The sequence below is a fragment of the Halomonas sp. A3H3 genome (genome assembly GCF_000982975.1).
GTDB classification, from domain to species: Bacteria; Pseudomonadota; Gammaproteobacteria; order Pseudomonadales; family Halomonadaceae; genus Vreelandella; species Vreelandella titanicae.
In genome coordinates, this window is record NZ_HG423343.1 from 4,505,541 (window position 1) to 4,560,245 (window position 54,705).

A 54,705-nucleotide genomic window follows, 5' to 3' on the forward strand; every position below is an offset into this window, starting at 1 on the left:
CGAAGACGAGTTCGTGAAGATGCGCACTGAGCGCGACGCCACCTTAGGCATGCCGAAGCTCATTATTCCCTCTGTGCAAGTCAATATGCGTGCAGGGGAGCTGCCTCCGGCGGAAGAGAACGGCACCGTCTATCTCAAAGTGCCGATTAATTTTTTCTAACGGTTTGAGTGCGATCTAAGGAGTCACCAGTGGATTGGACAGCAGGCTTACAAGGGCTGGTTGGGGGTGTGTTGATCGGGCTTTCCGCTACCTGGCTGATGGCAACGCTAGGGCGTATTGCGGGTATCAGTGGCATCGTGGGCAATTTGATAACACAACGCCCCAAGGGCGATAGCGCTTGGCGAGTGGCTTTTCTGTTAGGGCTGATTAGCGGCCCGCTTTTGCTTATGGCTTTTGGTGGTGGTTTGGGCAACGTTGCCGGTAGCCCTGGCGAGGTGATCGGCGCATCAGTAGGAGGTGTAGGGTTAATGCTAGTGGCTGGGCTGTTAGTGGGCGTAGGCACGGGGCTGGGCAGTGGCTGTACCAGCGGCCATGGCGTATGCGGACTGGCGCGCTTGGCGCCACGCTCCATGGCGGCCACCGGTATGTTTTTAGTGACGGGGCTAGTGACCGTTTATATCTCGCGCCACTTGCTAGGTTTAGGTGGCGTTCAATGAATAGTTCAATGAGTCAGTCAAACAAGAGCAGTTGGATAAAAACGGCGGCAGGCTATGCGGCGGGGCTACTTTTCGGTATTGGTTTGGCTGTTTCAGGCATGACGGACCCCGCGCGAGTAGTGGGATTTCTAGACGTAGCGGGTGCCTGGGATCCAACGCTGATGTTCGTATTGGGCGGGGCCGTCGTTACCACCTTTATCGGCTATCGGCTGGTATTCAAGCGTACTGCTCCACTGCTGGGTGGCGTCTTTCAGTTACCGACCAAACGAGAGTTAGATGCGAAGTTGTTAGGGGGCGCGGCCCTGTTTGGCATTGGCTGGGGACTTTCCGGCTACTGCCCAGGGCCAGCGATTGCCTCCATCGGCGGTCTTTCCTTACCGCTATTGGCCATGCTGGTGACCATGGTGTTGGGGTGGTTTGCCGCTAAGCGTCTCGCCTAGCCATTCGTCCTTATTCGGCGATTGCCATGCCCACGCCCTTGCCTTCACCGCAAGGGTGTTTTTATTTGTCTAAACACTGGGTTAACGCCCGTCAGGCGGTGCGAGCGGTGACCAGTGATTTGGTCATTCTTGATCGCGGATTACCCGATGCACTCGCCCCGGTCGCTACGTATGGCCTCCCTAAAGAGACTCGTCCGCTAATTGAAACCTCAAATACGCTTCTTGAGTGTGTACAGCAAGCCATTATCCGCGAGCAGCGCTTTACAAACCATGCCTCCGCTGACTGTAATCAAAACCCACCTGCAAATGGCTCGCAGGGTCGAAAGTCAGGCTGCAATAACATCGCTCAACTATGCTCAAGAGTGCGTTGTGCGGTTGAGCTAAACCCTTGACCAGTTACTCACTCTGGCTCGTCTAGAGGTGCGTGTGCGTTTTGATTATGGCCAAGCTAGTCGCGTCGCAGATGTGGCCTAACATGCCCCGGCAAATAGCTTGTACGACAAACAAGTCCGCTTTATAGAGCCATCCCACTGGCCTGATGTTGCTCTTGCGATGCCCACGTTAACGTTGATGCGCAGTGGGAGTCAGGGGAGCGTCGTCTCACTTTTAGCGTTAGCGACCAAGGCTCAGGTGTTGATAGCGCAAATTAACGCATCGATTCTGGCGCGCCAGTAAACAGCAGCGCAGTGGACTGGGGCTAGCCATTGTGGCCGCTAACGCAGCTTGCGGTGTTGGGATCGCTATGTTCATTATATTTTCTAGCCTTATTGGGGGCCGTTGCCGCGCGGGCAGGTGGGACGCCAACGCTCAAGGCTGCTTTGCGAGTCATGTTTTGGGGTGCACTTGCTATGGCCATCACATCCGGCATAGGGCGGGTATTTGGTGTGGTGGCTTAACTACGTGAATTGTTGGGATTGATATCAATAATGGGAGAAAGCACTACGCCCATTCACCAGCAACCATAAGGTGTCATCAATTCAGATGTCGGTTACCGGTTGATAAACGGTATTTATCGTGTCGTTGCAACACTACGAACGCGTAGTGTTCAAAAGTAGTTTAACGATAGGCGTCTCGCTTGCGGACGTGCAATGAGGTATTCGACTACCTTTCAGTCACCAAATGCTTATTACACGGGATAATTGGCGGATCAATGATAAGGCCTAGCTGTTATACCAAAAAAGTGTAATCGGCCCAGTGCTGCATCATAGCTCGGCGCTTTTCAAAAAGGTCTCCTCGACGATAGGCGGCCTCAACTTTATTCTCAATTGCATGAGCCAGTGCCATTTCAGCTACATCCCTTGGATAGCTCGTTACCTCGCCTGTCCAATCCCTAAAGCTTGAGCGGAATCCGTGGGGCACATAATTGCCTTTTTCACCACTAGGCCCGTAACCTAGCCCACGCATAAATTGCAGAAGCGACATATTGGATAGTGGTCGACCCGCTTTCATTCCCGGGAAAATAAAGCTATTGCCTTTCACGCGAGAGAGACTCAGTAAAAGATCAATTGCCTGCTTAGATAGTGGCACTCTGTGTTCTCGATTAGCTTTCATGCGCTCTGCTGGTATTTGCCAAGTAGCTTTTCCAATGTCGATCTCTTTCCACTCAGCGTTGAGCACCTCTGAGGTACGTGTGGCTGTCAGTATCAAAAATAGTAGTGCTTTTGATGACATGCTTTTATAGAGCTGAACGGAACCTATAAATGTCGCTACCTGATCATAAGGCATAGCAGGATGGTGATTCACCTTTTGAACCCTTGACGGCTTAGCTAAGAGTTTATCGAGATGGCCACGCCAGCGGGCAGGGTTGACCTGGTCGCGATACTCATGAGCTGCGGCGAAGTCTAATATGTTTTCAATTCGACCTTGAACACGCTTAGCTGTTTCATTCTTGACTGTCCAGATAGGCGTGAGGATCTTCAATATATCCTGAGTGGTGACCTCTTCTACGGGTAGGTTTCCTATTACCGGGCGCACGTATGTTTTAAGAGTGCTTACCCACTGACGTGCATGCTTGGCATTTCGCCAGCTGCGACGGTGGGATTGAATATATCGTGCTGCGCAGTGGGTAACCGTTACAGTCACGGACTTTTTTTCATTTTTCTGCTCACGAACAGCCAGTGGGTCGATGCCTTGTTTGACGAGCTTTCGATTTTCTGCGGCTGATTCGCGTGCGTTTGATAGTGTTTTGTCAGCATAACTACCAAGACCCATGTCACGTAACCTGCCATTCCATCGAAAACGGTAAATCCAGCTTGCGCCGCCACCTTTGCCAATTTTGAGGTACAAACCATCCCCATCATTGGTCATGCCATGGTTTGACTCCTTGACCAGCTTTTGAACGCCTTTTGTCGTGAGTTTGCCCATAGCCGCTATCCCCGAAGTATGTTTTTAACGTACCACATTTTAGCCCATACATCAGCCCATACTTTAAATCTGTTTTACGTTGTATGTGAGTGGGTGTGGCTGGACTGTATCGACTATTAATTTATTATAAATCAGTGGCTTGTTGTATAATTTTGGATGCTGTTGTACATATAGTATGCGGACTGTCCCTCCGCCACTATTAAAAAAGCCCCGTAAATCAATAGATTGCGGGGTTTTTTGTTTGCCAATTTCACTACTCAATTTCACCACTTTTTTCACTACTCTTCATGTCTATGGGCTAAGCACAGATAGGTGCTTTGACCCAGTGGAATATCTGGCGGGTGAGCATCGGTGCTAAGCCCACCACCATATACCACCCCACCTAGCAGCCTAGTTGCCTAAAATATCGAGCATAGCCCTAGAAGCTCCTGTGAGCGTGTAGGGGCTACGATAAGGGTGTTAGGTAGGCTACCCTACTGGGTAGGGGCTAGAGCGGCTTGTACGGCCTTTCAGCAGGGTGTATAAGCTTCATTACAGCGTGGGGGCACTGTTGCGCCCTTGTTTGGAAAATAGAAGCAGGAAATCCTGCTATTAAAATGGACAAATCTGTCCATTTAAAAGGGACTAATCAGTCCCTTTAACTCTGCGAACCTGTAGAGCTAATAGCGCGGTCTTCGCAGTTTACAGTCTATTATTGCTTATATCTGGGTAATAGCGGGATTTCCCGCCTTTCCCCCATTACTGGAATACCAGTATCGGAGGGTTGGTAGGGGCTGGTGTCAAACCGGTAATAGCCGGTTAGGCTGCTTTGCTCCAAAGGCGCTTCACAGTGGATAGACTGACACCAAGGCTCTGAGCCACCTGACTCTGACTCTGGCCTTCAGCTTTGAGGGCTTGTACCTCTTTAGCTGAGGTGGCAACAGGACGCCCTAGGGCCTTGCCTTGACTCTGTGCACGCTGCAAGCCTGCCTGAGTGCGCTCTATCAGTAAGTCACGCTCAAACTCTGCCACTGAGGATAGAACAGACATAACCATCTTTCCGGCTGGAGAGGTAAGGTCAGCTCCACCAAGAGCTAGGCAGTGAACTCTAATCCCCTTGGTTTCAAGCATCTTTACTGTTGATTGAACATCAATACTATTACGACCCAGCCTATCCAGCTTAGTGACAACCAGAACATCCCCTTGCTCCATGCGCTCTAATAGCTTCTGGAACCCCTTGCGCTCTGAGGCACATGTAGAGCCGCTAACTGTCTCTTCCATCACCCGATACTCTGGAATGTCAAAACCAGCAGCTTGAACTTCTTGAATCTGGTTTGTGGTGGTTTGGTCGTTGGTGCTGACCCTGCTGTATAAAAAAGTGCGTGCCATGTCGTGCCCCTTTCTGGTTGTTACCAAGATGGTTTCAAAAACGTGGTGTCATAATAGCAGTATAGGTTCATAAGTCAAACCCTATTTTATGACACCATTTTGAGACTGGTTTTCAGAGGGGTCACAAACGGTGATTTTTGCATGGCAGACTCCTTCAACGCGTGCTGATATATTTCTTTTGGGAATATACTTATTCAATTATGTGCTTTTTGCGTAAGAAAGCCATAAACATTTTGTCTTACTTAACAGAAATGCCCTTTATAAACAGTCAGAAGTAGATTTTGAAAATGTATCAATGAGCTTCATCACTCATTCGGTAGGAAGCTCTGCAGCAATTCCCACCGAATGATCCATCAGCTCTGAAAAACGATTATCAGCTAAACTCGACTAACCCTTACCGGCAAACCCTGGCGCACGCTGGCCCCGCTGATGGGCTCAAGCCAAGTGCCATCCACATTCCTCGTGGGGTCTTTAAAGCCTAGATCGTTGATATTGATACCCGCGCGCATCCAAGGCATATCCGGTTGAGATTCACCGTCGATAATATGTGGCGTTGCGCCTAAATCCCGGTGGCCATAGCCGTGCTCAATGCCCAAGGCACCAGGTATTACGCTTTCACTGACTAGCGCCAACCCGACCACGCTTCCGCCAGGGCTTTCTATGCGAATGGTATCGCCGTGCTGGATACCAAAGCGCTCTGCGTCTTGGCGGTGCATCTGTATCGGGTTGTAAGGCTTGATCATACGCAGCCGCTCACTGCCGATAGCGTAAGAGTTCATCAGGTTGGATTTGAACGAGAACGCCAACAGCGGCCACTCTTGCTCCGAAAACACCTCGCGCATGGGTTGCATGTTCGCCATCTGAGGTAGCTTATGGCAGGGGACGCCGCTATTGGGCAGGCCATTAGTGGTATCAATGCTGGTGCCGACTGATTCGTTGTAAACACATAGCGTTTGCTTCCACTGGTATTTCAATTTTTCACCTATGAAGTGCTCGCTGGCATCTTCAAAGCGTCCACCCCGGGCATACAGATAGGCTACTCGAGCGCGTTCATCAGTTTTTAGCGTTCGTGCGATTTTAGGCACCAGTGGGGCAATGCCTCCATGGGCAACATCAGCATCGTCGGCTTCTGGCAAGGGTTCTTCTTGAAAAGCGATATTGGCCGCGGCCCGCAGATAATAATCCTCTGCGCGATTGAGCGGGTGCAGATTGCCCTGGGCATCGGGAATTGCGTTGTCGCCAAAGCCGGGCAGGCCAAGCCGTTTGGCCACAGCGATAAAAAAGCTGTCCATAGACACCGGTTCGCCCTCAGCGGTTTTTTGCTGGCGCGGCTCCACCACGGGCCAGCAGGCGGTGGTCAGCTTGCCCAGGGTGCCTTTCCACGCGCCCGTAAAGCCCCACACCTCATACATCACAGAATCAGGGACGATGTAGTCGGCGTAGCGGTTGGTTTCATTGATAAAGCCATCCACGGCAACAAAGAGTCCCAGCCGTTTGGGGTCTTTCAGCTTATCGACAATGACGCCTTTTAGGCCAGCCTGACCATAAATCGGGTTAGCCATACAGCCAATCACCGCTTTGATGGGGTAAGGATAGCCATCTAGTGCCGAGGGTAGGTGCTCTGTGAGCGTCGGCGGCGCCAACGAGCGCCACGGCGCTCTAGCCGGGTAAGGGTTTTCGCCTGCGGCGACTTTGCGCTGATACTCGGAAGACTTTTCGTAGGGGAAGCGCGAGCGGGATAGAAATACCCCCTGCGGCGCGCGCTTACCAGGAAAGTTGGCTAAATCGTAGCGTGGGCCCTCGCCGGTACCGCTGTAAGTGCCGCCGCCCACGGCGCTGCCACCCTTCATGTTGTAGTTGCCCGCCAGTAGGTTCAGCATTTGCACGCTAAACGCGGCGTAGAAACCGTTACCCGACATCATGCCGCCGTGACAGTTAACAGCGGCTTTTCTGCCATGGCTGGCATAGCGGCTGGCCAATTCAATAATCGTCGCCTTTGGAATGCCACAATGTTCTGCGTAGGTATCTAGGTCGTACTCGTGGGCAGATTCGCTTAGCAACGTCAGACTGCTTTTGACGGTCACGGTGGTGCCATCGGCAAGCTCAACCGGACGTTCGGCTAAGAGCTCGGCGGTCATCACCTCTTCGCTTAGCGCGAGTTCGCCATTGGCCACTACCACCGGCGAGTCAGCATCGCTACCCGCTTCCGCTAGGCCCAGGTCGCTGGCGCGAAGAAAATAACCTCTGCGCGGGTGTTCATAAGTGTCAATTACCAAATGAGTGGCGTTGGAGTGGGTGGTTTCGCCCGCTGCATCGGCGGCGGCTTTGCCGGGCAGGGCTAGGAAGTCGCTAGCATAGCCCTGGTTGTCAAGTAGCCACTGAATGATTGCCATGGCAAAAGCGCTGTCTGTCCCAGGACGAATAGGCACCCAGCGGTTGTTGTCAGCTGCGTGGGAGGTGGCAGCATTGAGCGCTGGGTCGACCACCACGTAATCCAATGTACCGGCTGCACGGGCTTGGGCAATCAAGCGGCCTTGGCGCTTAAACGGGTTGCCCGCTTGGCTGGGCGCACAGCCGATATACATGATGAAACGTGCGTTTTGGATATCTGGCTTAACGTGGGCGTTGGTGACGATATTGTTCATCACCGCGCCAGATCCCATGCGGAAAGCCAACCCGCAGTAAGCGCCATGGTGACCATAATTGCGGGTAGCAAAGGCATTGAGGGTAAAGCGCTTGAGTAGATCTGAGCGCCCGTAGTCAGTGGCTTCCATCACCATTAATTGGTTGGCCTTGGGGCCATATTCAGGATTGTCAGGGTCGATCAGTGTGTCGTGATCGCGAATATCGCGCAGTCCATCAACGTGGCCTTCGCTAAACAGGTCGCCGCCTTCGCAGATTTCTTCAATGAGTTTCTCAAAGGAGATTTTCTGCCATTGACGGCTGCCACGTTTGCCTACTCGTTTTAAACAGTGGTCGACACGGAAAGGGTTGGTAATTTGGCTCATCATGGCATTGCCACGGGCGCAGGCGGTGGAGCGGTTTATCTGGCCCTGTTCGCCATAGGCGCTAACACTGCGCAGTGCATCCGCCACCGGTGTACGCATGGGTAAATGGTCGTCGGCGGACAGCGGGTGGTAGGGATTGCCTGATACCCGCAGTACTTCGCCAAGGGTGTCATCGATCCTTACTCTCACGCCGCATCGGGTCGTACAACCGTAGCAAATAGTGAAGGCGACCCGCTGGTCGGGGGTCAAAGTGAGTTCGCCAGTGTCTAAATCGACTCGGTATTCTGGGGTCAGCGAGTTGCCATGAATATTGTGCCTGGGTTTTTCACCCGCGCTACCAGTAATGCCCTTAGCCATTTTTGCCAATGGGTCGGCATAGCCCACGGCAAAGGTGGCTGCACCACCAGCGGCGGCAGCGCCTTTTAGAAAACGGCGGCGTGACGGATCTTGAGTAGACTTAGACATGACTAGACGCTCCTTTTTTCGCGGTGAGAGAATGAGTAGAAGCATCTTGGGTAGCGTGAGTGGGCGTTGCTATAAGGCCGCCCTGTTGGGCCTGCCGCCAGGGAATAAACAGTTCAATCAGTAGAATAGCGGCGAGCCAGAGGCCGAAGGTGCCAACAATGCCTAAAATACCGGAAGAGCCCGCGGGAATGCCGTAGTGATGAAAGCCTGCGCTGTTGCGGGCCACATGCTGAACATCCATCAGCACCACCCAGCGGAACATCCAGCCCATGTGTATGGCTACGAGGCCTAGCAACCATGCCCAGGCAAACAGTGCTGGCTGGCTAGAGGTTAGGACAACGCGCGCGTGCTTCTGGCGCAGGGTAGGGCGAGTCAGTAAAAACAACACGGCGGCAAATAGCGCTAAGCCAGTAATCCCTCCCCATAGGGCGGTATTGCGCCACGAGTCGCTATGGCTCACGGATTCCAATGCGGCGGCAACTGAGCCTACGTGTGCATTCACGCCATCCAAAAACCAGCTAATCGCAATCAAGCCTGCTAGCGCACAGGTCACTAGCAGCACATACAGCATCTGTCGTATAGCGGTTTGCGAGCAAAGCCTACTAACCCGGTTCAGCACTTTTCATATGGGTATTCGTGGGTTTAGCGTTAAATTGCATCAAACGAGCGCGCCACTATCAATAAGTTTCACAACTAGGTCTTATTGTTGTTAGCTAATGGTAAGGTGCCATACTCTTTCACGGGCTGGATAGCAAAGTTACTGCGAATATCACTCACCCCAGGTAGGCGAAGCAGTGTCCCCGTTAGAAACGCCTCATAAGCCGCCAAACTAGGTACCACCACCTGCAGTAAAAAATCAGACTCCCCAGAGACTAAGTGCGCAGTGACGACTTCTGGCAGATTGACTACTGCCTCACGGAAGGCATTAGCCTGCTCTTCATGGTGACGTTCAACCTTGATACCCACAAACACCGTTAGCTCAAGCCCGACCCCTCGCCGATCAAGCTCAGCATGGTAACCACGGATAATACCGCTAGCTTCTAAGCGTCGCACTCGGCGTAAACAGGGAGATGGCGACAAGTTTACTTTCTCCGCGAGCTCCACATTCGTTAAACGGGCATCACCTTGGAGCAATGCAAGAATGCGGCGGTCGATAGCGTCTAACTGACCAATTGGCATGAGTGATTATTTTCCTGTTAAAAATTGACACAAAATACCAATAAATATCATTTTTAAAGTCAAAATGGCAAGAAAACGCTCATCTCTTTAAAGGTACCATAGCGCTTGCGAAGACACTATTTGTGACCTTAAGGAAGCAGCGATGGAAATTGGTCTTTTTATTAGTGCATTAGCCATTGTTTACCTAATTCCTGGTCCCGATATGTTGCTTGTGTTGCATACCAGTAGCTCTCAGGGGCGTGGTCATGGACTAGCCACAGCGCTAGGGCTAGGCATAGCCCGAGGGCTGCATGTGGCATTAGCAGGGTTGGGTCTAGCGGCGCTATTTACCGCCGCCCCGTGGCTATTTGATGTGGTTCGTTACTTGGGCGCAGCTTACCTGGTTTGGGTAGGTGTGCAACTTATCCGTAGTCGGCATAGCTCTGATAGTAATCATCACCAAGCATCACTCAAAGGCAGCTATTATCTAGCTTGGCGTCGAGGGCTTCTAACTAATTTGCTGAACCCGAAATCGCTGCTTTTTTGTTCGGTGTTACTGCCCCAATTTATACATACCCAGCAAGGTGCCGTCGCACTTCAGTTCACTTTACTGGGGGCGGTGCTAGTGGGGGTGGGGCTACTCTATGATGTGCTATATGCTTGCCTGGGAGCGCAGATGCAACGCTGGTTTGCCAGCCAGCAGAAACGGCAAATATTTCAGCGATGGGTGTTTGGAACGCTGCTTATTGGCTTTGCGCTGCGGTTAGCCGCTTAAAATTGCTATCCTAGTGTAATAAAGCCCCGCAAGCAGATGCAGGACTTGGCCGCCAAGATGAATGAGGCTGATTAGGGAGGGAGGTTAGTTATTTTAGTCATTTCCTTAATCGCCTGGGCCACACTCCATACAGTGCTCAGTAATGGCAGGCCCTTGTTGGAGATTTGCCTGTAAATCGCGCAACCCTGACCTTAAACCCTCTTCAAGTACCGGATGGTAAAAGGGCATAGCGAGCATCTGGCTGACGGTTAGCTTTTGCTCCAGTGCCCAGGCAAGCAAATGGGCTATGTGCTCAACCTGGGGCCCGAATAGCTCCGCGCCTAAAAACTGTCCGCTGCCGTGCTCCGCATATAGCTCGAAATAACCTTTATGTTCCCCCATGACCAGTGCACGGCCTTGATCAGCAAAGGAAACTCCGCCTTCAGCTATGCAGCCGCAGCCGCCATAACGAGTGTCTAACGTAGCGCGACTCTCACCCACAATTGCCATCTGGGGTTCGGTAAATACAATCGCCAGGGGGACGTTACGCTGACCCACTTGCACATCATCCAAATGAGCGGCATTTCGTCCTGCGATTTTGCCTTCTGTGATGGCTTCGTGCAGTAGCGGTACCGACTGATTTGCATCACCTGCGATAAAAATATGGCTTGGTGTGTTTTGTGTACTTAGGCATTGCAAAGTAAAGCGATTAAATTCAGGTACGCCGTGTTTATTCAGCTTGAGTCCGGCCTGCTCGATGGCTAGCTGATCCACGTTGGGCCGACGCCCTGTTGCGGCCAGGACATACTCGAATGTTTCGGTGAGTTTTTGCCCCCGGTCACGTTCGAAAAACGTAATGGCAACGGCGTTATCGGTATGTTTAATCTTGTCGAGATTGGCATCAGGATCCAGATACAGCTCGCGATTGAATGTCTCGTCCGCCAGTTGCCGGAGTTTTTCAGATTGAAAAGGCCCAATCGCACCCCCCACGCCAAACGTACGAGTTCTCACACCTAATCGGCTAAGCGCTTGACCAAGCTCCATGCCAATAACGCCAGGACCGATCACAGCGACTGATGCAGGCAACGTTTCCCAGTTGAACACGTCATCATTAATGATTAACCGATCGCCAGCGCCTTCCAGCAGCTTTGGCCATGTGGGCCGCGAACCCGTGGCAATGATGATGGCCTCGGCGGTAAGCCGGGTATGCTCATCTATGACCAATGTATGTGGATCAATAAAACGCGCGTGGCCACTCAGCAGGTTGGATTCAGGAATCGTTTTCATCGATTTCAGTACATTACTGACGAAGCGATCGCGCTCATGTTTGACTCTTGCCATAACAGCTTCGCCATCGATCACTACCTGATTGGCAGTGACACCAAACATCTCCGCTTTGCGCGCATTGTGTGCTGCATTGGCAGCGGCGATGAGTAGCTTAGAGGGCATGCAACCCACTCGGGCGCAGGTCGTGCCATAGGTTCCTGCTTCTATTAGTACTACCTCGTCGGTATGCTTGCGTGCAGCGTGCCACGCGCTAAGGCCAGCGCTACCTGCACCAATAATGGCTATCTTGGCGTGTCGCTGTTGCATGACGTTGTCTCCTCTCGTTGTGTTGGCAAGAGTGGTGAGTTGGCTTCGGCGGGATGGGCCAGTGCCTGCCAAGCATCAAAAGTCGTAAAAAACACCTGCCCGGTTAGCTCGCGACAGAAGTCAGTGTGTTGTAACCGATCCATCACTGGCCCTTTTACTTCCGCTAGGTGCAGCTTGGCACCTGAATCGTTTAGTCGCGCGTTGATCGCCTCTAGGCTTTCGAGCGCAGACGCATCAATCACGTTAACTGCTTGGCAAGTCAGCACAATATGCTTAAGCGAGGGTGAGCGGGCGGCCAAGGCCATGACGGTGTCTTCCAAATAACGGGCATTGGCGAAGTATAGGCTTTCATCGATGCGCAGCATCGCAACGTTCTCATCGGTTTCGACCTGATGGCGCTTGACGTTACGAAAGTGCTCGGTGCCCGGCACGCGGCCAATCACCGCGCTGTGGGGCTGGCTGGTACGGTATAGATGCAGCCCAAGCGAGAGCACTACGCCGCTTATAATGCCTAGCTCCACGCTGTGCAGCAGAGTGAGCAGTAGGGTGGCCACCATGGCCAAGCCATCGCTACGGGAGTATTGCCAAGTACGTTTCACCGCCGGTAGGTCAATCAGCGTGCCGACCGCCACAATAATGGTAGCTGCCAGGGTCGCTGTGGGTAAGAATGCCAGTAGGTCGGTTAGCAGTAGTGTGGAAAGCATAATGCCCAGCGCCGTGAATGCTCCGGCCAGCGGTGTTGCCGCGCCTGCTTCAAAGTTGACTACCGAGCGGGAAAAACCGCCAGACACCGGCGAGCCGCCGCTGATACCAGCGCCCAGATTAGCCATGCCTAGTGCCATTAACTCTTGATTAGGATCTATACGCTGGCGGCGCTTGGCAGCCAGTGTTTGCGCCACCGATACCGATTCCACAAAGCCCACCAGGCTAATCAGCAGTGCTGCGGGTAATAGGCTAAGCCACAGCGATTGATCCAGGTTGGGCAGTGCAAGGGCAGGTAGACCGCTGGGTACCGCACCAACTAGTGCTACTCCACGCTGCTCTAGGTTTAGCCCCCAGGCCAGAAATGTGGTGACAATCACCGCCGAGATCGGAGCGGCTTTCACGATGAGCCCGGCAATGCTGGCAGAAACGCCGATAGCCGTCAGCCACGTATTTAACCGCTTGCGGCACATTAGCAGAAAGCTCCACACTCCTAGTCCGATCAGCAGTGTCGTTATATTGACCTGCTGCCACTGGCTCAGTAGCGCCCCTATAAGGTCAATGACGTTATGGCCAGATGCTTCTACGCCGAGTATATGTCTAAGCTGGCTAATCGCAATCAGTATGCCCGAAGCCGTTATAAATCCCGAAATTACCGGATGGCTCAAGAAATTAACTAAAAAACCCAGCCGCAGCACACCCATGGCGATCAATATCAGACCTGAAAGCGCCGCCAACACCAACGCTGCCCCAATGTATTCCGGGCTGCCAGGGGAAGCAAAATTACTCAGCGCCGAAGCGGTCATTAGTGCCGCTACGGCGACAGGCCCCACCGCTAAGCTAGCGCTGGTACCAAAAATGGCATACAGAACCAGTGGCAGCATGCTGGCATAGAGGCCCATTTCCGGCGGTAGCCCCGCCAAAAGAGCGTAGGCCAGCGCCTGCGGCACCAGCATTAGCGTAACAATTATCGCAGCCAGAGCATCCCGAGAGAGTAGCTTCCGGTTATAGCTGCGTAGCCAGCCGAACAGTGGCACCCAACGCTCAATGCTCATGTGACGTACTCGCCTGCTGATATGGCGTAATCACGACTAATGTCGTCGCACTGTTAGGTTTGTTGATCTTCGAGCCCTTGTCGGTGCTCTTCCAAATCGAAGCCTGCTGCTTTTGCAGCGTCAAATAGTTCAGCCAGGTCGCACTGCTCCGTTTGACGCTTAGCGTAGGCCCATAGATGGGTAGCCCGCTTACCGGTGCGGCAGAAAGCCAAAATAGGCCGGGGAAGTTGCTGTAACGCCTCAGCAAAGGCGGAAATATCCGCTTGGCTATAGTCACCGGGTGTGACAGGAATGTGCACCCACTGAAGGCCAATGTCTGCTGCTTTTCGACGGTAGGCGTCTTCACCCGTAAACTCAGCGCTTTCTCCAGGCTTGCAGTTACAAATAACCGTCTTGAAGCCTTTTGCTTTTACTTGCTCAAGCTCTTCTACCGTGAGCGCCGAGGTAATCTCGACATCGGTCTCTAAAGGCTGCGTTTGCATGGTCATGCTCCTTCTATCGTAGAGGTTCTGAAAATTAGTGGCTTATTAATCCCAAGCGGCGCCTTCAAGGGCATCCAGAGGAATTTTTAGGTAGCGCTTACCATTAGCTTCAGGCTCCGGCAGTCTTCCACCACGCGTGTTGACCTGTAGGGCGTGCAAAATCAGTTTGGGCATGGGCAATTCACTATCGCGCTTGTGGCGTAGAGAGAGGTAACCCGTTTCACTCATGTTGACTAAGTGTGGGTTATGTTTACGCTGCTCAGCGACCGTGCTTTCCCACTGGGGCTCGCGGTCATCGGGCATATAGTCGTGCCCGGTAAACAGCCGGGTGTTAGCGGGCAGCGATAGAATCTGTTGAATGGAGTGCCACAGTTCTTTGGCATCTCCACCGGGGAAATCCGCCCGAGCGGTACCAAAGTCTGGCTGGAATAGAGTGTCGTGCACGAAGGCCGTATCGCCAATCACATAGGTAATCGAGGCCAGCGTATGGCCGGGCGAGTAAAGTACGCGAGCATTAAGTTCACCGATGTTAAAGGTGGCGCCTTCACTAAACAGTGTGTCCCACTGGCTGCCATCGGTAGGCATTTCTGGCCAGTGATAGATCTCCTTCCAAAGTGTCTGCACTTTGGTGACATGCTGCCCAATAGCCGTCGGAGCACCTGTTTTTTCTTTCAAATAGTGTGCTGCAGAGAAGTGGTCGGCGTGTGGGTGGGTATCGAGAATCCACACCACCGACAGCCCCTCTTTTTCGATATAGGTCAGCAGTTCATCGGCGCAGTGGGTCGCGGTTGCGCCGGACTTTTCGTCAAAATCCAATACGGGGTCGATAATCGCACACTGCTTGGTAGCGGGGTCGCTCACCACGTACTGGATGCTAAAGGTACGTGGGTCAAAAAAACCGGCGACATCGGGCTTGCCTGTTCCAGTGTGCTTTGAAAGCTTAAAGGTATTCATGCGTAGTCCTCCTAAGAATTGAGGGATATCAGGGTGAGGAGCTTTCAGCATTCAAGTGTCTTTTTACAGAAGTACCAGTCGGTGTATTCATAGCCTTCTGATTGACGGGCTTCCGCATCTTGCGAGGTGTGGGGCGGTGGAACGATGACTGGCTGGCCGGGCAACCAAGCTTCTGGTGTCGCCACCCCATGCTCATCGCTTGTTTGTAAGGACTTAACCAGGCGAAGCACTTCTTCCACCGAGCGGCCGTTGGTCATCGGGTAGTACAACATGGCACGCAGTACACCCTCTGGGTCAATCACAAAAGTAGCGCGAACCGCAGCGGTGTCGCTGGCACCTGGCTGAATCATTCCGTAGGCATTTGCCACTTTCATGTTGAGATCAGCAATAATCGGGAAGGTAATTTCAACCCCGAAGTTATCTTTAATGCTGCGTGTCCAGGCGATGTGTGAGTGGATGCTATCGATGGAAAGGCCCAGCAACTCCGTGTTGACCTCTTTGAACTGTTCTTCGTAATTCGCAAATGCCGAATATTCCGTGGTGCATACAGGGGTAAAGTCCGACGGGTGGGCGAATAAAACCAGCCATTTACCTAAATAGTCAGTGAGCGACTTTTCACCATGAGTGGTTTTCGCGGTAAAAGCCGGTGCAGGACGGTTAATTTGTGGCATTACTGGTTGGGAAGTTTCGTTGTACATGTCGAGCTCCTGAGAAGTGAGTTTTTATTTCAGGAATAAGAATAGATTATTTTGTTATTAATAGGTAATAGTACAGCATTATGGCGGTGATAGGGTGAGTGGTACTCATATTTACGTTAATCGCCGCTGAGAAAGTGAGTCGCGCCGATTGTCGAAGTCAGTTTGGGGGTACTTGCACGGCTGAACCGCATTTACCGCTGAACCATTCCTGGGCCGTGGTGGGTCGTTGACTTAATGATCCGCCTGATAAGGGCGCTACTAGCTTGATAAACGCTTTGGTATGGATTTTACGATTATCTTCCTACCCCTAGGTGGCGAAATTTAGTATTGCGCGGAGTCTCTCGCGAGGGATATCTAAAGGCAGCCTGAGGCAAAACGCTGACTCAACGAGGACCTAGCCGAACAGGAAGCGGATAGGCGTCGGCATAGCGGGGATAAATCATCAGACGTTAACAGAGGCCATATCTGCCAGTGACTTAGCAACAAGTAGGGCGAGCCTCATTGGGCGTTAGGGTGATTTTTTGGTTTTTTTAACAGCAGCTAAATTTCAACTGTTTATATAGATGAACCAGGCTTAGGTGTAAGGCTTTCCTGCTTCATTAAGGGAGGTCAGTCAGCGCTTCAGGATGTTTTTCAGCTACTTGTAGCAGTGTACGTACATTTCCAGTAGGCACACAGTGGTTCTCAGCCGCGAAGCCTACTGGGGCTTACGTCCAGCGCTTAGCAAATTCTCCTTGAGAGAGCCCCATGCGATGGCGAATTTCTGCGGCCTTGAGTACTTCTACTTGTGTCTCTCGAGCTGGTTTGCCTTGCTTCATTTGGCCGTATGGATGCCAGCAGCGTATTGCCAAGCTCTTCACCGGTCATAAAGTCATCACTCTGCACCTTCAATCTCCTCCTCATTAATCTGTTTTAGGTCGGCAGGGGTGAGAATAGATATTTTGGGAGGCGATTGAGCGCTCCTGAACAGTTGAGCGCGTCACCTCTGCTGACGTGAGTAACAGCACGTTATGTGCCTTTTATGCCATTGAGTCACGTTGCACCAAACGAATAAACATTAAATTATCAGTTGGTTAGATTAAGTAGCAGCATAGCCTCGGTGTGTTGAAAACCGGCATAGGTTAATAGCCTATCCAGGGTTCGGATCCCTGCCGGTAGGTTACATCCATAAATCATCCCCATTTTCGTGAGCAGACCTTGCGTAGTATCCTTACGACGCTGGTGCTACTTCGTTGGGTACAGCGAGGGGTCATATCAAAACGATAAAATTCACAACAGAGTAAAGTATGGTAAGTCGCCACAAGGTTACTATCACCGACATCGCCGAACATGTGGGCATGACCAATATGACGGTGTCGCGTGCCTTGAACAATCCTGACAAGGTGAAAGTAGCGACTCGGGAGAAGATCCTCGCCGCTGCGAAGGAACTGGGGTATGTCCCTAATGCTTTTGCGAGCCATCTTCGGAGTCGTAAGAACCGGCTGATTGGCCTAGTCACAGCAAGCGTGGATAATCCCTTTTATAGCGAGGTGATCAAGGCAGTTTCTCGTGCGGCCGAGGAGCGTGACTACACCATCATTCTGATTGATACAGATGGCTCGCCACAGCGCGAGGAAGTGGCGATCGAAACCCTGCTCAGCTATCAGGTAGCCGGCATCATCCTTTCGCCCGTCTCCGACGCTGCCGCCTATCGCCCCGCTTACCTTGATCGCTTGCGTGCTACCCGCTTACCAGTGGTTATGCTGGATCGTACCTTGAACGTATCCGACTTCAGCCGTGTGGTACTGGACAACCGTCTTGCCGGGAGTCTGCTTGGTGAACTGCTTGTGAAGAAGGACATCCGCCGGGTGCTTACGTTGACGGGGCCGCGTGACTCGCGGATCACCCAAGACCGGCTGATCGGCCTGAAGACAGCCTTTGACGTGGCGGGCGTCTCCTTAGTGTTGGAGCAGCGCCCCGGGGACTACACCTTGCAACCGGCCTATCGCGATATGGCCGATTACCTACGCCAGGGCAAACTCCCCGAAGCCGTGTTTGGGTTCAATCAGCTGATTACTTTGGGCGCCATGCGTGCCCTGCATGATGCACGTGTGTCTCGGGACGATGTGATGGTATTGGGGGTCGACCGTTTGCCTTATGCTGATATCTTCGAGGTGTCAGTGCCTTGTGCTGCGCATGACACCTACCGGTTAGGGCACGAGGCATTTCGCATACTCTTTGAACAGATTGAGGATCCCATGGCCGCCGGCCGTGAGGTCGTGATCTCCGCCACACTTATATCCTCCGGCGGTAACTGATAGTCATCAGCTTTCGTCGTGCATCATACCCTCGGAGAGCACGAAGCGGTGGCGGTTGGCCCATAGCGGGTTGGCCGGACTTGGCGTAAGGATTCCCAATCGGCGGCTAGTTGCAGTTCAGGTTACGAGCTCAGAGAGTCGCCAAACGGTCGGCGATCAGTTCCTCCAGGCGTTCCTGATCATCGGCGAAGCGCCGTATCCCCTCGGCCAGTTTGTCATTGGCCATGGCATCCTTGTTGTGATCCCAACGGAAGGCGGACTCTGAGAGTGGGGTAGGACGAGGGCCACCGTTGCGTGTCATTAACACCTTGGGTTCCACCGCGCCCGTTGCGGTAGCGAGTTCCTCAAGCAGCGTAGGTGAGATGGTTAGTCGGGGACAGCCGGCGAGCGCCAGCACCTGGTCGACAGTGCGAAAGCTCGCGCCCATCACCACGGTGTCGAAGCCGCCCTGGCTGACCCGTTCGCAGACGCCGCGTACGAATTGCACTCCAGGGTCGTTCTCGGGGGGGAAATCCTGGCCAGTCTCCTTTTTGTACCAGTCAGTGACACGGCCGACGAACGGTGAGACGAGGAAAACGCCAGCATCGAAACAAGCTTTGGCCTGGGCGTCGCTGAACAGCAGCGTCAGGTTGCAGTTGATGCCCTCTTTCTCCAGCACCTCGGCGGCGCAGATGCCTTCCCAGGTTGATGCCAGCTTGATCAGCACTCGATCTTTGGACACGCCGCGTTGCTCGTAGAGCTCAATCAGCTCGTGGGCCTTGCGTATGCTGGCCTGGGTGTCGAAGGACAACTTGGCGGCTACCTCGGTGGAAACACGGCCGGGCACCAGCTTGGCGATCTCGCTGCCCATGGCCACAGCAAGGCGATCTACGGCATGCGCTTCTCGCCGGCCGTTGTCCGTGGACTTGACCGCCGCGAGTTCCTGATCGATCAGTGCCTGGTAGCCCGGCAGATCGAAAGCCTTGAGGATTAGCGAAGGATTGGTGGTGGCATCATGGGGTTGATAGCGTTTGATGGCGTCAAGGTCGCCGGTGTCTGCGACCACCATGGAGTGCTGACGAAGGGCGTCGAGTCGTTGGGTCATGAAGTATCTTCCTCGAATAAGTGGTCGGTTATGTAAGGCATAGGGATTGGTGTTCAGCCGTAATGACTGGCCAAGGCCTGACAGTAACGGGCATAGGTCTGGTCATAGGCAGCGATGCGGTCGGGTTCGGAGTTGGTTCGGGATCTCTCGTCAAGAGGCTCTGAGCACCACAGTCCACACCGATATACATGTCAGGTTCCTTTTAACACAAGGGGCTAGTGAGACGTGAAGCCACCATCGACCGGCAGGCAGGCTCCGCTGATCATCGACGCGGCTGGGCTGAGAAGGAAGGCAACCGGAAGGGCGACTTCCCTGGGAGTGGCAAAGCGCCCTAGGGGAATGGCGGCCAGCATCGGGTTGCGCTTGGCGGGATCGGCCCAGGCACGTTCGGCCATGGGGGTCAGGGTCACCGTCGGGTTGACACTGTTGACGCGGATACCTTTGGAACCCAGCTCGAGGCACAGCACGCGAGTCATGGCATCCATGGCTGCTTTAGACGCGCAATAGCCTAAGTGGCCGGGCAGAGCGGCCATGGATGCTTGGCTTGAGACGTTGACGATGCTGCCCTGACGGCCGTGCGCGATCATGTGGCGAGCCGCTTCCCGTGCCACCACGGCACTGGCAGTGACGTTCGTGTTCATAATGTTCTCGATATCTTTCGCCTTGAAATCCAAGACATCGTCGAGGATCGAGATACCGGCACAATTGACCAGGCCATCGAGGACGGGCATCTCGGCGAAGGCCACGACAACCGCGGCCTCATCGGTGATGTCTACGGCCAGGGTGCGTGCCCCCAGCTCTTTCTCGAGTTTGGCTAGCTGATCCCGGTTGCGACCAAACAGCACCAGTTCGGCACCGAGTTCAGCCAGAGACCGCGCGATATCGAGGCCGATGCCGCTGGTCGCTCCCGTAACGAGGATGCGTTGGTTGTGGAGTTCGAAGTTCATGATGTAGCGTCACTCGCTCGATTTGTGGTTGGCATTTAGCCGATGCATGATCGGCATGAGCAGGGTCTCAGGGAGTCCGCTTGCGGCTAATGTAGATCGCCAACAAGATAATCAGGCCCTTGATAACGTTTTGGAGGTAGGGCGATACCCCCATCAGGTTAAGGCCGTTGTTGAGCACGCCAAGCAGCATGGCGCCTACCAGTGTGCCTAGAATCATTCCTCGCCCACCGGTGATAGCGGCACCGCCCAGTACTACGGCGGCGATGGCGTCGAGCTCGAAGCCGATCCCGGCGTTGGGTTGGCCGCTCATCAACCGAGAGGTCAAGATCAACCCGGCAATGGCCGCAGTCGTGCCACTCAGGGTGTAGACCAGCAACTTGTAGCGGGACACTCGGATACCGGATAGCCGAGTCGCTTCCTCATTGCCGCCAATGGCATACAGGTAGCGTCCGGTCGCAGTATGGTGGAGCAGCAAAAAGCCGAGTGCGTAGACGCTGATCATGATCAGTATCGGGGTTTCGATGCCGGCCAAGCTGCCGCGGCCAAAGAAGGCAAATTCCGGGGGGAGGCCAGAAATTGGGTAGCCTCCGGTGTATATCAAGCCAAGCCCGCGGGCAATCCCCATAGTGGCCAAAGTGACGATGATGGGTGGCATGCCGGCAAAAGCAACAAAAAAGCCATTGAAAGCTCCGAAACCTGCACCTACCAATACGCCTAGCAGGATGGCTAGCGACGGAGGAACCCCCGCCACCATCAGCCCAGCCATTACCGTTCCCGACAAGGCCATTACCGGGCCCACAGAAAGGTCGATGCCGCCGGTGAGAATAGCTAGGCTCATCCCCACAGCTATGATGGCGATGATCGAGGTCTGACGCACCAGATTGGCTTGGTTGCTTATGGTTAGAAAGTTGTCGTTGATGGTCGACATGGCAATGAAAACGACGATGAAACCGATCAGCGGGTAGAAGATTGGAGTACGGCGCCAACTGGCCAGCCGCATCTTGAGGGACTGGTGGGTGTTGCTGGGTATTGAGTCGAGCTGGCTCATGAGCTGAGTCCCCCCGTGGCGTGATGCATGATGGATTGTGAATTGAGATCGTTGCCTTGCAGTTCGGCGGCGATCTGTCCCTGGTAGAAGACCGCTGCGCGATCGCATAGACCAAGAATTTCCGGGAGTTCGGACGAAATCATGATGATCGACACGCCTCGGGCAGTGAGCTCTTTCATTAAGGCGTAGATCTCTGACTTGGCGCCGACGTCAATGCCGCGGGTGGGCTCATCGAAGATCAGCACCTTACACTGGTGGCCCAGCCAGCGGGCGATAACAACCTTCTGCTGGTTGCCGCCGCTGAGATTGCCCACTGGGGTTTCGGGGCTGGGAGCCTTGACGCGGACTGCCTTCATCAGATCGGCGGCAGTACTGGACTCTTGGCGGCGCTTGATCAGTGGCAAAGCACTCTGGAATTGTGTCAGATTGTTCAGGGTGATGTTTTCGCGACACGAGAACGGCAGGATTAATCCCTGGATCTTTCGGCTTTCCGGTAGGAGGCCGATCCCCTGCTTCAGGGCGGTGGCGGGGTGTAGGAGTTTAGTTGGCTTGCCCTCTATAAGGATTTTGGCATGCACGGGGCGCGTCGCACCGATCAGCCCCATAGCCAGTTCTGTGCGGCCCGACCCCACTAAGCCAGCAAAGCCCAGGATCTCGCCGCGGTAGAGCTTCAATGAGTGTTCGGGGCCATTGACATCAAGGCGCAGGGATTCAATGTCTAATACCACATCGTTATAATCGGCATCGCTACGCTGTTCGGGATAAAGATTCTCAACACGGCGGCCGACCATTTTCTCGATTAGGTCGTCGGGGGTAGTCGAGACGACGTCGCAGTCGTCGACCTTCTCACCGTCACGCATCACGGTGACACGATCACAGATGGTGAATATCTCTTCCATGTGGTGTGATATGAATACCATGCCGACCTGTTGCTCGCGCAGTTTTCGCATGATGGTGAACAGGTGATCTGCTTCGCTAGGCGTGAGGGTTGCTGTCGGCTCGTCGAGGATCAGGATGCGCGCTTTCAGTGACAGGGCCTTGGCGATCTCGATGAACTGCTGGTCGGCGACACTCAAGTCGGCGATGGGGCGGTCTAAGGGGATCGAGACCTTTAGGCGGTCTAGCAGGTGCTGCGCCTCGGCGATCATGCTGCGCCGGTCTCGCAGCCCGAATCTGTTACGCAATTCACGCCCAAGGAAGATATTATCCACGGCGTCCAGGTCGGGGATCAGGCTGAATTCCTGGAAGATGATACCGATGCCTGCGTTGAGGGCGTCTTGGTAGCCATGGAAATTGCATACCTCGCCATTGATGTTGATCTCACCTTCATCTTGTCGGTAGATGCCGCAGAGAATTTTCATCAGAGTCGACTTGCCGGCCCCGTTTTCGCCAAGCAGAGCATGCACCTCGCCAGCATGGACATCGAGCGATACATCCGTGAGGGCCCTCACCCCGGGAAATGACTTCGAGATGTGTCTCAGGGAAAGTAATGGAGTCATAGGGATACCCTCGTGCGCCGCCCGTAGGGGGCAGCACACGTCATCATCGTCGGTGGGAGGGGTTACCAGCTAAAGTCAGCGGCCTTGTCGCGGTCGATCAGTTGTACGTCGATGGGAATTTCCGCGGGCGCAGTTTCTGCACCCCAGTGCTTAGCCAGCGCCAGGCCGAGCCCTACACGCACCATGTCTGCGGGATATTGCGCTGAGGTGGCGATGAACGGGGAATCAGCCTTCTGGATCTCTGCGACTGCCTCGGGATGACCGTCGACGCTGACCAGTTTGATGTCCTGACCACTGGCCTCAATGGCTATCAGAGCGCCCAGCGCGCCGATGTCGTTGACGCTGAAGAGACCATTTAGATCCGGGTTTGCCTGGATGATGTTCTCGGTGACTGTCATCGCATGGGTACGCTCCTGACGGCCATTCTGTTTGGTTACGATCTCGATGCCATCGTACTCATTAAGCGCGTCGGTGCAGCCTTCAATACGTTGCAGGATCGGCACAACCGGAATGCCATCCAGTAGGGCTACCTGACCTTCACCATCGAGTTGTTGGGCGAGGTATTCGCAGGCTAAGTAGCCTGCGTCATAGTTCTTGGAACCCACGAAGCCATCCACTGGGCCCTCTGCCTGGGCATCGATCGCGACCGTGGTGACGCCTGCTTCTCGGGCAGACAACACCGCCGTTTCAACCCCGACGGAGTCGGCAGGGTTGAGCAGCAGGATATCGATGCCACGTTGGATCATGTCCTCTACGTCGCTGACCTGCTTGGAGACATCGTGGCGTGCATCGGTGACAATCACCTCAGCCCCCAGGCTCTCTGCGGCGGTCTCGAGTGCCTCCTGCATGGTCACAAAATACTCGTTGTTGAGCTCCTGAAAGGACATGCCGATTGTCAGAGTATGCTCATCGGCTGCTGCGGTTCCTGCTACAAAGGCGGCTGCGCAGGCGGCGACAAGAGCCGTTTTGCGAAAATTTGCGGTGATCTTATTAATTTTCATTGTTAACTCCGTGATTGTTATTGTTTCTCTTAAAGGTTTTTCAATGTTGACAAAACTCTTAATGTTAACGTCAACAATTTGAAGACTATGTGCCCTTTAGAGGTTGGTCAACGGTCATACGACCAATGTCTATTCCTCTAGGATTTTACAAATGATCAAAGCGTTCATGCGAAGTGTTTATTCAAAACTGTAAGAGGTTGTAAGGCTGGTTGATCTGATTAAGCTAAAGAAACACCTTAATAGTTGCTGGATTGAATGCTTCTTACATATCAAAGTTGCTAGGCAAAACAACCATATCTCGGATGGTTACATTTCGGGGGCGAGTAAGCATGAACATAATCGCATCAGATACATCCGTTGGTTCGATAATGCTGCCGGATTCTTTTGCCTTGCGCAGATTTTCTTCTGGCCAATCGGCGAGCAACGCACTATTTACAGGTCCAGGAGAGACTGACGCCATGCGAATACCGTGCTTGTTGATCTGACGACGAGTAGTCTGAACGAAACTGTTGATGGCCCACTTGGAGGAAGCATAGACTGGCTCCCAGGGAACCGGGAAGTGCCCCGCAACGGAGCTTGTCACCATAATATCGCCCGTGCGACGTTCGATCATGTAGGGTAAGACGTTATGGACATTTTTAATCACCACATTAACATTGAGGTTCAACATTCTGTCGATGGCGGCAGGGGAGGTGTCGATCAAGTCGCCGCCAATATAACTACCGGCATTAGCATGAAAGATATCTAACTGTCCTGCCTTCTCTAAGATTTGTGAGAGGAGAGTGTCGCAGTCCTGTGGGTCAAGTAGGTCAATAACTAGGGGAAATGCAGCTTCGCCAAGTTCTTCACAGATGGTTTTCAGCGCAGCCTCATCTCTATCAATCATGACCACTTTGGCACCAGCGTCAATCATGGCCTTGGTAGTGGCAAGCCCGATACCTGATGCTGCGCCAGTAACGGCAGCAACTTTTCCAGTGAGTTCATTGGTCATCTTATAATCTCCTATATTCAGGTTCCTCGATTGACGAGGCCGTTTGGTTTCTGGAGTGGCTTGTGAATGATCCCGAGGTGTCTCTGATGAGCAGGATCAACTTTTGTGCTTACTCGTCCCTGATTCATCTCCAAGGCACATGCCTAGTGGACTGAAACTCTTTATGTTGACGTCAACATTTCTAAAGCTATTCTCTATTTGAAAACGAATCAATGGGATTAAGACCAATGTCTAGGCTTTGGTATTTTGAAGAGGTGGAGCTAATCAATGACCCGAGAGTTGCCGTTGATCAGCATATGTCGATGTTTTTCTATGGGTGGGTGGTGCTGCAATTACCACTGTAACGGGCACTGGCGTGGCTTTCTATTCCCGAGCAAGCGTCCGAGGGGCTGATGCAGATCAGCTGTCATTCATGCGGTTGAATGAGTGCTTGGTAATCTGCCTTGGGCAGTGCCTGCAGGTTCATATACGACACGTGAACGGCCATTTCTGTCAGTGTGAACGTCGCCAACTCATCAATGAGAGAAAGGGCAAGGTCGTAGCTGGAGAGGCTGGTGGCAATCCCCGGTGTCCAGTGGTGAGCTTTGATGGCGCGGGCTATCAGTACATCTCGATCAGCGTCGAGGGGGAACGCAGCGCCCTGGTAGGCGTCACGCCAGTGGTCGCAATAACAAGCAACGACAAACTCTCGGAAAGTGTTAACCAGCATTTTGTGCAGTGCTTCGAGGTTTTCGACGCCCGACTCTGGCAGGTTGCTGTATTCCCGCTGCATCTGCTCGAGCTGATCCCAGCGCTTGTGGTAGGCGGCCTTGTCCAACGCTTTCCCCTTATCCCTAGTTTAGAAGCCACCAATATAGCGATATTGGGTGACTTTGCTCAATTCTTCTTTGGCCTGAGGCTGGGCTTTCTATTTCTGGGAATTGCTATGATAAAGGCTCCGCCTATTCACCAATATCACATGGGAAGTAATGCAATGCTCCCCAAGCGATGGAGGGTAATGTTCGTTTTAAATCAAGCTCTAAGTGATCAGCTTCAAGAAGCGTTCCCACTTGTTGAGAACAACCACTCCTTTTGTGCGCCCGAGCTGCACACAGGTATCGTTAAAAGCAGGCCTACGAAGGCCTTCTATATCGGGGAAGTCGATCAAAGCGATCCTGCACGTTTCACATTCGTATTCTTCAAAGCTGTAAGCAGCTTTCTTCATGTACAGCCTCTGAAAGCGTCGCCTTGCCTTGCGACATTGAGCTGCGTGCTTTTTGGGATCTATTACAAAATCCAGCATGGTACTTACTGCAACAATGACACCACTGGTAGCGGTCAAAACCGTGTGCTCAGTGATGACTCCTGCAAAAGCAGCACTACCGCCAAAAAGACTGGTGAACGTGAACACGTTGGCCATCCTGCTAAAAAGTCTTTGCTGCAGTTGCATGTACCTAACCATGTAACAGGTGCCATCAATAGCCTCCTCGAACGACATTGGGTCGTGCCTTTCAGGAATACTGGGAAGGCTTACATCTTTCATGTCATTAAATCCCTACTAGGAGCGTATGCAGACTTCGTCTTCAGGAAAGTCTGGATCATCAGGAAAACGAGGTTCTGGTCTGGGAATCCTGATCGGTGGAACACATGGGATTTGGCCCGGTGGATCCCATTCTCCTGCTGGGCATCTTTTTTGAAATTTCATCGTGTCTCTCCGTTACAGAATGTTAAGGAGGGAGTGATCATTTCTAGTTTAGGACTGGTTTTAAAAAACCGCCTAATGTTTGTGGCCGGAGGTGCTCTATGACCGAGAAAGGTGGGCAGCAAGCGCGCCGTGCCGCGTTATTGTGCCAAAACGTGCGATTCGGTTTGTACCTTGATTGCCGTCGCCGCCAGGCAAAGGCGCTTGAATATCGGCAGCTGCCCGATGGTACCCACAGCCCGGAGGATTGCGCCGATTTCATCCGTCATTCGTGTGGCATCCAAAGCCGCGCCGAGTTGGATCATAACGACACGGCGAGGGCCATGCTGGAGCGGATCGTGGCCGATTACCAACGTTGGGAGCGCCAGCAACGAATGCTCGACCAGATCGCTGGGGGGATGGCGTGACGTTACGAATCCAGAAACCCCGCCGCCCTCGAGCACTGACCAAAAGCGGCGCGCCCCGGGCAAAGCCTGTTGATTGGGAAGGGCAGGAGCAAGCGGTTCTGATCCGTTGGCTGTATGGCGAGAAGATGCGCGGCCACCCGGTAGGCGAATTATTCGATGCCACCTTCCATGTGCCCAACGGCGGTCACCGCAATAAGAAAACCGCGAGCGACTTAAAACGCCAGGGCGTAAAGGCGGGCGTGTCCGATCTCCCCGTTCGTCAGGCCCGCGGCGGTTGGTTTGGCTTATACCTGGAGTTCAAGGCCACCCCGCCCAAGGATGCGCCGTTAGCCGATAGCCAATTCAAGTGGCTGGAAGACAGCGAGTACGAAGGTTATTGCGCGGTGCTGGCGCTAGGGCTTGAGGAGACCAAGGAAGTGCTCAGGGAATACGCCAGTTGGCCCCGAACGCAAATAGCGGGTGAGCGGCTGGCGCTGGAGAGTGGTACCGAGTGGAGGAAGGGGTAATGACACAGCAGAAGGGGAGCAGCATGCAGTTTGATGATTGGAAGCGGGTAGCAAACCCCTGGCGTGTCGTGGAGGCGGCGAAGAGTGATGAACGAGCGCGTGATGCTGCCGTGTCCCGCATCATTGACACCATGCTGGAGCTGCAGCTTGATTGCCGTCACGACAACCCTGGTTACCAGCCGTTCAGTGTGACGGCTCTAGCAGGTGAGGTACCTGGAGGCGGTGGTCGTAGTGACCAGGCCATGCTGGCCGCACTTCGCTACCACCCTCAAAGCGAGTGGCATAAAGCCTGCGGCGTGCTGCTAGATCAACTGCCCAAACGCCAGGCAGCGGCGATGCTGATGCAGGCCGCCCGAATCCGTCCGGAGAAGATGGGTCATAGTATTTGGATGGTGACTGCCAGACAGATGGTGGAGCGGCAGGATGTGCTACTCAGGGCGCTGGGATTGAATGAGGGTGTTAAGCCTTTTGAGAGTGTGGAGGCGTTGCAGGTGGCGGGAAAGCGGGCACGTAAGCGGTTGTGGCAGGTGTTGGCGGTGGGTGAGGTCAAGCAGGCATAGGTTGGATTGCGTTGACCAAGAAGAATGGCCAACGCAATTAATATCTCAATTCCATAGCGAAGTGGGTATTAGGTTCTGCTTTCGGCCACTAGCTCGAAAGATTGATGATGCCATTTAGCTACCGCCGCTGGATGGACAGCATATGATCCTTGAACTGCTTCCAATCGAGCCAGCCCAGAAAGTTGATAATGTCGAACGCGAAGTTGTACCGACTTCTTGGATCCCAAGACACTCCATCGTTGCGAGCACCATCTATTCTTCCAAATAGCTCTACAACTGCATCAGAAATTTCCTTTGGGTTCTCGTAGTGGATACTTTGATTTCTCCCCTCCCAAATTATGTCTTTCACCAGCAACCCAGATATCTCTGCCCCCTTGGGAGTATTTGGAGGCTTACCGTAAACGACAGATAACCCCTGCTTGGCAACCTGAAGCAAAGCACCAGATAGCGCTGCGATAGAAGCGGACTTAGCGTCAATTGAAGCCGATATGGATTTCACCCCTGCATCGACATCCGCCTTGGCTTGATGCGCTCGAGCCATCTGAGCATGGTAATGATTAGCAGCGGTATGAAACTCGTTGGCACTAAAAACCTGATACTGGACATCATATAGCGACATCGCGCCCCGAAGCGCGTCGTTTGCATCCGACAAAGCTTTATGATCAGCAGCGATGAGATCAACCAACGCGCGAGTAGCGTGTTCTGTTTGTACGATATAGTTTTTCATGACCATCTTGGATTATTGGTGATACGAAACGCTTTGTTTTGCGGCGCACCGGAGCGCCATTGAAGGTGCTACCGATAACAGCTATTTGTTAGCCAAAGTCGCTGAAACACTCATTTTCATCCCCAAAAAGTACCTTTCTTTGTGCTTTTTCTTTGGCGAGTCGTTCCCGGAGCTGTCCAAGGAAAATATCTCTAAGGTCTTTCCCATATTTTGACATTTTTGTACCTAACTCTGGCTGGTCTTCTCCAGCATTCGGGGAATCGATGCCAAATTCGAGTATCCCGCATGCTACAGCGATGCCCACGCTGCTAAATATAACCCTTTTATTCGGTGGCACACACAATGCATTTAGATCTGAAAGGGGCGTTCTTTCAATAATATAGGACAGGTCTACAAAGTATTGGAAATCAATATCACGCGTTAAGTAATGGTCAAAACATTTGGCCAGCAGTGAAGTTTTTTCAAATGCATCAATCTTATTAAGAATTACAAGCAAGTGCTCTCCGACTTTACGCCTATAGCCCGTATCACTCTCAACTTTAGCGAGGAACGCTTTGCGCTCACTTTTACTGACTTCTTCAAGCTCTATTAGAAACCTAAGAACTTTATGGTGAAAAATTCTGTCTGAAATTGAACGAGTTACAGAAAAACCTTTAGCTAGCCAACCAACTATAGGAATATCTTTGAGAATGCCTTCATCTACAACTTGATCAATTGTGAACTCTAGAATTTCCGCTGGAAGTTCAACTCCACCAGATCTCGCTACCGTTAACGCAAGATCATTCGACAAGCTTTGGCTTTTTTTACTTTTGTCCATACTCACTCATTCCAATGATGGGCTAAAGCCTGCATATGCGGCTGGTTTGGAACGCAGCGGAAATAAGTCTGACTACATTCGCTTGTTAATTTTATTTATATGGAAATCCATCATCAATATAAAGATCGATATCAGAGCCAACATCAAATTCAACGCTGCTTATATCTGTAAACTCTCCTTGTTCTTCATCAAAAAACAACTCAATAGAAATATCATACACATCATCAAACGACATGTTAGCATTAAAATACTCTAAGAAAATATATTCTTTATCTTCGCTATCCCACATTGCTGTGTCGTAATCTGGCCCACTAATATCTGCTGTGCAAGTGATTTCACACCTAACCCCAATGATAACTCGACCTTCTTCAATTTCAATCACGTCGATTTCATGAGTAGTGATACCAGTAACAATGACATTGTCAACTTCTGCCTCATAATTTGCAGAGAATGTAAAGCCACTATTTAAAAACGCTTCCTTTATATTTTCAGAGATCCAGTCAATTTCGTTATCAACATACTCATGAACAATATTTGTTAGCCTCTCTTCAGCTCTATTGTATAGATCTAGAAATTCAGAGAGTTGGCTTAAATTGATAAAATTGGCTTCTTTTTCACAAAACCCTTTTAAGTCTCCATCATTACTAATTACGTATACGAGATCATCCGGTTGAGACATTTTCGCCTTGAGGCTTAGAGTCGATATAGCATCTGGAAATTCATTTTTTTTCTTTCCATCACTAAAAGGGTATTTTCCATCAAAATACAGCGAAAGAAGTTCAATATTGCAAATATCATTTGGATCAAGAATGATGGCTTTGGAATCTTCAATGAATTTATTCCATTTAGACAGAGCAAGTTCTTGTAAGTCATGTTTTTCAACTAAATTAATAAAGTCGATTACCTCTTTTGGAGTTTCGCTTTCCAGTATCGAAAGCTCTTTAATAAAGTCACTACTTTTTTTCTTAGCTTCTTTTATTTTTTCTGATATCTTGCTACTGACTTCCCTTTTAACTACTTCTGATAGATATATTTCGATAAGATTTGAGCGACCTAGCTTTTTTATTCTATTGAGTACGCTTCCCTCAAACTTGAATCCTTGCTGCATAAAGGCTTGGGTGTCAATGAATATCTTTCTTGTTTTCATATTCAACTCGGAGCTTAAATTCTCTCAAATTTAACGTTAGCCATAAGAGGTGCCCTGACAAGGGCGCCCGGGGGAGGGCCATCGTCTCGGAACAAACTTAATACCTTGTTATGATTGATTTTATTTACCATACATCTTCGAAAGAAGGCGACCGAAAATGTATGAGACATCGGTTTGTCCAGCTGGGCCTAGATACCGCCATAGAGATCCGCAGGCTTCTTCAGCCGCCTCATTGTTGCCCAGTGCCAATAAAGTGATTCCTAAGGCATAGTGGTAGGAGGGTAATTTCGATATCTCAGAGGCACTCTGTTTGAGGTGATACTTTCCCTCCCGCTCTTCGATATGCTCTAGAATACTATCGTAGCCTTCATCTTCAAGCACTTCCCGAACTTCATCGACACTAAGCGTTCGTACCGTATAACTCATACTCAATCCCCTGAAATATATCACTATAGCACAGCGGCGGCCTTAGAGTGGCGACAAAGGAGCCATGTAAAGGGCGTCCGGTGGTCATCGGCCGCAGACTGCTGCCCTTGTTAGATGCCAAGCTCATTTGAGACTAGCCATTTCTGACTTGGCTCGTGACCTGCTTCAACTGCCACGTTATAGTAGTGCGTAATAGCGGTAACCGCTTGGCGAAGGGCATATGCTTCATAATCCCCCCCTAGTCGGCTAGGACGATATACTCCTATTTGCGATGGGGTGTTGATGTAGTGGCTGAGGTGAAAATTAAACCCGCCACTAGCCGGATTTACTGAAAGTGCTACCCGAACTTCCACCGGGATTTCCTTTAGCCAGAACGAATAACCTGCTTCGGTTTTCTCGGTACGTTCAATGGCCACATCTTCAAGTGCAGATTCGATAGTCAACGGCATGTCATTCTCCTATTTTTTGGCATTTAACTCTGCGTTCACCGGCAAATTGCGCCAGCAGCGAACAATTTATCCGTGTGCAACGCCTTGTTAGTAGTTGATGAGATTATGTTCCATGGTTGCTTCCTATTCAATTTTCTCTATTGCAGTTTTGACTTCTTTTACTTTATAAAATTTGACTTTGCAATCACTATCTATTGACACATGATATTCTTTGGCGTTTTCAGCTTCAGAATAATCACCAAACAGAACATAATTTAAACCTCCTGCCCTCTGTGATGATTTGAATATAATTCCATCGAACATGCCATCATTATAATTGCGAATGGTTTCAGAAAAAATTTGAAGATTTATATAAGTAGTATCCGAAGGCCTGACTGCTTTCGAAACAAGTCCATGCAGTTCATTTAACAAGTATCTATCTTTAAAGGACTTGCTTTTTTTAGGGTTTTCCAAAATATTGGCTTTTTTTGCCGCACGTTGTCTAAAAGTGTGAAGTCAAAAAAATTGAGATCTTTAGTCGATATAAATTCTCCAATTGCAATGATATCACTGACATAGGGACGAAGTTCTGCGATTGCAGTTTCATGATCTCCGGATGTATACATAAAAGATATCCCCGAAGGGCTCATGCGGTTACTCGTTGCCAAACTCTCTGGAGGGGCGCCTAACTCTTTTTTTAAATTTGATTTTATAGTGTTTTTATGAGTTTCACCTTTTACAATTCGTCCTCTAAATAAACTCGTTCCTTTATCTATTTTTGTTAATGCTGCGTTAAAATCAGCACTATTTTTTTCTACATGAAAATTACAAGCGTCAATTAGGCTTTCATAAAATCTAGTCGCTTTGGTATTGGTGAAGCGGCGAGTATGCTTTACCTCCTTCGATAATTTATGCCACTCATCTATAGCTTCTTCTTTGTAGGTTTTAATGAGTACATCATCAAGGGTTTCTTTATATCTTCCTTTCTCTTGAAAAAAATCAGGGGCTGTTTTGCATAACAAGAAGATAAGCTTCTCTATGACTCTATCGTTATTGTATGTAAAGCGCTTTAATATTTCGCTAAGTGATATTGAATTCGAGAGATCGTTTTCAATGCAATCATAGTGGTTTGGAATACGTTCAGATAATGTAGGAACAATATCCTCCAGAATGATTCCTCTCACATGTTTTCTGAGCATATTAGGCAAGTTTTTTCAATATACAAGTCAGTGTTTATTTCTTTAAAATAATATGCACTCACATAACATCTATCACAAATGCTGCCGACAGAATTTTTAGCATTCTCTTCTTGTGTTTTTTTTAAATAGATCTTCAAAATTGAATTCATAGCTTTCTCATATAAAATGCAAAAAAATACTTTCACATGTAGATAAAAATGATTTTCTAGACAACTAACATATAATAGACTGCCAATTCTATGATTGGATAAACGTCTTAGCACTTTTCCAGCAAATGCAGCCTGCCTGATTCTCCCAAGCCAACGATCCTTCGGGCTATTATTTTCTATTAGTTCAATTCCCGCACCTGCTGTATTCCCGGCACGTTCGTTTTGGGTCGGTAACAGGCTCTTAATTCACTTAATATAGGCCCCATTCGGCTCATTGGAAAGCTCAAATTCGCCACTGCTTTCATCGAAAAAACTGTGTAAAAAACTATTTTCCTAAGTGTCGTGATTGAGGCAGTATTTTATCTAGGCTGCGCAAGCTGCGCGATTAGCCATCACTTTTTGAAGCCCTGTCGGTTACCCGGCGGGGCTTTTGCATTTCTGAATATCTAGTTTCGAGGTTTGATCATGTCTGCTCATTCACCTACTCATTGGCTTGAGGAGGCTGAGCTGCTGCACTTCGAGCCTACTGCGCCGGTCGATACTCGCAATAGTGACGTTGCAGCTTTCCTAGATATGCTTGCTTACGCAGAGGGTACGCCACCCTTTGGCGATCAGGACGGTTTCAATGTGATTGTTGGCGGCAAGACATTCAATAGCTACGACGATCACCCGCGACAGCTTGTTTGGCTGCCTGCTTATGAGATCCACTCTAGCGCAGCAGGGCGCTACCAGTTCCTGATACGTACATGGGATGACCTGGTCGAGCGGTTCCATCTTCCCGATTTTACGCCTGCTAGCCAAGATCTAGGTGCCATTCACCTTATCCGCCAGTGCAAAGCACTTTCCCTGATCCATGACGGCCGTATCCGTGATGCCATCCATGCTTGCCGCAAAATCTGGGCAAGCCTGCCAGGTGCTGGCTATGGCCAGCGGGAGCTGGCTACTGATGAGTTGCTGAGTGTTTATAAAGCGGCTGGCGGCATTTCCATCGACTAACTGACGAGGCCCGCCCGAGAGGTGCGCCATGAATCCAAGACGAAAAGAGAAACGCCCTATGAATGGCAGAGACCCCAACTTCTGGCAAGGGCTGCTGGATTTCTTGCCCATCACTTTGGTGGCCATCCTGACGTTCACCATGGGCTTTATTCGTGGTGTTCACGAGGGCGGCAGCTTAAAGAAGTCGCTGCTAGGCGCGGTGATGTGCACGCTTTTGGCAACACCGCTGTTCCCCGTATTCCTATGGATAGCTGAGTCTCAAGGCTGGCCAACTATTATTGCCTTCCCGCCGTGCGTGTTCCTGGCGTTCCTGGGTACCGATTGGATTCGCAGTAAAGCAGACGACCTCTATGAGGTTTTCATTGGGCGGTGGCGCAAATGATCGGGCAGCTCAAGCGCAAGCTGATCGGCGTGGGTATTGGCGGAATAAGTATTGCTGCTGTTTATTTCTACTGGCAGCACGTCACCGGCGAGCGTGATGCATACCAGGCAGAGGCTGAGCACCAGCGTGAACGTGCCGAGATATTGATCGAGCACCAGCAGTTTCAGCGCCAGCGCATCGAGACACTGAGCAACGCACTGGCTGCGCGTGAGCGTACGTTAGAAACCATTGATGACGATATAGGCGCCAGCACCGGGGCCCTCGAACCATTGGGAGAACAAGATGCGAAAGCAGGTGACTGGCTTGATAGCGATCTGCCTGATGGGGTTGTTGACTGGGTGCGCGAGCTTCAGCGATCAGGCGCTGCCAATGCAGTGCAGCAGCCTAGAGGTGCCGGAGTATCTAACGAATGAGCTGCCAGCGCCTACTCGACTCCTGCAGAGCAATAAAGGGCTACTTTTATTGCTCGCTGAATATGAGGGGCTACGCCGCCGGTTCAATGCTGACCGAGCGGCGGTGGTGGCGATTTTGGATAGCGGAGCTGACGAATAAGCTCCAAAAATTAATTTAAGCCGTTAAGTCTATCGGCTTCTGCAATAGCCTCTGCTTCTGATTTGAAACGCCCTTGCACAATCTTTCCATCGCGGTCTTCATCATTACGTAGATCTACAACCCACCATTCTGGGGGAGTCCCAGCAGGCTCGGTAATTATTACAGATTTCGTGACGTGATAGATAAGAGCCATATTTTAATACCTTTGCATTGTATTAGGTGATCAACCGTATCAGAAACGGCGCTTTTTTATCGGAAGAATTCTGAGCCCCCGGGGCAGTCCATGAATTCTTCTAAAGTTCGACCGCAAATTCATGGTCGACATCACCGCTGGACTTGAATCCGTGTGATTGCCCGGTCCGATAAAACGGATTACCCACAGTTCACCACTTCTCATTGAAAAACCACTGGTTCCTCCTGAGCGGGTGCCTCTACTGTATGGGAACGCAGAGCCTCGTTTCGCGCTATTTATGAGAATTTTCTAAGGCGAGGTTGTTGTTTAGACGTCGAGCTATAGACAGAAATCACCAGAGCCGTATTGGCCTGCAGCAGAAGAACGAACTGGCCGCTCGTAAGGTGGTGCCCAGCGAGTTTGCCATCTTCACCTTATTCAAAATCGCGGCAGAGATCGCCGCCATTCTCGACACGCTGCCGCTAACGATGAAGCGTAAGCACCCTGATTTAGAGACGCGTCACCTAGATACTCTGATGCGGGAGCTAGCGCGCGCCCGTAATCAAGCCAGTGGGCTCGATAGTCTTTTGCCGGAGCTGCTGGATGACTACTTCGACATTATCGATTCAGCAGCTTAGGGAGTGGCGGCACTCTGTCCATCAAGGTTTGTTGGCGCTGTTTCGGCCAGTGCCGCTGCCTGACTGCCATGCACAACCTTCGTCAATAAATCTGTGGGATTACTTTCATAGCGTTGTTAATTCTGACGCCCTTTTTTTAGTATTTTCCAGGCCTGGGTGGATAACACCATCAACAGTAGTGCGATGATTCCCTGCGAAATAGGGCGAGTAAATAGAGATCCCCAGTTATCCTGGGAAATCAGCATTGCCAAACGTAAGTTTTGTTCCGCCATTGGACCTAACAGTACTCCCAGCACTACTGGTGCAAGCGGGAAGGCTAGTCGATGGAGTAAATAACCGAGCAACCCAAAGGCTAGCATTACATAGAGGTCTGTCATGTTCCCTTTGACGGTATAAACACCCACGGCCATGAGCACCAACGTCGTTGGTACCAAGAGTGCGGTGGGCATGCGCAAGACCTGAGCGAATAGGCGGGTGGCCACCATGCCTCCTAGTAACAGGAGTAGCATCGCAGTAAACAGCATTTGCCACATGAAACCGAAGACCACATCAGGCGACTTCGTAAACAGTTGTGGGCCGGGCTGAAGTCCATGAATCATCAGCGCGCCGAGCACTAAGGCAGCAACCAAATTGCCAGGAATCCCTAACGTTAGGGATGGAATCATTGCAGAAGCATTGTCGGCACTGTTACCTGATTCAGCTGCTGCAACCCCCACAGGATTGCCCGTGCCGAAAGATTCGGGGTTCGTGGACTTGCGCTTTGCTTCGTTATAACTCAGCAATGCTGCCAAATTGCCACCGGCACCTGGCAAGATACCTACACTAACGCCGATCAGCGACGAGCGAGTCCAAGTGCGCCAGTGCTGACGTATCAGACCGAATGCGTTGCCGCTAGCATCAACCTTGAAGCTTCCTGCATCATAGTAAGTCGCGTTGCTTTTCTCCGCCATCTCCAGTACTGGCGGTATCGCGTAGAGGCCGATGAGTACAATGATCAGGTCGACCCCCCCACTTAAATAAAGCGAATCGAACGTATAGCGTTCCGCTCCACTGATTGTGTCAACGCCTACAAGGCCGATGATAACGCCCAACAGGGCGCTGAGCATGCCTTTGCTGATATCACTGCCCACCAATACGGCGATGCTTACAAGTCCGAAAACGGCCACCCAGAAATACTCAGTCGGCCCAAAGGCAAGCGTGACCTGTGCCAAAAGGGGGGCTAGCGTCATCAACGCTATGGCGCTAATAATTCCGCCGATGGCGGACGACCAGCACGCGGTCTTGAGAGCCAGCCCGCCCTGGCCGTTACGTGTCATAGGGTAACCGTCGAATGTTGTCGCGATTGCAGCTGGCGTTCCTGGGATTTTTAGTAAGATGGCGGGAATAGCTCCACCGTACATTGAGCCGTTGTAGATACCTGCTACCAACCCTAGAGCAATTACTGGATCAAACCCATACGTCAGCGGGAGCATGAGAGCGATTGCCATGACCGGGTTGAGCCCGGGTAGGGCTCCGATCAAGATACCCACCAAGGTGCCGACGAAGAGGCTGACTACGGAGCCAAGTTGCAAGGCCACAGGTAGTGCGTTGAACAGGGAATCAAACATATCGTGTAACCCTATTTAGGAAACCAGGAAAAATTCGACGGGCAAGGGTCGTTTTAGCACCATCGCAAAAAGCCCGTATAAGAGGATGATGAAGCCCACCGTAATACCTAAAACCACGATGGGGCGCCTTTCACCTAGTACCAGAGCCAGCAGAATGATGAAAAGGGTGCTAGTGGAGTAGAACCCCACGGTTGGCATAGCTAGGTAATAGATCAGGCAACAGGCGACTGTCGCCATAAACCTTCCCGGATGATCGATTAAGGCGGCGGCGCTGCTCAAACCGTCATTTTGCTGCGTTTGCACCACGCCCTTAACGATCAGAGGAAGTGAGAAAAGACACATCAGAATGCCAACTCCCATGGGCACGTAAGCGGCGCCGGCATCAAAGCCACTCCCCACCCAGACCACCGTGCAGCCAAAGATGAGGAAGGCGATGCCAGAGATAATATCTCTGAAGTTCATGAGCAAGTTACCGTCCATTCAGTCATTAATTAGTTTTTCTTAAGCCCAAGCTTTTCGAGTGTCTCACCAATCGCTACGGTTTCCTGATGCAGACGCTCACGGAGCTCTTCACCTCGTACGAGATTCAGCGTCTCGCCTTGAGATGTCAGGAACGCTTGGAACTCAGGATGCTCGACGGCGCTAGCTACGGCATCGGCGATGACGTTAACGCGCTGCTCATCCATACCCTCTGGTGCCAGCATCATGCGCCATAGCACTGTTTCCAGTTCGGGATGACCGAGTGCTGCTAGGCCTGATGCCTGGGGGAGTGCTTCGTTATCGTCGGCTGAGGTCACGAGTAGGCACTTCGCCTTTCCATCCTCTACATAGGGAAGTGCAGGTGTGATGGAGCCACCGTAGATATCCACGTGTCCACCCAGGAAGTTTTGGAGGGTCTCACCAGCGCCGCCAAAAGGAATAGGGCGGGCCTCAATGTCATAGGCTTCAAAGATACGCTCTGCTGCCAAGCGCATGGTTCCACCGACCCCGTCATTGCCATAGGTATATTGACCGGGGTTATTCTGTAGCTCGGCAAGGAATTCCTCACCTGTTTCAGCTGGAAAGTCGGGGGCTACACACATGGTGTAGGCACTCTGCGAAGTGCTGGTGATCGGGGTCAATGTCTCGTAAGAGTACTGAACACGCTGCATGTGCGGTACGGTAGTGATAGGACTATTCCAGGTAGAAAGCAGCGTGTAGCCATCGGGCTTGGCACGGGCAATCTGGTTGACCCCAATAGCACCACCTCCACCAGCGACATTAAGCACAGCAAGTGACTCTCCTAGTTCTTCCTGCAGGTACTGATTGAGCATGCGCGCAACGTTGTCAGTGCCGCCGCCGGCTGGTGCCGGTACGATTATTTCGATGGGACGATTCGGATAGTCGTCAGCCATGACAGGCATAGCGGTAAACGCTGATAGCGCAACTAAAGACGTAAGCTGTAATGTTTTCATTGTTAGTTACCTTTCTTTGAAATGCAGGGTGATGAGGTGTGCATTTAATGCGATCTCAAGCAGGTTGATCACCGAGCGTGACACGGTAGCGGAACCGCTCTGGCCTTCCGTGTACTCGTCGAAACTCGATGACTCTGCCTGCAGGATTACGGGCAATGCGTTGGATGGCGGCGACCGGTGCCCCAGTGGCTAGTTCTAGATGCTTTGCACTGGCCTTAGTGGCGGTGCCGAACGACAGCTCGTCGGTTGCCGACGAGATCAAAATCCCGAATTCCTCCAGAAATACGGGATACAACAAAGGACCCATCGCTTTTGGATTCAGCGACATGAGCCCGTTGAAATCGGGTAAGCGTAGATAAATTTCTTCAAACAGCAGTGGGTCGCCTGACCAAAGGCGTACACGTTCCAGCTTTATACAGTGGCTGACTGATTCTTCGCCGAAGGCCTGCTTTACGTCGGCGGGAAGGGCGACTTCCTGATGACTGAGAATTCGACTTTCCGGAATAACGGGTACATCGGGATCTTCCACATCATGTACATGGAAAAAACGAAACAGATCGGCTCGGAAGGCGGGTTGCTTAACGAAAGTGCCGGTACCTCGCCGCCGATCCAGCAGCCCCTCATCGACCAGCTGCTTCAGGGCCATCCGCATAGTTGCTAAAGCAACGCCATACTCTTCGGCTAAACGGTTCTCCGAGGGAATCATGTCGCCTGGTTTCCACTCACCATTGGCGATCCTTGAGCCTAATTGATCACGGAGTTTGGCGTACAGGGGTAATCTTCCGTCCGTATTAGCAGAGAACTTGGCTTGCATAGGGTCACCCAGTGGTTATCTTGATTTCTTGAGGTCATTGAAGACCCGTGTATACTTCCAGTCAACCAGTTCTCTAGAGAACTAGACTTATGTATAACAACTCAGGGATACGAAATCCCCAGTCAGAACGTAATGAGGTGCCAAAAGTGAAATTAGGTTTTGATTGTCATGCTCATGTCTACGGGGCTGTTAAGGAGGCCAACGGGTCTAACTACAGTCCATCCCGTCCTGCACCACTTTTGAATTGGCAAGAAAACCTAGAAAGCTGCAAATTAAGAGGCGGGGTACTGGTGCAACCGAGCTTTTTGGGAAACGACAACCGGCAGCTGCTCGAAATTCTCTCCAGGCTTAATCATGCGTATCGCGGGGTCGTTCAGCTAGCCAAGGAGACGACGTTAGAGGAGATAGCCGCCCTTGATGCTGCAGGTATTGTAGGGGTGCGATGGAATCTCATTGAGGGGCGCAGCGCATTGCCAAACCTCAAGGATCCGCAATGGATAGACTTTCTAGATAATCTTAAAGCTATGGACTGGCATCTTGAGCTGCATCTGGAAGGGAACCGGTTACCTGAAATTTTTCCAGCATTACATGAGCATGGCGTGAAGTTAGTCATTGATCATATTGGGCTGCCAGTCGACGACGTTCCTATGCAAGACCCAGGCTGTCGTCTTCTGCTTGAGTCAGGACAGGCAGAACGAACCTGGGTGAAGCTCTCAGCCCCCTATCGTTCGCCTGTGTTTGACCTCAGACCGCATGTCCAGGCATTGTTGCATCATCTTGGACGTGATCGGTTAGTGTGGGGCAGTGACTGGCCATGGACGCGCCATGAGAATAAACACACTTACCACGATACTTACGGATGGCTCAATGACTGGGTTAGAGATGCTGATGATCGCCAGCACATTCTTGATGCGAGTCCTAGAGCCCTGTTTCGCCTGAGTGATTCATAGCGAGGGTATACCAACTGCTAAGAGGGCTGACATATGACTCGGATTGGAGACAGGGGGATATCCGCTTCGAACTGGAGCCCGTTACTGAAGGGGAGATATCACAATGAGACAGCGTGACGAATTCGTTGAAGAAATGAAAGCCAGGCTCGACGAGTGGAATGCTGATATCGATAAGCTGACTGCCAAGGCTCGCCAGGCGAGCGACGAGGCGAGGGTGAAGTACCAAGAGGACATCGATCGACTCAAGAAGCGCCAGGCGGAGACTCAACAAAGACTTGATGAGCTTCAGCATGCCAGCGAAGCGGCCTGGGAGACTGTCCGCCAAGGTATGGAAGACTCTTGGGAGTTGATGCGTAAAGCCTTCCGGGATGCCTCTTCTCGTTTCAAATAGCTTATTCAACTAACCTTGTTCAAACCATGCGTTTCACTTAAAAAAGCCTGAACAGTTAGCTGGAGTCGCGGCCCTCTTGTGGTTGCGATTCGCTGCCTTCTTGAAGACGCGCGATGGACGCATTTCCCTGCTTTGCCAGGGTAGCCAGGCGGTCGATCTGCTCGTCCAGGCGGGGTAGGGCCTCTTGCCGATAGCTTGATAGATCGTCGATGGCGCCCATCACCTCGCTGAAAGCCTCCTCAAGCACTTGCATGTCGAGCATTGCGGAGGAGGCACGCTTCTGGATGTCCACGCCTTGCTGTCGCAGGGCCTTGGCAGTGCCGCCAATCATCTGCGATGTGGTCGTATTGAGGGCTTCGATGCGATCCAGCACCAGGCGCTGATTAGCCATTGCCATGGCCACCGTGACCGCAACGGTGAGCGCCGAGACGGTGACGTTAATGGCCCTGTCCACACCGCGCATTAATTCCCGGTTGTTGCGGATGATCACCTCTAGCGCCAGTATACCTTGCTGACTTACCGCCAGTTGCTGCTGTAGGTCGACAATGCGCTGGCGAAGAGGAAAGAGCAGCTCTTCCTCAAGAAATTGACGCCGCGGATCATCGCCATCGCGAGCGGCTATTTCATCTTGTAGGCGGTGGTCAATCATCCGGCCCAGCGCAATTTGGCGGTTCAGCTCGCCAAGGATTTTAGTTAACGCCTGCTGGTCATCGTTCAGGGTGAGGTTGTCACGATGCAGCATGTCGCGACCACTTTCCAGATCCTCAATGATCGCATCCAGCGCCTGCTGGGTATTCTCGAACTTACGAAAGTAGCGCTGCAAGCGGCTATCCAGGCCGGGAATGACCGCCAGAACGCGATCCAATGTAGTCGGCGCCAGGCGATGGCGTGCAGGGTCGAGCCCTTCCATGCGCCCACGCAGATCGGTCAGTGCCTTGGCAACCGGCCCACCTTCGTCGCCTTGGTGGGCCAACTTACGCAGCGGTGTTTGCAGCATGGCGCTGCGATGGGCAGCCTGCTGCTGCAGTTCAAGGCCCATCTCATCCACGGCACGGCGCTGGCGAACTACTGACTCCTCATCACCTTCGGCGAGGATATCCTCGACAAAACGGTCGGCCATCGCCTCAAGCTCAGGGTCGATATCACGCTCATCGGGGGTTACCGATTCAGCCTGACTTGCACCCAATCGACTAGCTCCCAACTGGTCAGCGATCTCGTCCACCGGTGGCAGGGAGAGGCGTCGTTTGTCATCGGATTGCTGAGCCATAGAGATCTCCTGGGCTATAAAGCTATTAAAAATGCAATGAAATAAAACGGTTTAAATACAACAGAGTGAAAATTGCACATTAGCATTGCCTGTCAGCTTAATCCTTGCGGCCATAACGATCGGCCCCTTCGACGAAGCGGCGCAGATCTTCCAGCGCTTTTTCGGTGGTGACCGACGCCTGGGGGCGAGCCGTCTCGATGCGCGCCATGGAAACAGCGGTATCGTCGAGCACTGTCAAGGCGGATTCGATGCGGGCAGAGAGCTTATTCAGCCGGTGCTCGGTTTCCACTAGCAAATCGAGGCGACGCACCAGGGCAGCACGCTCTTCATCGCTTAATCGTTTGCCTTCCCGCTCCAGTCGACCTCGTACGTAATTACCGTCCACGCTAACCACACCACGTGCTTGGGAGGCCATGGTCGTCAACGTATCCACCGCGCCGAAACAGACTTGAGTGACCAAGCCTTGCGAGCGCTCGAAAGCCAGCTCGCCAGTATGGAATCGGTCGCCTAGTACGTCCATCACATGGCGGTAGCGGCTGTATAGGCGGTCTGTCAGGATTGCCAAGTCGGGACGGTGCACATCGAGCAAGTTCTGCTTGGCCCGGCACATGGCCAAGACTAGATCGTCGGCCCCCACGGGTGGCCTTGCGGGGTCGAGCACCGACACACCCGTTTCATAGGCGTTGCGCTCCTCTTGAGCACGGCGCTGCTGTGCTGCGGCCTCTCGTTGAGCCTCATGGCGACGCACGCGGCGGCGGGCCAGCCAGCCGCGTAGCGTTCGCTCGATAGGAAGTGCTACAGGAATGGCGACGATGCCTGTCAACCAGCCAAACAGGCTGGGGCTGAAACCACCCCATAGGGAGGTCAGCCATAGCAGCATGCTGATGAAGGGAACCACTAGGCAATAGCGGGCGATTACCTGGAGACGACTGGTAGTCGATACTGGAAGCGCCAGGCCAGGATTGAAGAGGCCGACCAGTAGCCAGGGCAGGCAGGTCATAAACAGGCCATAGGAAAATCCCTGCAGGAATCCCAACATAGATACGGCTATCCTTCGGTCATGGAACGCAAACACTGCGTGTAGAATAACTGAGATAGGTCGCTAAGCACCAGCTGGGTAACTACAGGCTATTGGCTGGCTGTGAACTGCTATTTAACCTTTCTCTTAGAAATTATCCCCATCTTTTTGGCAAGATAACTTCTACAGAAATTTAACAGAAGTTTTACAGTTTAATTGCCATTTGTAACCGTATCGACTAGCTTAGTTACGACGGGTGCGCTAAAAAAACCCTAATGCTGGCTTACTCAATCGTTTCTGAACACCACTGACTGCGGCTTGGCTCACTTGGTGCGCTCCAGTTTCAGCCCAGTCAATTTGGGTTAACCAGCAAGGAGGACATCAAATGTCGATAACATCAGAAAAGCAATTACCCGAAGCAGTAGCGGCCTGGCGTGATCCAGAAATGGACTCGGTGAAAGGTACCGAGACCCCCAAAGATCCGAACAAAGGTTACATTGCCTTACTTGGATGGAGTATTAACGCGATTAAGGCGGCGCAAAAGTTTGACCGTCGCTATATCGTCGTTGCTCCTGAATGGGCTGAGGATTTCTGTGCCGCGAACAATATACCGTTCATCTCCTGGGATTTTATTCGCTTGAATGATCGTTCCATGGAGATTGCCGAAAAGTTGAAGGCTGAAGGCGTAGACGTCGCCATCCCACTGTTTGAAGAAACCGTTGAGTGGTCAGGTGCCATCAACTCCGTTCTTCTCGACAGCCCACGCATGTTTGGTCAGTCTATTCTATTCCGTGATAAGGCCTTGATGAAGCGCCGTGCCCAGCTTGGCGGTATCCGCGTTGGGATATTTGAAGAGGCGCACGAAAAAGAAGACATCGTCCGCTTTATGAAGCGCGTCAATCAAACGCTGCTCAAGCTTGATGGTGATCCGGATGACCCGATACACGTCAAAGCATTCGATAAAGCCGGTTGTCTTGGCCACCGGATGATCCGCACGTTAGAAGAAATTGATAACATTCCGGATGAAGAGTATCCGCTGCTGATGGAGAGTCACTTGAGCGGCTGGGAGTTTGCCGTTGAAGCCTGGATACACGATGGCAAAATTCAGTTCCTGAATATTTCGGAATACGTGACGTTAGGCTACTCGGTGTTCGTGCCTGCTACCCAGGAGCTTGAGAGCTGGCGCAATGCGATCACCAAACAGATCGAGCTGTTGATCAAAACCTTCGATATCCAGTTCGGCTTGATTCACCCCGAGTACTTCGTGACAGCTGACGGTGAGATGTACTTTGGCGAAGTTGCCTACCGCCCACCCGGCTTCAAAGCTTTCGAACTGATCGAAAAAGCCTACGGTTTCAACGCCTATCAAGCGTCAATGTTGGTGTTCGACCCGAAAAGCACGAAAGAAGAAGTAGCGGCGTTCTTCCCCCGCGAAGTAGTCGATGCGAAGGGTTACGCAGGTTGTTTCGGTGTCTACCCACGCCGTCGTGTTGTCAGCAAGCTGGAAATGCCTGAAGAGACGATTAATCACCCGTACTTCGAGTCACACGAACTGGTCGCACCGGCAGAAGAGACAGTGCCTGACCGGTCTGCTTTCGGGACTCATTGGGGGCTCATCTTCTTCTTTGGCGACGATCCCATCAAGATGCGCGATCTGCTAAAAGCCCAAGAGGATCTGGACTTTTACGTCTAACGTTCGATAGCGCAAGACTCTGAGCTATGGGCGCGTATATCAGTGTCAGGAGTACTCCATAATCCCGATATTGATATAGGCGCCCTTTATTTTGCCAACGCTGCGGGAGTGGCCCCACCAAAAGGCCAAGGTAATTATCCCAGGTACGATTTAATAGGCAGCAGACAGCAAAACGATGACGCCTACACCAGTAAGCAGGAACCCGCTGATTTGGCTAATCCGTTCTGCTTGGGGGAGTAGCTTCTCTGCTAGAAAATAAAGGGCTAGCCCCGCCATCCAAACTAGGCTCATAATGCCGCCGACAAACATCAGCAGCATCAAGGCCCAGCAGCAGCCGGTGCAGTAGGCGCCATGGCGGAGCCCCATGATCAGCGCTCCGCCGTTGCCTTCGCGCCATTCGGTCATCAGAAAGCTTAAGGGCGAACGACACTTGTTCAGGCAGGCCTGTTTAAGATCACTGAACTGGAAAGCACCTGCGGTTACCAGCAGGGCGCCTCCCAACAGTGGGGTGACGTGGCCCATGGATGAGCTTAACAGCGCACTCTGCTGCAATGCCCATTGCATGACGGCGGCTGCCACCGCAAACGCCAGCCACACGGCAAGGTAACCTGCTATGAAAACCCAGGTGGCTGCGCTGGCACCTGCCTTGCGTTCGCGCTGCTGGTGGATGCGCAGAAAAGTAAGCAGCATGGGGCTAGCGCTGGGTAGCATCATGGCCACCATCATCACGCTCCACATCACAGTGGCCGTGACCAGCACGCTCATGCCGTCGTCGCCTGTGCTGGCCATCTCCCCATTCATCGGCATTTGCGCGTGCATGCCGTGCATAATCAGGTAACCCCACGCCAATATTGCCACGGTTATCAGTGCTAACCAGGTTAGTAAGCGTTCCCGGGCATGGAGAGTGCTCATCGTCAGTTCCATCGCCAATGCCCCCTCAAGACCCGCTGTAAGCGAAGGGTGAATAAAACGCACTGCGTTCGCTAAGATCAATGTTGATGCCGTAAGCACGGTGCAGCAACGATTGCGACTTGGCCACTACCAGAGACTCGCCCGGCGCTACCGCCAACGGGTGATGATGAATGGTCACCTCAGCGCCGTTCTGGCCCTCCAGGGCGGTAATTTCCGTGTTGGCGGATTGGCCAAGTTTCAGATGTCGATGCCCCTTTTCCACTTCAAACTGGATGGGAAGGTGTTCTACCGCGAGCACCTCGCCGATAAAGGTGGCCAACAGCGCCGGGTGGCCACCAGCCTGGCCGCCGAAGATGCGGCTTAGCGCTTCCTGTTGGGCCTCATCTGCCCGCTGGTCGATATACAGCACGACTTTCCAGTTGCCCTCGGCCATGGGGCCGGGGGAATGCAGGGCGATGGCCACATTCCTATCGCCGAGATCCACCGCCTCGAACTGGCCTTGAGTAATGTGCCAGCCCACCAGGGCGGTACATTCACCCTCGGTAGGGCTGCCGAGGAAGATACACGGGCAGGCACCTTTGCAATTGCAGCTTTCGAGGTAGTCGCCTTTCAGGCTCCATTGGGGATTCATGTCGTCTCCTCCTAACGTCGTTGGATGGCTTTTGTGATATTTCTTTTTGGGTATCTTTTGTTATAGCGCTGAATCGCTCGCGGGATGTGAGGAACTGATGAGAATTACGTGAGAATTGCATCTGAGTGTCATCGTTCGGCGCGCAACTACTGTGTCGGGTGGTATTTGTAGCTATGCTGAACTCAGGTATCAGCTAAGCCTGACACGTAGAGAAACCAGCCATGTGGCAATGGACGTCGGATTTGACGACCAACCGGGCCTATCAGGGTTTCGTTGGCCGCACTAATGAGCTTGATACTCTTCGCGGTGTGCTTGCGACGGCAGGGCCTCGGGTGGCGCATGTCTATGGTATTACCGGCATTGGTAAGACGGCGCTGCTGGACATATTGGCGGCCGAGGCGGAGGACGCAGGTGCTAGCGTCATCCGACTGGACTGTCGCCACATAGAGCCCACCGAACCTGGATTTTTACATGCGCTAGGTGTCGCCATTGGGGATGGCGGATCGGGGGTGGATACGCTGGTGGAGCGATTGGGCCTGCTGAGCCCCACAGTTCTTCTTGCGCTGGATACCTACGAAGTGTTCAGGCTGCTCGATACCTGGCTGCGTCAGGTATTTGTCCCGTTGTTGCCGGATAACGTACGCATCGTCTTTTTCAGTCGCCAACGCCCTCTGGATGTCTGGTTTGCGGCGCCGGACTGGGGGCGCCTGGTTCAGAGTGTGCCGGTACAGCCGTTGAGCCCGACGGAGGCTCAAGTGCTCCTTAACTTGCATGGCATACAAGAGGAAGACGCGGTCTCCCTGATCCGGGCCGCCCATGGTCATCCGCTGGCGCTGAAACTGGCGGCCACCGCCAGCCGGGAAAACCACGCCCGTTCGTGGCCGCAAGAGACGGTGCTACAGCACGCGGTTGATGAGCTGAGTCGGATGTTTCTTGCCGATGTGGAAGATTCAGCGAGCCGACATGTGCTGGAGGGCGCCGTGGTGCTACGCCGGGTGACGGTCTCTCTGTTACAGGCATTGTTTCCGGAACTAGATCCCCAGGATGCCTACGAGCGGCTGCGCAGGTTGCCTTTTGTGGATGGCATGCATGACGGGCTGATTATTCATGAGGCCGTGCGTGATCCGCTTGCCCGCTCCCTGCATGCCAGCGACCCTAGCCGCTACCTGGACTATCGTCGGTCGGCCTGGCGACAACTGGTTAGCGAGTCGCAATTCGCGGCCAGCGACGATCTCTGGCGCTATACGGCGGACATGCTCTACCTGATTGAAAACCCCGTGGTGCGTGAGGCATTTTTCCCCACCGTGACGACGCTTCACAGCGTGGAAGCGGCACAGCCTCAAGACGATGAAGCCCTTACCGGGATTGTCCGCGCCCGTGATGGCCGTCAGGCCAGCGAGCTTCTGCTGCAATGGTGGCGGCGCATGCCCCAGGCGTTTTCCATCGTGCGCGGCGTGACCGGGGAAGTAGAAGGACTGTATTGCAAACTGCGCTCCGACCAGGTTGAACCCAGTTGGTTGCTCAATGACCCGGTGACCGCCCAGTGGTATTCCCATCTTGAACAGTCGCCTATGCGGTCGGGCGAGGTGGCGTTATTTTGTCGCCGCTGGCTAAGTCTCAAGGAAGGCGATTCACCCAGTGAAATACAGGCGGCTATCTGGCTGGATCTCAAGCGTAGTTACATGGAGCTGCGCCCTGGGCTGCGGCGGGTCTATCTTACGGCGACCGATCTTGGCGCTTACCGGCAAGTGGCGCAGCGGCTGGGGTTTGAAGCCCTTGGCGGATGGGAGGTGGAACTGGATGGCGTTTGCTATCCGAGTGCGGTGCTCGATTTCGGGCCGGAGTCTGTGGATGGCTGGCTGGCGGAGCTTGCCGCGGCCGAGCTGGGCATAAAGCGTGATCCTGCCTTGTTAGATGTCGAAGCCCGGCAACTGATGTTGGCGGAAGGCTTCGTTGCGCTGACGCCCCTTGAGTTCGGTGTCATGCGCTATTTGGTCGAACACCAGGGTAAGGCAGTGTCCCGTCGTGAGCTGTTGCAGCATGTCTGGGGTACCCGATATCAAGGAGGCAGCAATGTGGTTGATGCCATTGTACGCACCTTGCGCCGCAAACTTGGCAGCCAGTCTGCGCGGATAGAGACGTTGACTGGAGTGGGTTATCGGCTGAGATAATCGATTATCGTCTATCAGGTAAGTGGTTACTCATACGTAGTTTCTCCTGGGAAAATATCACGGTTTGCTGGCCCCTTGGCGTTATCGGTCAATGACTCCTATGTTGGTGGAAAGACACGGGAGGAATAATAATGGATGCACTAGCGAGAAAACTGGGTCTCAAGACGGATCCCATCATTTTTTTCACGTCCGCAGGGATCATGATCCTTTTTCTTGTGGTGCTACTGATTGCGCCGGGCCCCATCGGGGCAGCCTTTGGTGCCGGGCGGGAGTGGATTGTTACCAATCTTGGCTGGTTTTTTATTTTAGGGGTGACGAGTTGGGTAGCGTTTCTGCTGTGGGTAGCGCTTAGCCGGTTCGGGGCGATCCGCTTGGGGGGCAATGATGCAAAACCTGCCTACAATAATATCTCCTGGTTCACCATGCTGTTCGCAGGCGGCATCGGAACGGTGCTGATGTTCTGGGGCGTGGCCGAACCCATTTCCCACTTTTCTAATCCACCCAGGCCGGATGTTGTGCCTTTCTCTGTGGAAGCCGCCGACGATGCCATGAGTTTTTCGATCTACCATCTGGGGCTACATACCTGGGCGATTTTCGCTATGCCCGGACTGGCTTTTGCTTACTTTATTTATCGCTATAATCTGCCGATGCGTTTTAGTTCAGTATTCTATCCGCTGTTAGGCGAGCGCATTTATGGCCCTCTCGGCAAATCTCTGGATGTCTTCGCCATACTTGGCACCCTGTTTGGCGTAGCGGTCTCTATTGGCCTGGGCACCCAACAGATCAATGCGGGGCTAACGGAGTTGTTTGGTATTCCAGATGCCGTTATCACCAAGGTGTTCATCATTGCCATGCTGACGGCTGTCGCTGTGGGATCGATTGTGGCGGGGCTGGATTCAGGCGTGAAACGGCTTTCTAATATCAATATCGCCATGGCCGTCGGCCTGTTGTTGTTTGTACTCTTTACCGGGTCGACCGTTTTCCTTTTGCGCGCTGTGGTCGAAACCTTTGGTCTCTACATAACGAACCTGCTGCCCATGGCTTTCTGGAATGACACGCTGGCAAGCTATTCCAGGGATGGCGGCGCCTGGGGGTGGCAGGGTAGCTGGACGGTATTCTATTGGGCCTGGACAGTGACGTGGTCGCCTTTCATCGGGATCTTTGTGGCGCGAATTTCACGCGGGCGCACAATCCGCGAATTCGTCCTTGGTGTGCTTTTTGCCCCCTCTATCTTCACACTGGTTTGGTTTGCAATTTTTGGTTGGTCGGCAATGGAGATCGACGGGATTGGGCCCGATGCTCGAGAAGCACTGGGAGAGCAAGCAGGTATCTTGTCTGCCGCCGTAGGTGAAAGCATCCCCCTCGCTATGTTCGCATTCTTCGAGAGCTTCCCGGCCGCTACGTTAATCCAGGGCTTGGCTGTTGTGATCGTTGCGATCTTCTTTGCCACGTCATCAGACTCTGCGTCCCTGGTTGTCGATATGCTGTGTACCGGCAGTGCGGATCCCGGACCATGGCATCAGCGTGTTTTCTGGGGTGTTTCGGAGGGTATGCTGGCAGCGATGCTGATTGTGCTTGCGGGCGATGCCGGGCTTACTGCTTTGCAGGAAGTGATTACCGTTGTTGGCCTACCGATGTTCATTTTGGTGTTTGCAATGATGTTCGCGTTATACCGCGGCCTGTCGCAGGAAGATCTTAGCAAAGTGCAGGTGGGGCGCCCGCCCAAACGTGAGGAGTTAGCGCCGGATGAATAGGTAAGCGGTGGATCAGAACTATCATAAGCAAATTTCCACGCTGAGAAGCTCGCTCAGTTGCTGCTGAGAAAGGCGTCTATCAGCCATGTAGTAGAGTATGTCACCATCTTTGAGTGGGCGGTCGTTGGCGGGATTGAGCATATTACCTTCGCCGTCGCCACTGCTATTGGCGAGCCCCAGTACGGTGGCGTTATAAACCTTTTTTGCTTGCATAAATAGATCGCCAAAGGTGGCGCCGGCAGGCGGTTGGCTTAACCTGGTTTGGTACTGGGTAGCGCCACGATCAACCGCGAGTAGTTCGTTAACGACCCGTGAAATTCCCGCATCAGAGGCTGAGCGTACCAGCATTTCCAACGCTAAGGCCTGGGTGCATTCGATGCCGGGCAAAGTGCGCCGTAACATCGCTGCGGTGTCGGGATTGGCGCAGTGGGCAACGATATGAGCGTTTTTTGCTTTAAGGCTGTAGGCACTTAGCGCTACGGTGGCCACCCGATCATCGCTGGTGTCGTAAATGATGATGCGGCTGGCGCTTTCGACACCCGCTCGCTTGAGAAGCTCGGCATTGGAGAAACTTTCCCCTTTAATAAACTTTAAATCCGCAGGGCGTGGGTTGCTCATCTCTTTGGTAACGCAGAGCACGATTTCATCCGGCAGGCCTTTATCGGCTTTAAGAATGTCCAAAATGCGCTCGGTAGTTTCGCCGTGCCAGCCAATGACAAGGGTGTGACCGGACAAGTGGCTGAAATCACCTTTACCTTGCATCTGTAATCTCCAAAAATTTGAAAGTGTGACGGTGGCTTTACCGATCAAGGCAGCGAACAGTGAAATGCCGCCTGGAATGAGATAGATCGTAGCGATCCACTTCCCGGCCACGGTTGTTGGGCTGAAATCGCCGAAACCTACGGTGCTAGAAACAACGACATAAAAATAAACCCAGTTGGTAGCGGAGTCGGCCACCGATTCGCCGACCAGTGAGAAAAGCACCCAGGTGGTGCCCATATGGGCGAGCACAATAAGAAGCAGAAATGTCCACGAAATTTGTAGCGTAGAGGCTTTAAGAACGCGGAGCAGTCGCTGAATAACAGGCATGGTGATCTCTTACGGTGATGGTGTGTCAGCCCAGTTTTTCGGCATGGGAATTGATTGATGATAAAAGAGTGACCCGGTTCCTTCGCTGTCGCTAGCCCTATCATCACCTTTAAAATAAAAATGAGCTGTTGAAGCGAAACAATACGCGCCTGCTAGCGTACTCTTAATAAACAAAAGGGCCGCTATTCGCGACCCTTTCATATTTGCTAACTGGATTTATTAAGCAAAGTGTTTGGCAATCCAGGAAAATGCGCTATCGGTTAGCGATTTTTTACCGTGATGTTCTCGGTGCTGGCTCCATACCATGCCACCTGACACGACCACTAGGCTCATCAACATGCCAGCAAGGATAAGTTCATTCATGGCTTATCATCCTCATCTGAGGTTTTATCACGCTCAACGTAACCATAGCCGAAAGACCCTACAAAGATCAAGATTATACCTAGCCCCACACCGAGCCAAACGTTATCGGTATTCAGGCTGGGGTTAGTGACTACCCAGCCAGCAGTGAAGCAGGTAGCGACCACAATGACTCCAACGTTGCGAGTCGCCTCTAAAAACTGTTGACGAGTCGCTCGGGCGCCGATTCTACGGCGATGGGCCGAGGCCCTGCGTTCTTGTAAGCTTTTCGTTAGCCTGGCACGCAGGGCCTCTTGTGGGTCTTTACCGCCATGAGGTTCTTTCAAGCCATCACCTGCCATTAATCCAGCAAAATCAACGTGAAAATAATGTGGTATTAAAATCCTGCCTTATTCACTTGGGTGCCGCGTATGCCGTCACCGTAGACCATGGTGTCGCCAGCCTTCTCTGCCAGTTGGCGACAGTCTGCGGTTCTTGATGAAGTGGGGCCTGAACTGCAGCCTGCAAGTATAAAGGTAACCTGGCAAAGGGCGATGAGTGCTTTCATTGATGACTCCTTGTCAACAAATAATCCATTCGACATTTAACCTTATAGGCGTTGCATATGTCGATGTCATGCGGGGGAACATCGTGCTTAACCTGAATGTCATAGCTGAAGTTTTATTTTTTAGGATAAGCATATGGATCGTGTATTTGCATGGGATCACCACCACAGTCAGGTTGTTTACCGCATTCCCGGCCATCAGTATGAAGATGGCCGGGAAGATAGCGCTCTCTCTCCCGTATGGCTGCCCGCGGAGGAATCAGATTTACCCGAGGGGGTAATGATTGACGATCTGCGCAAAGTATCCGTTAAGGAGTAGCCGCGGCGTGTTCTGAACAGCTGCTTTGCGCGCTATTCAACGCTTTCAAACAGAGGATTTTCAGGCGTACAAAATAGATTGTGTTTGGCTAGTGATCGGCTAATATGCGGATGTTAGTCCCACCATCTCTGGATATGCCGCCATGTTAAAAGGTTTGATCGTCTGTTTTGCGGTATTGTTTGCGCAATTGGCGGTACTGCACGTGATTGATGCTCGTATCTATAATTCTCCTCAAGATGCGCGTCAAACGGCGGTAACCTCCGTTACACCACATAAAGATGAAAAAGAAGACGAAGAAGAGGTGCAAAGCTAAGCAGTGGTTATCCTCGATCCGGTTTTTGAAGCCGGTGAAGTATAACCTAGCCTTGCTAGCAACCCTTTGGCGGCGCTGGGCGTCGCCAAAGGGGCGGTTTGAACGATCAATAAGTAGAATTTTTTTCATCTTTTGGTGTCCAAACGAAGTGCTTAACCAGCATAGACAACGCTTACAAAGCGGTTTCAACGTTGAATCACCATTGGTGAAGGGGTGTTCTCGAGACAGACAAAGGCTTGCGTCTGGAACTCGGTAACGGCATGCTTGTCAGTTGTTGGAAATACCATTAGGGAGCATGAACACATGGCTTACAACGATTTACGCACGGCACGTCCTCAGTCGAGTGGCGTTGCCAATAGTGTTAGCACTAACAAGGTATTGCGTAACACCTACGCGCTACTGGCAATGACGCTGCTGTTCTCAGCAGTCACCGCGGGTGCTGCTGTAGCCCTCGGCATCCAACAAATGAACATCTTCGTGTTCTTGGTTGGTGCCTACGGCTTAATGTTCCTGGTACATAAAACCGCAAATTCTGCGGCCGGCTTATTAGCAACGTTCGCCTTTACCGGCTTTATGGGGTTCACGCTTGGGCCGATTCTTTCTGCCTACCTGACCCTGCCTAATGGCGGTGCGTTGATTATGAACGCGTTGGCCATGACCGGTCTGACGTTTGTTGGTCTTTCCGCGGTAGCGCTAACCACCAAGAAAGACTTTAGCTTTTTGAGCAACTTCTTGATGGCGGGCGCCATCGTGTTGATTCTGGCCATGGTGGCTGGGTTCTTCTTTAACATCCCGGCGCTTTCATTGATGGTGTCAGCTGGCTTTGTGCTGTTTGCTTCAGCAGCCATTCTGTATCAAACCAGTGAGATCATTCATCGCGCTGGTGAAACGAACTACATTCTCGCTACGGTGACGCTCTACGTATCCATCTACAACCTGTTTGTTAGCCTGTTGTCGATTTTGGGTATTATGAGCAGCGATTGATCTAAGCAAACGATAGACGATATGACAGGCCCTATTGCTAGGGCCTGTCTTTTTTTAGGGTAACCGTTACCAGGTATTATCATGATGCAGTACGGCTTATTGGTGATGGGGGCGCCGTATAGCAGCCCAGCACCGCACTCTGCATTGCGTTTTGCCCATGCCGTTCTAGCGCGAGGGCATCAGATTGCCGGTGTTTTTTTCTATCACGACGGCGTTCATAATGCATCATCGCTGATGGCTCCTCCCCAGGATGAACTCAACCTCAGAGAAGCCTGGATTGAGCTGCATCAGCAGCATGCGATTCAGTTAGATGTCTGTATTGCCGCTGCGTTGCGGCGAGGATTGATGAGTGAATCGGAAGCACAGCGACATGGCAAGCAGGCCTTTAATGTAGCACCTCCTTTCGAGTTGACAGGGCTAGGGCAACTGCTTGAGCTACAGCAACGCGCTGATCGCCTGATTACCTTTGCTTGAAGGAGAGCCAATGGCGACACCTGATGCGCTATTAGTGATAATTCGCCACGCGCCCCACAGCTCAAACTGGTTACGTGAAGGGTTAGATGCCGCACTGGTGGCGGCGGCCTTTGGACAACCCGTGCATTTGCTGTTTATGGGGCAGGGTATAATGGCACTGCTGAAAGAACAGGGCAGTGGTGCGCCGGGGCAAAAAGCCACGCTGCCCACCATTGATATGTTGGAAATGTATGATATTGACAAGCTTTGGGTGACCGAAGAAGCGCTGCAAGGGATGCATCTATCCGCCGATTCACTGGTAGAGGGCATCACCCTGATAGCGGATCAGGAAATACCAGGGCTGTTACAGCAGCACACCCAGATACTTAACTTTTAGGCCTAGTGAGAGAATTATGATCTTACACATCCTCACCAAAGCGCCTGATAGCATTGTCGCTACTCAAATGCAGCAAGCGATAGGGGAGCAGGATGCCGTGCTGCTGATCGAAGAAGCGGTAACAGCTGCCCTTGATCCCTCCTGGCAGGCATGGCAGCAGTGTCAGTCGCGCATATTCCTTCTATCGGAAGACCTTATAAGCCGCGGGCTTGCCAGCATTGCCACGGATAAT

General features: G+C 52.2%; 61 protein-coding genes and 1 pseudogene (1 of these 62 cut by a window edge). 24 read left to right on the forward strand and 38 right to left on the reverse strand.

The features are described from left to right. The 4 genes and pseudogenes from HALA3H3_RS27490 to HALA3H3_RS26780 all read left to right on the forward strand — a co-directional run. Positions 1-160: pseudogene (locus HALA3H3_RS27490) on the forward strand (MBL fold metallo-hydrolase); the annotation flags it as partial. Positions 161-189: 29 nt separating this feature from the next. Then, positions 190-657 (forward strand): YeeE/YedE family protein, encoded by a 468-nt coding sequence (locus HALA3H3_RS20405; protein WP_022523392.1) that lies wholly within the window; start codon positions 190-192, stop codon positions 655-657. Positions 658-665: 8 nt separating this feature from the next. Then, positions 666-1,097 (forward strand): DUF6691 family protein, encoded by a 432-nt coding sequence (locus tag HALA3H3_RS20410; RefSeq protein WP_035538505.1) that lies wholly within the window; start codon positions 666-668, stop codon positions 1,095-1,097. Between the two features lie 728 nt (positions 1,098-1,825). Beyond that, a complete protein-coding gene (locus tag HALA3H3_RS26780) occupies positions 1,826-1,993 on the forward strand; it encodes a VIT1/CCC1 transporter family protein (RefSeq protein WP_370657681.1) in 168 nt (55 codons plus the stop codon). Positions 1,994-2,264: 271 nt separating this feature from the next. On the opposite strand, the gene HALA3H3_RS20415 is transcribed toward HALA3H3_RS26780, so the two are convergent. The 5 genes from HALA3H3_RS20415 to HALA3H3_RS20435 all read right to left on the reverse strand — a co-directional run bounded on the left by HALA3H3_RS20415 (position 2,265) and on the right by HALA3H3_RS20435 (position 9,481). Further along, positions 2,265-3,461: a tyrosine-type recombinase/integrase gene (locus tag HALA3H3_RS20415; protein ID WP_022523395.1), complete on the reverse strand. Its 1,197-nt coding sequence runs from the start codon at positions 3,459-3,461 to the stop codon at positions 2,265-2,267. Between the two features lie 798 nt (positions 3,462-4,259). Next, on the reverse strand, positions 4,260-4,829 hold the full coding sequence (locus tag HALA3H3_RS20420; protein ID WP_022523397.1) for a recombinase family protein: 570 nt from the start codon (positions 4,827-4,829) through the stop codon (positions 4,260-4,262). A 377-nt stretch (positions 4,830-5,206) separates the two neighbouring features. After that, entirely contained in the window at positions 5,207-8,302 is a 3,096-nt protein-coding gene (locus HALA3H3_RS20425; protein WP_053857052.1) for a molybdopterin dinucleotide binding domain-containing protein, read from the reverse strand. Further along, positions 8,295-8,855, reverse strand: coding sequence for a polysulfide reductase NrfD family protein (locus HALA3H3_RS20430; protein ID WP_238326098.1), 561 nt, complete (start codon positions 8,853-8,855; stop codon positions 8,295-8,297). Before HALA3H3_RS20430 ends, HALA3H3_RS20425 begins: the two co-directional genes overlap by 8 nt. A 140-nt stretch (positions 8,856-8,995) precedes the next feature. Then, a complete protein-coding gene (locus tag HALA3H3_RS20435; protein WP_022523400.1) occupies positions 8,996-9,481 on the reverse strand; it encodes an Lrp/AsnC family transcriptional regulator in 486 nt (161 codons plus the stop codon). Positions 9,482-9,623: 142 nt separating this feature from the next. Here HALA3H3_RS20435 and HALA3H3_RS20440 point away from each other — a divergent pair, with 142 nt between their 5' ends. Continuing rightward, positions 9,624-10,235 carry a LysE family translocator gene (locus HALA3H3_RS20440; RefSeq protein WP_022523401.1) on the forward strand — a complete coding sequence of 204 codons (612 nt, stop codon included), beginning with the start codon at positions 9,624-9,626 and terminating at the stop codon, positions 10,233-10,235. 105 nt (positions 10,236-10,340) lie between these two features. On the opposite strand, the gene HALA3H3_RS20445 is transcribed toward HALA3H3_RS20440, so the two are convergent. From HALA3H3_RS20445 to HALA3H3_RS20465, 5 genes are read right to left on the reverse strand one after another with little or no spacing between them, the layout of a single operon-like run. Continuing rightward, complete coding sequence (locus HALA3H3_RS20445) at positions 10,341-11,807, reverse strand: dihydrolipoyl dehydrogenase (RefSeq protein ID WP_022523402.1); 1,467 nt, start codon at positions 11,805-11,807, stop codon at positions 10,341-10,343. Further along, positions 11,783-13,564 (reverse strand): SulP family inorganic anion transporter, encoded by a 1,782-nt coding sequence (locus HALA3H3_RS20450; protein WP_022523403.1) that lies wholly within the window; start codon positions 13,562-13,564, stop codon positions 11,783-11,785. The genes HALA3H3_RS20445 and HALA3H3_RS20450 overlap by 25 nt, the downstream gene beginning before the upstream one ends. Before the next feature lie 53 nt (positions 13,565-13,617). Then, a complete protein-coding gene (locus HALA3H3_RS20455; protein WP_022523404.1) occupies positions 13,618-14,046 on the reverse strand; it encodes a protein tyrosine phosphatase family protein in 429 nt (142 codons plus the stop codon). Between the two features lie 45 nt (positions 14,047-14,091). Next, positions 14,092-15,000 carry an MBL fold metallo-hydrolase gene (locus HALA3H3_RS20460; protein ID WP_022523405.1) on the reverse strand — a complete coding sequence of 303 codons (909 nt, stop codon included), beginning with the start codon at positions 14,998-15,000 and terminating at the stop codon, positions 14,092-14,094. A 44-nt stretch (positions 15,001-15,044) separates the two neighbouring features. Then, positions 15,045-15,698 carry a peroxiredoxin gene (locus HALA3H3_RS20465; protein ID WP_022523406.1) on the reverse strand — a complete coding sequence of 218 codons (654 nt, stop codon included), beginning with the start codon at positions 15,696-15,698 and terminating at the stop codon, positions 15,045-15,047. 1,286 nt (positions 15,699-16,984) lie between these two features. Here HALA3H3_RS20465 and HALA3H3_RS20470 point away from each other — a divergent pair. Next, positions 16,985-17,995: a LacI family DNA-binding transcriptional regulator gene (locus HALA3H3_RS20470; RefSeq protein ID WP_022523409.1), complete on the forward strand. Its 1,011-nt coding sequence runs from the start codon at positions 16,985-16,987 to the stop codon at positions 17,993-17,995. A gap of 130 nt (positions 17,996-18,125) precedes the next feature. Here the strand turns inward: HALA3H3_RS20470 and tal are convergent, their stop codons facing one another. From tal to HALA3H3_RS20510, 8 genes are all read right to left on the reverse strand, one after another. After that, positions 18,126-19,079 (reverse strand): transaldolase, encoded by a 954-nt coding sequence (gene tal / locus HALA3H3_RS20475; protein WP_022523410.1) that lies wholly within the window; start codon positions 19,077-19,079, stop codon positions 18,126-18,128. A 215-nt stretch (positions 19,080-19,294) separates the two neighbouring features. After that, entirely contained in the window at positions 19,295-20,026 is a 732-nt protein-coding gene (locus HALA3H3_RS20480) for an SDR family oxidoreductase (RefSeq protein ID WP_022523411.1), read from the reverse strand. A 67-nt stretch (positions 20,027-20,093) separates the two neighbouring features. Beyond that, entirely contained in the window at positions 20,094-21,074 is a 981-nt protein-coding gene (locus tag HALA3H3_RS20485) for an ABC transporter permease (protein WP_022523412.1), read from the reverse strand. Beyond that, positions 21,071-22,573: a sugar ABC transporter ATP-binding protein gene (locus tag HALA3H3_RS20490; RefSeq protein WP_022523413.1), complete on the reverse strand. Its 1,503-nt coding sequence runs from the start codon at positions 22,571-22,573 to the stop codon at positions 21,071-21,073. Before HALA3H3_RS20490 ends, HALA3H3_RS20485 begins: the two co-directional genes overlap by 4 nt. 62 nt (positions 22,574-22,635) lie before the next feature. After that, positions 22,636-23,574: an ABC transporter substrate-binding protein gene (locus HALA3H3_RS20495; protein WP_022523414.1), complete on the reverse strand. Its 939-nt coding sequence runs from the start codon at positions 23,572-23,574 to the stop codon at positions 22,636-22,638. Between the two features lie 262 nt (positions 23,575-23,836). Continuing rightward, positions 23,837-24,565, reverse strand: coding sequence for an SDR family oxidoreductase (locus HALA3H3_RS20500; RefSeq protein WP_022523415.1), 729 nt, complete (start codon positions 24,563-24,565; stop codon positions 23,837-23,839). Positions 24,566-24,971: 406 nt separating this feature from the next. Further along, positions 24,972-25,382 carry a hypothetical protein gene (locus tag HALA3H3_RS20505; protein ID WP_022523416.1) on the reverse strand — a complete coding sequence of 137 codons (411 nt, stop codon included), beginning with the start codon at positions 25,380-25,382 and terminating at the stop codon, positions 24,972-24,974. A 201-nt stretch (positions 25,383-25,583) separates the two neighbouring features. Beyond that, complete coding sequence (locus HALA3H3_RS20510) at positions 25,584-26,087, reverse strand: hypothetical protein (RefSeq protein WP_022523417.1); 504 nt, start codon at positions 26,085-26,087, stop codon at positions 25,584-25,586. Positions 26,088-26,347: 260 nt separating this feature from the next. On the opposite strand from HALA3H3_RS20510, the gene HALA3H3_RS20515 reads away from it, so the two are divergent. The 3 genes from HALA3H3_RS20515 to HALA3H3_RS20525 are packed head-to-tail and all read left to right on the forward strand — an operon-like array spanning position 26,348 to position 27,719. Next, positions 26,348-26,653 carry a hypothetical protein gene (locus HALA3H3_RS20515; protein WP_053857053.1) on the forward strand — a complete coding sequence of 102 codons (306 nt, stop codon included), beginning with the start codon at positions 26,348-26,350 and terminating at the stop codon, positions 26,651-26,653. Next, positions 26,650-27,159: a VRR-NUC domain-containing protein gene (locus HALA3H3_RS20520; RefSeq protein WP_022523418.1), complete on the forward strand. Its 510-nt coding sequence runs from the start codon at positions 26,650-26,652 to the stop codon at positions 27,157-27,159. The genes HALA3H3_RS20515 and HALA3H3_RS20520 overlap by 4 nt, the downstream gene beginning before the upstream one ends. Beyond that, positions 27,159-27,719: a hypothetical protein gene (locus HALA3H3_RS20525; RefSeq protein WP_022523419.1), complete on the forward strand. Its 561-nt coding sequence runs from the start codon at positions 27,159-27,161 to the stop codon at positions 27,717-27,719. Before HALA3H3_RS20520 ends, HALA3H3_RS20525 begins: the two co-directional genes overlap by 1 nt. A gap of 118 nt (positions 27,720-27,837) precedes the next feature. On the opposite strand, the gene HALA3H3_RS20530 is transcribed toward HALA3H3_RS20525, so the two are convergent. From HALA3H3_RS20530 to HALA3H3_RS27705, 7 genes are all read right to left on the reverse strand, one after another. Next, on the reverse strand, positions 27,838-28,446 hold the full coding sequence (locus HALA3H3_RS20530; protein ID WP_022523420.1) for a hypothetical protein: 609 nt from the start codon (positions 28,444-28,446) through the stop codon (positions 27,838-27,840). An 88-nt stretch (positions 28,447-28,534) separates the two neighbouring features. Next, positions 28,535-29,263, reverse strand: a complete 729-nt coding sequence (locus HALA3H3_RS20535; RefSeq protein WP_022523421.1) for a hypothetical protein — start codon at positions 29,261-29,263, stop codon at positions 28,535-28,537. A gap of 91 nt (positions 29,264-29,354) precedes the next feature. Continuing rightward, positions 29,355-30,410, reverse strand: a complete 1,056-nt coding sequence (locus HALA3H3_RS20540) for a PIN domain-containing protein (protein WP_022523422.1) — start codon at positions 30,408-30,410, stop codon at positions 29,355-29,357. A gap of 120 nt (positions 30,411-30,530) precedes the next feature. After that, a complete protein-coding gene (locus HALA3H3_RS20545; protein ID WP_022523423.1) occupies positions 30,531-30,836 on the reverse strand; it encodes a hypothetical protein in 306 nt (101 codons plus the stop codon). 110 nt (positions 30,837-30,946) lie between these two features. After that, positions 30,947-31,285 (reverse strand): hypothetical protein, encoded by a 339-nt coding sequence (locus HALA3H3_RS20550; RefSeq protein ID WP_022523424.1) that lies wholly within the window; start codon positions 31,283-31,285, stop codon positions 30,947-30,949. A gap of 123 nt (positions 31,286-31,408) precedes the next feature. Then, positions 31,409-31,696 carry an RES family NAD+ phosphorylase gene (locus HALA3H3_RS27700; RefSeq protein WP_053857054.1) on the reverse strand — a complete coding sequence of 96 codons (288 nt, stop codon included), beginning with the start codon at positions 31,694-31,696 and terminating at the stop codon, positions 31,409-31,411. Next, positions 31,690-32,463, reverse strand: a complete 774-nt coding sequence (locus HALA3H3_RS27705; protein ID WP_022523426.1) for an RES family NAD+ phosphorylase — start codon at positions 32,461-32,463, stop codon at positions 31,690-31,692. Before HALA3H3_RS27705 ends, HALA3H3_RS27700 begins: the two co-directional genes overlap by 7 nt. Before the next feature lie 614 nt (positions 32,464-33,077). Here HALA3H3_RS27705 and HALA3H3_RS20565 point away from each other — a divergent pair. Genes HALA3H3_RS20565 through HALA3H3_RS20575 form a run of 3 tightly spaced genes read left to right on the forward strand, consistent with a single transcriptional unit; the run spans position 33,078 to position 34,403 of the window. Continuing rightward, complete coding sequence (locus HALA3H3_RS20565) at positions 33,078-33,608, forward strand: glycoside hydrolase family 24 protein (RefSeq protein WP_022523427.1); 531 nt, start codon at positions 33,078-33,080, stop codon at positions 33,606-33,608. 28 nt (positions 33,609-33,636) lie between these two features. Beyond that, on the forward strand, positions 33,637-33,990 hold the full coding sequence (locus HALA3H3_RS20570; protein WP_022523428.1) for a phage holin family protein: 354 nt from the start codon (positions 33,637-33,639) through the stop codon (positions 33,988-33,990). After that, the gene (locus tag HALA3H3_RS20575; RefSeq protein WP_022523429.1) at positions 33,987-34,403 is read left to right on the forward strand and encodes a hypothetical protein; all 417 of its coding nucleotides are present in this window, start codon (positions 33,987-33,989) and stop codon (positions 34,401-34,403) included. The genes HALA3H3_RS20570 and HALA3H3_RS20575 overlap by 4 nt, the downstream gene beginning before the upstream one ends. 149 nt (positions 34,404-34,552) lie before the next feature. On the opposite strand, the gene HALA3H3_RS20580 is transcribed toward HALA3H3_RS20575, so the two are convergent. After that, a complete protein-coding gene (locus HALA3H3_RS20580; protein ID WP_022523430.1) occupies positions 34,553-34,735 on the reverse strand; it encodes a hypothetical protein in 183 nt (60 codons plus the stop codon). A 302-nt stretch (positions 34,736-35,037) separates the two neighbouring features. Here HALA3H3_RS20580 and HALA3H3_RS20585 point away from each other — a divergent pair, with 302 nt between their 5' ends. Next, positions 35,038-35,352, forward strand: coding sequence for a terminase small subunit (locus HALA3H3_RS20585; RefSeq protein WP_022523431.1), 315 nt, complete (start codon positions 35,038-35,040; stop codon positions 35,350-35,352). Positions 35,353-35,468: 116 nt separating this feature from the next. On the opposite strand, the gene HALA3H3_RS20590 is transcribed toward HALA3H3_RS20585, so the two are convergent. From HALA3H3_RS20590 to HALA3H3_RS20605, 4 genes are read right to left on the reverse strand one after another with little or no spacing between them, the layout of a single operon-like run. Further along, positions 35,469-36,959 carry a tripartite tricarboxylate transporter permease gene (locus HALA3H3_RS20590; RefSeq protein WP_022523432.1) on the reverse strand — a complete coding sequence of 497 codons (1,491 nt, stop codon included), beginning with the start codon at positions 36,957-36,959 and terminating at the stop codon, positions 35,469-35,471. A 15-nt stretch (positions 36,960-36,974) separates the two neighbouring features. Next, entirely contained in the window at positions 36,975-37,421 is a 447-nt protein-coding gene (locus HALA3H3_RS20595; RefSeq protein ID WP_236557293.1) for a tripartite tricarboxylate transporter TctB family protein, read from the reverse strand. A gap of 29 nt (positions 37,422-37,450) precedes the next feature. Beyond that, on the reverse strand, positions 37,451-38,413 hold the full coding sequence (locus tag HALA3H3_RS20600) for a Bug family tripartite tricarboxylate transporter substrate binding protein (RefSeq protein ID WP_009287855.1): 963 nt from the start codon (positions 38,411-38,413) through the stop codon (positions 37,451-37,453). A 55-nt stretch (positions 38,414-38,468) separates the two neighbouring features. Continuing rightward, on the reverse strand, positions 38,469-39,227 hold the full coding sequence (locus HALA3H3_RS20605) for a GntR family transcriptional regulator (RefSeq protein WP_009287856.1): 759 nt from the start codon (positions 39,225-39,227) through the stop codon (positions 38,469-38,471). 89 nt (positions 39,228-39,316) lie between these two features. Between HALA3H3_RS20605 and HALA3H3_RS20610 the strand changes: the two genes are divergently transcribed. Both HALA3H3_RS20610 and HALA3H3_RS20615 read left to right on the forward strand, forming a co-directional pair. Beyond that, positions 39,317-40,177: an amidohydrolase family protein gene (locus HALA3H3_RS20610; protein ID WP_022523435.1), complete on the forward strand. Its 861-nt coding sequence runs from the start codon at positions 39,317-39,319 to the stop codon at positions 40,175-40,177. A gap of 103 nt (positions 40,178-40,280) precedes the next feature. Further along, a complete protein-coding gene (locus tag HALA3H3_RS20615) occupies positions 40,281-40,568 on the forward strand; it encodes a sll1863 family stress response protein (protein WP_022523436.1) in 288 nt (95 codons plus the stop codon). A gap of 55 nt (positions 40,569-40,623) precedes the next feature. Here HALA3H3_RS20615 and HALA3H3_RS20620 read toward each other — a convergent pair whose 3' ends face one another. Further along, the gene (locus HALA3H3_RS20620; protein ID WP_022523437.1) at positions 40,624-41,835 is read right to left on the reverse strand and encodes a toxic anion resistance protein; all 1,212 of its coding nucleotides are present in this window, start codon (positions 41,833-41,835) and stop codon (positions 40,624-40,626) included. 97 nt (positions 41,836-41,932) lie between these two features. Next, the gene (locus HALA3H3_RS20625; RefSeq protein ID WP_022523438.1) at positions 41,933-42,874 is read right to left on the reverse strand and encodes a hypothetical protein; all 942 of its coding nucleotides are present in this window, start codon (positions 42,872-42,874) and stop codon (positions 41,933-41,935) included. 364 nt (positions 42,875-43,238) lie between these two features. On the opposite strand from HALA3H3_RS20625, the gene HALA3H3_RS20630 reads away from it, so the two are divergent. Beyond that, the gene (locus HALA3H3_RS20630; protein ID WP_009287860.1) at positions 43,239-44,546 is read left to right on the forward strand and encodes an ATP-grasp domain-containing protein; all 1,308 of its coding nucleotides are present in this window, start codon (positions 43,239-43,241) and stop codon (positions 44,544-44,546) included. Between the two features lie 150 nt (positions 44,547-44,696). Here the strand turns inward: HALA3H3_RS20630 and HALA3H3_RS20635 are convergent, their stop codons facing one another. Both HALA3H3_RS20635 and HALA3H3_RS20640 read right to left on the reverse strand, forming a co-directional pair. Then, positions 44,697-45,458 (reverse strand): DUF2182 domain-containing protein, encoded by a 762-nt coding sequence (locus tag HALA3H3_RS20635; RefSeq protein ID WP_053857055.1) that lies wholly within the window; start codon positions 45,456-45,458, stop codon positions 44,697-44,699. Between the two features lie 25 nt (positions 45,459-45,483). Further along, positions 45,484-46,089 carry a DUF1326 domain-containing protein gene (locus HALA3H3_RS20640; RefSeq protein ID WP_022523440.1) on the reverse strand — a complete coding sequence of 202 codons (606 nt, stop codon included), beginning with the start codon at positions 46,087-46,089 and terminating at the stop codon, positions 45,484-45,486. A 221-nt stretch (positions 46,090-46,310) separates the two neighbouring features. Here HALA3H3_RS20640 and HALA3H3_RS20645 point away from each other — a divergent pair, with 221 nt between their 5' ends. Both HALA3H3_RS20645 and HALA3H3_RS20650 read left to right on the forward strand, forming a co-directional pair. Continuing rightward, complete coding sequence (locus tag HALA3H3_RS20645) at positions 46,311-48,260, forward strand: winged helix-turn-helix domain-containing protein (RefSeq protein ID WP_022523441.1); 1,950 nt, start codon at positions 46,311-46,313, stop codon at positions 48,258-48,260. 131 nt (positions 48,261-48,391) lie between these two features. Beyond that, entirely contained in the window at positions 48,392-50,014 is a 1,623-nt protein-coding gene (locus HALA3H3_RS20650; protein WP_022523442.1) for a BCCT family transporter, read from the forward strand. Positions 50,015-50,035: 21 nt separating this feature from the next. Here the strand turns inward: HALA3H3_RS20650 and HALA3H3_RS20655 are convergent, their stop codons facing one another. The 4 genes from HALA3H3_RS20655 to HALA3H3_RS26960 form a co-directional block, all read right to left on the reverse strand. Continuing rightward, positions 50,036-51,103 (reverse strand): ion channel, encoded by a 1,068-nt coding sequence (locus HALA3H3_RS20655; protein WP_022523443.1) that lies wholly within the window; start codon positions 51,101-51,103, stop codon positions 50,036-50,038. Between the two features lie 219 nt (positions 51,104-51,322). Continuing rightward, a complete protein-coding gene (locus HALA3H3_RS26955) occupies positions 51,323-51,466 on the reverse strand; it encodes a hypothetical protein (protein ID WP_155705851.1) in 144 nt (47 codons plus the stop codon). Further along, positions 51,463-51,789 (reverse strand): hypothetical protein, encoded by a 327-nt coding sequence (locus tag HALA3H3_RS20660; RefSeq protein WP_141224391.1) that lies wholly within the window; start codon positions 51,787-51,789, stop codon positions 51,463-51,465. The genes HALA3H3_RS26955 and HALA3H3_RS20660 overlap by 4 nt, the downstream gene beginning before the upstream one ends. A gap of 50 nt (positions 51,790-51,839) precedes the next feature. After that, positions 51,840-52,010 (reverse strand): hypothetical protein, encoded by a 171-nt coding sequence (locus HALA3H3_RS26960; RefSeq protein ID WP_155705848.1) that lies wholly within the window; start codon positions 52,008-52,010, stop codon positions 51,840-51,842. A 133-nt stretch (positions 52,011-52,143) separates the two neighbouring features. On the opposite strand from HALA3H3_RS26960, the gene HALA3H3_RS20665 reads away from it, so the two are divergent. The 6 genes from HALA3H3_RS20665 to tusB all read left to right on the forward strand — a co-directional run. Beyond that, positions 52,144-52,326 carry a hypothetical protein gene (locus tag HALA3H3_RS20665; protein WP_022523445.1) on the forward strand — a complete coding sequence of 61 codons (183 nt, stop codon included), beginning with the start codon at positions 52,144-52,146 and terminating at the stop codon, positions 52,324-52,326. A gap of 142 nt (positions 52,327-52,468) precedes the next feature. Then, on the forward strand, positions 52,469-52,639 hold the full coding sequence (locus HALA3H3_RS27175) for a hypothetical protein (protein ID WP_022523446.1): 171 nt from the start codon (positions 52,469-52,471) through the stop codon (positions 52,637-52,639). Between the two features lie 303 nt (positions 52,640-52,942). Then, positions 52,943-53,623, forward strand: coding sequence for a Bax inhibitor-1/YccA family protein (locus tag HALA3H3_RS20670; RefSeq protein ID WP_022523447.1), 681 nt, complete (start codon positions 52,943-52,945; stop codon positions 53,621-53,623). Between the two features lie 84 nt (positions 53,624-53,707). Further along, a complete protein-coding gene (gene tusD, locus HALA3H3_RS20675; RefSeq protein ID WP_027959443.1) occupies positions 53,708-54,097 on the forward strand; it encodes a sulfurtransferase complex subunit TusD in 390 nt (129 codons plus the stop codon). A 10-nt stretch (positions 54,098-54,107) separates the two neighbouring features. Beyond that, positions 54,108-54,473, forward strand: a complete 366-nt coding sequence (gene tusC, locus HALA3H3_RS20680) for a sulfurtransferase complex subunit TusC (protein WP_041159477.1) — start codon at positions 54,108-54,110, stop codon at positions 54,471-54,473. Positions 54,474-54,489: 16 nt separating this feature from the next. Next, positions 54,490-54,705: the 5' portion of a sulfurtransferase complex subunit TusB gene (tusB, locus tag HALA3H3_RS20685; RefSeq protein ID WP_022523450.1), read on the forward strand. 75 nt of this gene lie beyond the right edge of the window; only the first 216 of its 291 coding nucleotides appear in the window; it begins with the start codon at positions 54,490-54,492; its stop codon lies beyond the right edge, outside the window.

Coding starts and splice junctions, on each gene's coding strand:
- HALA3H3_RS20425 (WP_053857052.1), bottom strand. CDS start 8,302: ATGTCTAAGTCTACTCAAGATCCGTCACGCCGCCGTTTTCTAAAAGGC.
- HALA3H3_RS20455 (WP_022523404.1), bottom strand. CDS start 14,046: ATGCAAACGCAGCCTTTAGAGACCGATGTCGAGATTACCTCGGCGCTC.
- HALA3H3_RS20665 (WP_022523445.1), top strand. CDS start 52,144: ATGGATCGTGTATTTGCATGGGATCACCACCACAGTCAGGTTGTTTAC.
- HALA3H3_RS20615 (WP_022523436.1), top strand. CDS start 40,281: ATGAGACAGCGTGACGAATTCGTTGAAGAAATGAAAGCCAGGCTCGAC.
- tal (WP_022523410.1), bottom strand. CDS start 19,079: ATGACCCAACGACTCGACGCCCTTCGTCAGCACTCCATGGTGGTCGCA.
- tusC (WP_041159477.1), top strand. CDS start 54,108: ATGGCGACACCTGATGCGCTATTAGTGATAATTCGCCACGCGCCCCAC.
- HALA3H3_RS20620 (WP_022523437.1), bottom strand. CDS start 41,835: ATGGCTCAGCAATCCGATGACAAACGACGCCTCTCCCTGCCACCGGTG.
- HALA3H3_RS20565 (WP_022523427.1), top strand. CDS start 33,078: ATGTCTGCTCATTCACCTACTCATTGGCTTGAGGAGGCTGAGCTGCTG.
- HALA3H3_RS26960 (WP_155705848.1), bottom strand. CDS start 52,010: ATGAAAGCACTCATCGCCCTTTGCCAGGTTACCTTTATACTTGCAGGC.
- HALA3H3_RS20450 (WP_022523403.1), bottom strand. CDS start 13,564: ATGAGCATTGAGCGTTGGGTGCCACTGTTCGGCTGGCTACGCAGCTAT.
- HALA3H3_RS20650 (WP_022523442.1), top strand. CDS start 48,392: ATGGATGCACTAGCGAGAAAACTGGGTCTCAAGACGGATCCCATCATT.
- HALA3H3_RS20525 (WP_022523419.1), top strand. CDS start 27,159: ATGACACAGCAGAAGGGGAGCAGCATGCAGTTTGATGATTGGAAGCGG.
- HALA3H3_RS20605 (WP_009287856.1), bottom strand. CDS start 39,227: ATGCAAGCCAAGTTCTCTGCTAATACGGACGGAAGATTACCCCTGTAC.
- HALA3H3_RS20410 (WP_035538505.1), top strand. CDS start 666: ATGAGTCAGTCAAACAAGAGCAGTTGGATAAAAACGGCGGCAGGCTAT.
- HALA3H3_RS20635 (WP_053857055.1), bottom strand. CDS start 45,458: ATGAGCACTCTCCATGCCCGGGAACGCTTACTAACCTGGTTAGCACTG.
- HALA3H3_RS20600 (WP_009287855.1), bottom strand. CDS start 38,413: ATGAAAACATTACAGCTTACGTCTTTAGTTGCGCTATCAGCGTTTACC.
- HALA3H3_RS20420 (WP_022523397.1), bottom strand. CDS start 4,829: ATGGCACGCACTTTTTTATACAGCAGGGTCAGCACCAACGACCAAACC.
- HALA3H3_RS20580 (WP_022523430.1), bottom strand. CDS start 34,735: ATGGCTCTTATCTATCACGTCACGAAATCTGTAATAATTACCGAGCCT.
- HALA3H3_RS20415 (WP_022523395.1), bottom strand. CDS start 3,461: ATGGGCAAACTCACGACAAAAGGCGTTCAAAAGCTGGTCAAGGAGTCA.
- HALA3H3_RS20480 (WP_022523411.1), bottom strand. CDS start 20,026: ATGAACTTCGAACTCCACAACCAACGCATCCTCGTTACGGGAGCGACC.
- HALA3H3_RS27175 (WP_022523446.1), top strand. CDS start 52,469: ATGTTAAAAGGTTTGATCGTCTGTTTTGCGGTATTGTTTGCGCAATTG.
- HALA3H3_RS20545 (WP_022523423.1), bottom strand. CDS start 30,836: ATGAGTTATACGGTACGAACGCTTAGTGTCGATGAAGTTCGGGAAGTG.
- HALA3H3_RS20515 (WP_053857053.1), top strand. CDS start 26,348: ATGACCGAGAAAGGTGGGCAGCAAGCGCGCCGTGCCGCGTTATTGTGC.
- HALA3H3_RS20510 (WP_022523417.1), bottom strand. CDS start 26,087: ATGAAAGATGTAAGCCTTCCCAGTATTCCTGAAAGGCACGACCCAATG.
- HALA3H3_RS20670 (WP_022523447.1), top strand. CDS start 52,943: ATGGCTTACAACGATTTACGCACGGCACGTCCTCAGTCGAGTGGCGTT.
- HALA3H3_RS20435 (WP_022523400.1), bottom strand. CDS start 9,481: ATGCCAATTGGTCAGTTAGACGCTATCGACCGCCGCATTCTTGCATTG.
- HALA3H3_RS20445 (WP_022523402.1), bottom strand. CDS start 11,807: ATGCAACAGCGACACGCCAAGATAGCCATTATTGGTGCAGGTAGCGCT.
- HALA3H3_RS20465 (WP_022523406.1), bottom strand. CDS start 15,698: ATGTACAACGAAACTTCCCAACCAGTAATGCCACAAATTAACCGTCCT.
- HALA3H3_RS20590 (WP_022523432.1), bottom strand. CDS start 36,959: ATGTTTGATTCCCTGTTCAACGCACTACCTGTGGCCTTGCAACTTGGC.
- HALA3H3_RS20570 (WP_022523428.1), top strand. CDS start 33,637: ATGAATCCAAGACGAAAAGAGAAACGCCCTATGAATGGCAGAGACCCC.
- HALA3H3_RS20460 (WP_022523405.1), bottom strand. CDS start 15,000: ATGAATACCTTTAAGCTTTCAAAGCACACTGGAACAGGCAAGCCCGAT.
- tusD (WP_027959443.1), top strand. CDS start 53,708: ATGCAGTACGGCTTATTGGTGATGGGGGCGCCGTATAGCAGCCCAGCA.
- HALA3H3_RS27705 (WP_022523426.1), bottom strand. CDS start 32,463: ATGCTCAGAAAACATGTGAGAGGAATCATTCTGGAGGATATTGTTCCT.
- HALA3H3_RS20655 (WP_022523443.1), bottom strand. CDS start 51,103: ATGCCTGTTATTCAGCGACTGCTCCGCGTTCTTAAAGCCTCTACGCTA.
- HALA3H3_RS20470 (WP_022523409.1), top strand. CDS start 16,985: ATGGTAAGTCGCCACAAGGTTACTATCACCGACATCGCCGAACATGTG.
- HALA3H3_RS20630 (WP_009287860.1), top strand. CDS start 43,239: ATGTCGATAACATCAGAAAAGCAATTACCCGAAGCAGTAGCGGCCTGG.
- HALA3H3_RS20575 (WP_022523429.1), top strand. CDS start 33,987: ATGATCGGGCAGCTCAAGCGCAAGCTGATCGGCGTGGGTATTGGCGGA.
- HALA3H3_RS20540 (WP_022523422.1), bottom strand. CDS start 30,410: ATGAAAACAAGAAAGATATTCATTGACACCCAAGCCTTTATGCAGCAA.
- HALA3H3_RS20610 (WP_022523435.1), top strand. CDS start 39,317: ATGTATAACAACTCAGGGATACGAAATCCCCAGTCAGAACGTAATGAG.
- HALA3H3_RS26955 (WP_155705851.1), bottom strand. CDS start 51,466: ATGAATGAACTTATCCTTGCTGGCATGTTGATGAGCCTAGTGGTCGTG.
- HALA3H3_RS20495 (WP_022523414.1), bottom strand. CDS start 23,574: ATGAAAATTAATAAGATCACCGCAAATTTTCGCAAAACGGCTCTTGTC.
- HALA3H3_RS20485 (WP_022523412.1), bottom strand. CDS start 21,074: ATGAGCCAGCTCGACTCAATACCCAGCAACACCCACCAGTCCCTCAAG.
- HALA3H3_RS20530 (WP_022523420.1), bottom strand. CDS start 28,446: ATGAAAAACTATATCGTACAAACAGAACACGCTACTCGCGCGTTGGTT.
- HALA3H3_RS20490 (WP_022523413.1), bottom strand. CDS start 22,573: ATGACTCCATTACTTTCCCTGAGACACATCTCGAAGTCATTTCCCGGG.
- HALA3H3_RS20640 (WP_022523440.1), bottom strand. CDS start 46,089: ATGAATCCCCAATGGAGCCTGAAAGGCGACTACCTCGAAAGCTGCAAT.
- HALA3H3_RS20625 (WP_022523438.1), bottom strand. CDS start 42,874: ATGTTGGGATTCCTGCAGGGATTTTCCTATGGCCTGTTTATGACCTGC.
- HALA3H3_RS20500 (WP_022523415.1), bottom strand. CDS start 24,565: ATGACCAATGAACTCACTGGAAAAGTTGCTGCCGTTACTGGCGCAGCA.
- HALA3H3_RS20440 (WP_022523401.1), top strand. CDS start 9,624: ATGGAAATTGGTCTTTTTATTAGTGCATTAGCCATTGTTTACCTAATT.
- HALA3H3_RS20645 (WP_022523441.1), top strand. CDS start 46,311: ATGTGGCAATGGACGTCGGATTTGACGACCAACCGGGCCTATCAGGGT.
- HALA3H3_RS20535 (WP_022523421.1), bottom strand. CDS start 29,263: ATGGACAAAAGTAAAAAAAGCCAAAGCTTGTCGAATGATCTTGCGTTA.
- HALA3H3_RS20595 (WP_236557293.1), bottom strand. CDS start 37,421: ATGAACTTCAGAGATATTATCTCTGGCATCGCCTTCCTCATCTTTGGC.
- HALA3H3_RS20550 (WP_022523424.1), bottom strand. CDS start 31,285: ATGCCGTTGACTATCGAATCTGCACTTGAAGATGTGGCCATTGAACGT.